Annotated in this window: 59 protein-coding genes and 1 pseudogene (1 of these 60 cut by a window edge); 9 read left to right on the plus strand and 51 right to left on the minus strand. The window is 46.0% G+C overall.

Annotated features, from left to right (window positions below; genetic code table 11):
- Window positions 1-182, plus strand: partial view of an endolytic transglycosylase MltG gene (locus L3V45_RS12185; protein ID WP_003153042.1) — the 3' end only. 283 nt of this gene lie to the left of the window's left edge; only the last 182 of its 465 coding nucleotides appear in the window; its start codon lies off the left edge, out of view; its stop codon occupies window positions 180-182.
- A gap of 98 nt (window positions 183-280) precedes the next feature.
- Here L3V45_RS12185 and pstB (L3V45_RS12190) read toward each other — a convergent pair whose 3' ends face one another.
- From pstB (L3V45_RS12190) to L3V45_RS12230, 9 genes are all read right to left on the minus strand, one after another.
- Window positions 281-1,063: a phosphate ABC transporter ATP-binding protein PstB gene (pstB, locus tag L3V45_RS12190; RefSeq protein WP_003153040.1), complete on the minus strand. Its 783-nt coding sequence runs from the start codon at window positions 1,061-1,063 to the stop codon at window positions 281-283.
- A gap of 11 nt (window positions 1,064-1,074) precedes the next feature.
- On the minus strand, window positions 1,075-1,881 hold the full coding sequence (gene pstB, locus L3V45_RS12195; RefSeq protein WP_003153038.1) for a phosphate ABC transporter ATP-binding protein PstB: 807 nt from the start codon (window positions 1,879-1,881) through the stop codon (window positions 1,075-1,077).
- An 18-nt stretch (window positions 1,882-1,899) separates the two neighbouring features.
- On the minus strand, window positions 1,900-2,784 hold the full coding sequence (pstA, locus tag L3V45_RS12200) for a phosphate ABC transporter permease PstA (RefSeq protein WP_236837017.1): 885 nt from the start codon (window positions 2,782-2,784) through the stop codon (window positions 1,900-1,902).
- Complete coding sequence (gene pstC / locus L3V45_RS12205; protein ID WP_003153034.1) at window positions 2,784-3,713, minus strand: phosphate ABC transporter permease subunit PstC; 930 nt, start codon at window positions 3,711-3,713, stop codon at window positions 2,784-2,786. The genes pstA and pstC overlap by 1 nt, the downstream gene beginning before the upstream one ends.
- Window positions 3,714-3,761: 48 nt before the next feature.
- Window positions 3,762-4,664: a phosphate ABC transporter substrate-binding protein gene (locus tag L3V45_RS12210; protein ID WP_012117998.1), complete on the minus strand. Its 903-nt coding sequence runs from the start codon at window positions 4,662-4,664 to the stop codon at window positions 3,762-3,764.
- 155 nt (window positions 4,665-4,819) lie between these two features.
- Entirely contained in the window at window positions 4,820-6,967 is a 2,148-nt protein-coding gene (pbpA, locus tag L3V45_RS12215; RefSeq protein WP_014305428.1) for a penicillin-binding protein 2A, read from the minus strand.
- Between the two features lie 101 nt (window positions 6,968-7,068).
- Window positions 7,069-8,358, minus strand: coding sequence for an MFS transporter (locus tag L3V45_RS12220; protein ID WP_014305429.1), 1,290 nt, complete (start codon window positions 8,356-8,358; stop codon window positions 7,069-7,071).
- A 117-nt stretch (window positions 8,359-8,475) separates the two neighbouring features.
- Complete coding sequence (gene sodA, locus L3V45_RS12225) at window positions 8,476-9,081, minus strand: superoxide dismutase SodA (protein WP_003153025.1); 606 nt, start codon at window positions 9,079-9,081, stop codon at window positions 8,476-8,478.
- Window positions 9,082-9,247: 166 nt separating this feature from the next.
- On the minus strand, window positions 9,248-9,730 hold the full coding sequence (locus L3V45_RS12230) for a DUF456 domain-containing protein (RefSeq protein ID WP_003153024.1): 483 nt from the start codon (window positions 9,728-9,730) through the stop codon (window positions 9,248-9,250).
- A 157-nt stretch (window positions 9,731-9,887) separates the two neighbouring features.
- Here L3V45_RS12230 and L3V45_RS12235 point away from each other — a divergent pair, with 157 nt between their 5' ends.
- From L3V45_RS12235 to ispG, 3 genes are all read left to right on the plus strand, one after another.
- A complete protein-coding gene (locus L3V45_RS12235) occupies window positions 9,888-10,652 on the plus strand; it encodes a DUF1189 domain-containing protein (RefSeq protein WP_044053471.1) in 765 nt (254 codons plus the stop codon).
- Between the two features lie 91 nt (window positions 10,653-10,743).
- A complete protein-coding gene (locus tag L3V45_RS12240; RefSeq protein ID WP_043867293.1) occupies window positions 10,744-11,046 on the plus strand; it encodes a LysM peptidoglycan-binding domain-containing protein in 303 nt (100 codons plus the stop codon).
- 132 nt (window positions 11,047-11,178) lie between these two features.
- The gene (gene ispG, locus L3V45_RS12245; RefSeq protein ID WP_236837435.1) at window positions 11,179-12,297 is read left to right on the plus strand and encodes a flavodoxin-dependent (E)-4-hydroxy-3-methylbut-2-enyl-diphosphate synthase; all 1,119 of its coding nucleotides are present in this window, start codon (window positions 11,179-11,181) and stop codon (window positions 12,295-12,297) included.
- A 33-nt stretch (window positions 12,298-12,330) separates the two neighbouring features.
- Here the strand turns inward: ispG and L3V45_RS12250 are convergent, their stop codons facing one another.
- Window positions 12,331-12,708, minus strand: coding sequence for a DUF308 domain-containing protein (locus tag L3V45_RS12250; RefSeq protein ID WP_087920773.1), 378 nt, complete (start codon window positions 12,706-12,708; stop codon window positions 12,331-12,333).
- Window positions 12,709-12,841: 133 nt separating this feature from the next.
- On the opposite strand from L3V45_RS12250, the gene L3V45_RS12255 reads away from it, so the two are divergent.
- Window positions 12,842-13,423 (plus strand): nucleotidase, encoded by a 582-nt coding sequence (locus tag L3V45_RS12255; RefSeq protein WP_015387995.1) that lies wholly within the window; start codon window positions 12,842-12,844, stop codon window positions 13,421-13,423.
- Between the two features lie 31 nt (window positions 13,424-13,454).
- Here L3V45_RS12255 and L3V45_RS12260 read toward each other — a convergent pair whose 3' ends face one another.
- Both L3V45_RS12260 and L3V45_RS12265 read right to left on the minus strand, forming a co-directional pair.
- Entirely contained in the window at window positions 13,455-13,865 is a 411-nt protein-coding gene (locus tag L3V45_RS12260; protein ID WP_003153018.1) for a zinc uptake transcriptional repressor Zur, read from the minus strand.
- A gap of 123 nt (window positions 13,866-13,988) precedes the next feature.
- Complete coding sequence (locus tag L3V45_RS12265) at window positions 13,989-14,870, minus strand: YitT family protein (RefSeq protein ID WP_003153016.1); 882 nt, start codon at window positions 14,868-14,870, stop codon at window positions 13,989-13,991.
- 118 nt (window positions 14,871-14,988) lie between these two features.
- Here L3V45_RS12265 and L3V45_RS12270 point away from each other — a divergent pair, with 118 nt between their 5' ends.
- Entirely contained in the window at window positions 14,989-15,243 is a 255-nt protein-coding gene (locus tag L3V45_RS12270; RefSeq protein ID WP_015387994.1) for a DUF2624 domain-containing protein, read from the plus strand.
- 29 nt (window positions 15,244-15,272) lie between these two features.
- Here the strand turns inward: L3V45_RS12270 and L3V45_RS12275 are convergent, their stop codons facing one another.
- Both L3V45_RS12275 and L3V45_RS12280 read right to left on the minus strand, forming a co-directional pair.
- Entirely contained in the window at window positions 15,273-16,166 is an 894-nt protein-coding gene (locus L3V45_RS12275) for a deoxyribonuclease IV (RefSeq protein WP_015387993.1), read from the minus strand.
- 10 nt (window positions 16,167-16,176) lie between these two features.
- A complete protein-coding gene (locus L3V45_RS12280; protein ID WP_003153010.1) occupies window positions 16,177-17,493 on the minus strand; it encodes a DEAD/DEAH box helicase in 1,317 nt (438 codons plus the stop codon).
- A gap of 165 nt (window positions 17,494-17,658) precedes the next feature.
- Between L3V45_RS12280 and vrrA the strand changes: the two genes are divergently transcribed.
- Both vrrA and L3V45_RS12290 read left to right on the plus strand, forming a co-directional pair.
- Entirely contained in the window at window positions 17,659-18,354 is a 696-nt protein-coding gene (vrrA, locus tag L3V45_RS12285) for a VrrA/YqfQ family protein (RefSeq protein ID WP_014305436.1), read from the plus strand.
- 122 nt (window positions 18,355-18,476) lie between these two features.
- The gene (locus L3V45_RS12290) at window positions 18,477-19,421 is read left to right on the plus strand and encodes a 4-hydroxy-3-methylbut-2-enyl diphosphate reductase (RefSeq protein ID WP_003153006.1); all 945 of its coding nucleotides are present in this window, start codon (window positions 18,477-18,479) and stop codon (window positions 19,419-19,421) included.
- Between the two features lie 20 nt (window positions 19,422-19,441).
- Here the strand turns inward: L3V45_RS12290 and L3V45_RS12295 are convergent, their stop codons facing one another.
- From L3V45_RS12295 to rpsU, 25 genes and pseudogenes are all read right to left on the minus strand, one after another.
- Window positions 19,442-20,563, minus strand: a complete 1,122-nt coding sequence (locus L3V45_RS12295; RefSeq protein ID WP_024085615.1) for a Nif3-like dinuclear metal center hexameric protein — start codon at window positions 20,561-20,563, stop codon at window positions 19,442-19,444.
- Window positions 20,556-21,260: a tRNA (adenine(22)-N(1))-methyltransferase gene (locus tag L3V45_RS12300; RefSeq protein ID WP_032860295.1), complete on the minus strand. Its 705-nt coding sequence runs from the start codon at window positions 21,258-21,260 to the stop codon at window positions 20,556-20,558. The genes L3V45_RS12295 and L3V45_RS12300 overlap by 8 nt, the downstream gene beginning before the upstream one ends.
- A 125-nt stretch (window positions 21,261-21,385) precedes the next feature.
- Window positions 21,386-21,748, minus strand: a complete 363-nt coding sequence (cccA, locus tag L3V45_RS12305; RefSeq protein WP_003152999.1) for a cytochrome c550 — start codon at window positions 21,746-21,748, stop codon at window positions 21,386-21,388.
- Window positions 21,749-22,099: 351 nt separating this feature from the next.
- A complete protein-coding gene (gene rpoD, locus L3V45_RS12310; RefSeq protein ID WP_003152998.1) occupies window positions 22,100-23,221 on the minus strand; it encodes an RNA polymerase sigma factor RpoD in 1,122 nt (373 codons plus the stop codon).
- Window positions 23,222-23,412: 191 nt separating this feature from the next.
- Window positions 23,413-25,224, minus strand: coding sequence for a DNA primase (dnaG, locus tag L3V45_RS12315; protein WP_236837018.1), 1,812 nt, complete (start codon window positions 25,222-25,224; stop codon window positions 23,413-23,415).
- A gap of 21 nt (window positions 25,225-25,245) precedes the next feature.
- Window positions 25,246-25,752, minus strand: coding sequence for a YaiI/YqxD family protein (locus L3V45_RS12320; RefSeq protein WP_014418404.1), 507 nt, complete (start codon window positions 25,750-25,752; stop codon window positions 25,246-25,248).
- A 255-nt stretch (window positions 25,753-26,007) separates the two neighbouring features.
- Entirely contained in the window at window positions 26,008-26,820 is an 813-nt protein-coding gene (locus L3V45_RS12325) for a pyruvate, water dikinase regulatory protein (RefSeq protein ID WP_003152991.1), read from the minus strand.
- Window positions 26,821-26,845: 25 nt separating this feature from the next.
- Window positions 26,846-27,484, minus strand: a complete 639-nt coding sequence (ccpN, locus tag L3V45_RS12330) for a transcriptional regulator CcpN (RefSeq protein WP_003152989.1) — start codon at window positions 27,482-27,484, stop codon at window positions 26,846-26,848.
- A gap of 100 nt (window positions 27,485-27,584) precedes the next feature.
- Window positions 27,585-29,624 (minus strand): glycine--tRNA ligase subunit beta, encoded by a 2,040-nt coding sequence (glyS, locus tag L3V45_RS12335; protein WP_025852962.1) that lies wholly within the window; start codon window positions 29,622-29,624, stop codon window positions 27,585-27,587.
- On the minus strand, window positions 29,617-30,504 hold the full coding sequence (glyQ, locus tag L3V45_RS12340) for a glycine--tRNA ligase subunit alpha (RefSeq protein WP_003152984.1): 888 nt from the start codon (window positions 30,502-30,504) through the stop codon (window positions 29,617-29,619). The genes glyS and glyQ overlap by 8 nt, the downstream gene beginning before the upstream one ends.
- 301 nt (window positions 30,505-30,805) lie before the next feature.
- Entirely contained in the window at window positions 30,806-31,573 is a 768-nt protein-coding gene (gene recO, locus L3V45_RS12345; RefSeq protein ID WP_003152982.1) for a DNA repair protein RecO, read from the minus strand.
- A gap of 36 nt (window positions 31,574-31,609) precedes the next feature.
- On the minus strand, window positions 31,610-31,753 hold the full coding sequence (locus tag L3V45_RS12350) for a YqzL family protein (protein ID WP_007408286.1): 144 nt from the start codon (window positions 31,751-31,753) through the stop codon (window positions 31,610-31,612).
- A 155-nt stretch (window positions 31,754-31,908) separates the two neighbouring features.
- Window positions 31,909-32,814 (minus strand): GTPase Era, encoded by a 906-nt coding sequence (gene era, locus L3V45_RS12355; protein ID WP_003152978.1) that lies wholly within the window; start codon window positions 32,812-32,814, stop codon window positions 31,909-31,911.
- On the minus strand, window positions 32,795-33,205 hold the full coding sequence (locus L3V45_RS12360; protein ID WP_236837019.1) for a cytidine deaminase: 411 nt from the start codon (window positions 33,203-33,205) through the stop codon (window positions 32,795-32,797). Before L3V45_RS12360 ends, era begins: the two co-directional genes overlap by 20 nt.
- Window positions 33,206-33,328: 123 nt before the next feature.
- Window positions 33,329-33,703 carry a diacylglycerol kinase family protein gene (locus L3V45_RS12365; RefSeq protein ID WP_003152974.1) on the minus strand — a complete coding sequence of 125 codons (375 nt, stop codon included), beginning with the start codon at window positions 33,701-33,703 and terminating at the stop codon, window positions 33,329-33,331.
- On the minus strand, window positions 33,684-34,157 hold the full coding sequence (gene ybeY, locus L3V45_RS12370; protein ID WP_015387991.1) for an rRNA maturation RNase YbeY: 474 nt from the start codon (window positions 34,155-34,157) through the stop codon (window positions 33,684-33,686). The genes L3V45_RS12365 and ybeY overlap by 20 nt, the downstream gene beginning before the upstream one ends.
- Complete coding sequence (locus L3V45_RS12375) at window positions 34,158-36,290, minus strand: HD family phosphohydrolase (RefSeq protein WP_003152972.1); 2,133 nt, start codon at window positions 36,288-36,290, stop codon at window positions 34,158-34,160.
- Window positions 36,291-36,370: 80 nt separating this feature from the next.
- Window positions 36,371-37,330, minus strand: a complete 960-nt coding sequence (locus tag L3V45_RS12380; protein ID WP_003152970.1) for a PhoH family protein — start codon at window positions 37,328-37,330, stop codon at window positions 36,371-36,373.
- Window positions 37,294-38,518: pseudogene (yqfD, locus tag L3V45_RS12385) on the minus strand (sporulation protein YqfD). Before yqfD ends, L3V45_RS12380 begins: the two are co-directional and overlap by 37 nt.
- 17 nt (window positions 38,519-38,535) lie before the next feature.
- Window positions 38,536-38,817 (minus strand): sporulation protein YqfC, encoded by a 282-nt coding sequence (gene yqfC, locus L3V45_RS12390; protein ID WP_003152966.1) that lies wholly within the window; start codon window positions 38,815-38,817, stop codon window positions 38,536-38,538.
- Window positions 38,818-38,873: 56 nt separating this feature from the next.
- Window positions 38,874-39,308 carry a hypothetical protein gene (locus tag L3V45_RS12395; RefSeq protein WP_057080480.1) on the minus strand — a complete coding sequence of 145 codons (435 nt, stop codon included), beginning with the start codon at window positions 39,306-39,308 and terminating at the stop codon, window positions 38,874-38,876.
- 27 nt (window positions 39,309-39,335) lie between these two features.
- Window positions 39,336-40,328 carry a flotillin-like protein FloA gene (gene floA, locus L3V45_RS12400; RefSeq protein ID WP_003152961.1) on the minus strand — a complete coding sequence of 331 codons (993 nt, stop codon included), beginning with the start codon at window positions 40,326-40,328 and terminating at the stop codon, window positions 39,336-39,338.
- A gap of 24 nt (window positions 40,329-40,352) precedes the next feature.
- Entirely contained in the window at window positions 40,353-41,669 is a 1,317-nt protein-coding gene (locus L3V45_RS12405) for an NfeD family protein (RefSeq protein ID WP_003152959.1), read from the minus strand.
- A gap of 121 nt (window positions 41,670-41,790) precedes the next feature.
- Window positions 41,791-42,237 (minus strand): GatB/YqeY domain-containing protein, encoded by a 447-nt coding sequence (locus L3V45_RS12410; protein WP_003152958.1) that lies wholly within the window; start codon window positions 42,235-42,237, stop codon window positions 41,791-41,793.
- A gap of 14 nt (window positions 42,238-42,251) precedes the next feature.
- Window positions 42,252-42,425 carry a 30S ribosomal protein S21 gene (rpsU, locus tag L3V45_RS12415; RefSeq protein WP_003152957.1) on the minus strand — a complete coding sequence of 58 codons (174 nt, stop codon included), beginning with the start codon at window positions 42,423-42,425 and terminating at the stop codon, window positions 42,252-42,254.
- A 171-nt stretch (window positions 42,426-42,596) separates the two neighbouring features.
- On the opposite strand from rpsU, the gene L3V45_RS12420 reads away from it, so the two are divergent.
- Window positions 42,597-43,523: a Na/Pi symporter gene (locus L3V45_RS12420; RefSeq protein WP_032856881.1), complete on the plus strand. Its 927-nt coding sequence runs from the start codon at window positions 42,597-42,599 to the stop codon at window positions 43,521-43,523.
- 37 nt (window positions 43,524-43,560) lie between these two features.
- On the opposite strand, the gene mtaB is transcribed toward L3V45_RS12420, so the two are convergent.
- The 12 genes from mtaB to gpr form a co-directional block, all read right to left on the minus strand.
- Window positions 43,561-44,916 (minus strand): tRNA (N(6)-L-threonylcarbamoyladenosine(37)-C(2))-methylthiotransferase MtaB, encoded by a 1,356-nt coding sequence (gene mtaB, locus L3V45_RS12425; RefSeq protein ID WP_058906192.1) that lies wholly within the window; start codon window positions 44,914-44,916, stop codon window positions 43,561-43,563.
- A complete protein-coding gene (locus L3V45_RS12430; RefSeq protein WP_003152900.1) occupies window positions 44,916-45,686 on the minus strand; it encodes a 16S rRNA (uracil(1498)-N(3))-methyltransferase in 771 nt (256 codons plus the stop codon). The genes mtaB and L3V45_RS12430 overlap by 1 nt, the downstream gene beginning before the upstream one ends.
- A gap of 22 nt (window positions 45,687-45,708) precedes the next feature.
- Window positions 45,709-46,644: a 50S ribosomal protein L11 methyltransferase gene (gene prmA, locus L3V45_RS12435; RefSeq protein ID WP_003152897.1), complete on the minus strand. Its 936-nt coding sequence runs from the start codon at window positions 46,642-46,644 to the stop codon at window positions 45,709-45,711.
- A 23-nt stretch (window positions 46,645-46,667) separates the two neighbouring features.
- Window positions 46,668-47,795 carry a molecular chaperone DnaJ gene (gene dnaJ / locus L3V45_RS12440; RefSeq protein WP_003152895.1) on the minus strand — a complete coding sequence of 376 codons (1,128 nt, stop codon included), beginning with the start codon at window positions 47,793-47,795 and terminating at the stop codon, window positions 46,668-46,670.
- Window positions 47,796-47,980: 185 nt separating this feature from the next.
- Window positions 47,981-49,819 (minus strand): molecular chaperone DnaK, encoded by a 1,839-nt coding sequence (gene dnaK / locus L3V45_RS12445; RefSeq protein WP_003152893.1) that lies wholly within the window; start codon window positions 49,817-49,819, stop codon window positions 47,981-47,983.
- A gap of 24 nt (window positions 49,820-49,843) precedes the next feature.
- Entirely contained in the window at window positions 49,844-50,419 is a 576-nt protein-coding gene (grpE, locus tag L3V45_RS12450) for a nucleotide exchange factor GrpE (protein WP_003152892.1), read from the minus strand.
- A gap of 59 nt (window positions 50,420-50,478) precedes the next feature.
- Entirely contained in the window at window positions 50,479-51,510 is a 1,032-nt protein-coding gene (gene hrcA, locus L3V45_RS12455; protein ID WP_003152889.1) for a heat-inducible transcriptional repressor HrcA, read from the minus strand.
- Between the two features lie 80 nt (window positions 51,511-51,590).
- The gene (gene hemW, locus L3V45_RS12460; protein WP_165625722.1) at window positions 51,591-52,730 is read right to left on the minus strand and encodes a radical SAM family heme chaperone HemW; all 1,140 of its coding nucleotides are present in this window, start codon (window positions 52,728-52,730) and stop codon (window positions 51,591-51,593) included.
- Window positions 52,731-52,789: 59 nt separating this feature from the next.
- Window positions 52,790-54,625 (minus strand): translation elongation factor 4, encoded by a 1,836-nt coding sequence (lepA, locus tag L3V45_RS12465; protein ID WP_013352938.1) that lies wholly within the window; start codon window positions 54,623-54,625, stop codon window positions 52,790-52,792.
- A gap of 132 nt (window positions 54,626-54,757) precedes the next feature.
- Complete coding sequence (locus L3V45_RS12470; protein ID WP_003152882.1) at window positions 54,758-55,096, minus strand: YqxA family protein; 339 nt, start codon at window positions 55,094-55,096, stop codon at window positions 54,758-54,760.
- Between the two features lie 16 nt (window positions 55,097-55,112).
- Window positions 55,113-56,306, minus strand: coding sequence for a stage II sporulation protein P (gene spoIIP, locus L3V45_RS12475; RefSeq protein WP_069013540.1), 1,194 nt, complete (start codon window positions 56,304-56,306; stop codon window positions 55,113-55,115).
- A 67-nt stretch (window positions 56,307-56,373) separates the two neighbouring features.
- On the minus strand, window positions 56,374-57,480 hold the full coding sequence (gene gpr / locus L3V45_RS12480) for a GPR endopeptidase (RefSeq protein WP_003152878.1): 1,107 nt from the start codon (window positions 57,478-57,480) through the stop codon (window positions 56,374-56,376).
- Window positions 57,481-57,671 lie beyond the last annotated feature (191 nt).

Genomic DNA, 57,671 nt, shown 5'->3' on the forward strand with positions numbered 1-57,671 from the left:
AAGACGGAATGAGCACTGCTGATGTGTCATCCATTCTTGAAAAAGAAGGGATTATTCCTTCAGCGAAAGACTTCAATGATTACGTCATTGACGCAGGCTACCACAAAGAAATCCGCGCCGGCCATTTCAAAGTCGATTCAGATATGAGCTTTAAAAAAATCGTCAAAACATTAACCCGCTAAAAAAGCTTGCAGGCATCGTCCATTCAGATGGATACGGCCGGCAGGCTTTTTTAATAGACATATAAAACGGACCCGGTTAATGGCCGGGCCCGTTTTTTTCATCCGAATTTTCCGGTGATATAATCATGTGTTTTTTGATGATCTGGCTGAGAAAATATTTTGCCCGTATCGCCCCACTCCACCAGTTCGCCCATATAGAAAAACGCGGTTTGATCAGAGACCCTCGCAGCCTGCTGCATGTTATGAGTCACAATGACGATTGTATACTTTTCTTTCAATGTCAAAATCAGCTCTTCTATTTTCCGCGTGGACACGGGATCAAGAGCGGACGTCGGTTCATCCATCAGAAGGACGTCCGGTTTGGTGGCGAGCGCTCTTGCGATGCACAGCCGCTGCTGCTGACCGCCTGACAGTGAAAGCGCCTGTTGGTGAAGGCGATCCTTCACTTCATCCCAGAGCGCAGCTGCTTTTAAAGATTCCTCGGCGATTTCAAGCAGTTTCTTTTTATTTTTTTCGCCGTGAATTCTCGGACCGTACACGACATTCTCAAATATTGACTGGGGAAACGGATTTCCTTTTTGAAACACCATACCGATCTGTTTTCTTAATTCTGCCGCATCCGTCTTTTCCTTCAGCAGATTGCGCCCGTTATAGATCATGTCGCCTGTCACTTTGACATTCGGGGCCATTTGCAGCATTAAGTTTAATGTTTTAATAAAAGTGGATTTCCCGCAGCCGGACGGACCGATGATCGCAGTTACCTTCCGCTCCTCAAAACCGATCGTAATGTCTTTTAAAGCCTGATGGGCTCCGTACCATACGTTCATGCCGTGAATATCAAATAAATTCTGTGTGTGCACCGCTTCCTTCACAAGGCTCACAGTCCTTCCCCCTATCCGAACTTTCCGTTAATGTAGTCATCTGTCTTTTGCGCTTTAGGACTCGTGAAAATTTGTTCTGTCTGCCCGTATTCCACCACTTCCCCGTTTAAAAAGAAAGCCGTTCGGTCAGACACCCTCAGCGCCTGCTGCATGTTATGCGTAACGATAATAATCGAATAATCTTTTTTCAGTTCTGTCAAAAGCGTCTCGATTCTGGCGTTTGAAATAGGGTCCAGAGCTGAAGCCGGTTCATCTAAAAGAAGCACGGCAGGTTTCATCGCAAGCGTACGGGCGATACAAAGGCGCTGCTGCTGGCCGCCTGATAACGACAGAGCCGATGAATGAAGCCGGTCTTTGACTTCATCCCAAAGCGCCGCCTTCGTTAAGCTTTCCTCGACCGCCTCATCCAAAACGGCTTTCCTGCGTTCCCCCGCATACTTCAGCGCATGTGTGATGTTATTGTAAATGGATTTCGGGAACGGATTCGGTTTTTGAAACACCATACCGATTTCCCGTCTGAGAGACACGACATTAATCGCTTCACCCAAAATATTCAGCCCTTCATAAAGGATCTCTCCCTCGCTTCTTGCCGAAGCAATGGCATCGTTCATTCTGTTAATCTGTCTCAAAAATGTTGATTTCCCGCAGCCGGACGGACCGATCAGAGCCGTCACCGCATGTTTTTCAATATTCATGTTTACATCTTTTACCGCTTGTTTGTCACCGTAATAAATTGATAAATGCTTCACTTCCAAAATCGAAGACTCCGGCAAACGCTTTGTTTGTTCCGCTTGTTCCCTGATGATGTGATCAATCATGTTTTCGCCTCTTTCCGATTAATTTGCCGTAAGCTTTTTATAAATGACAGACCCGAGCCATCTCGCAGAAAGGTTAAACAAGAGAACCGAAATCACCAGCACCGCCGAGCCGCCGTTTGCAATCGCTTCGGCGTCAGGGATGATTCCCTGCGTATTGACACTCCATATATGAACCGCCAGCGTCTCAGCCGGCCTGAAAATGTTGAAAGGAGATGATTCAGAAAACGGGTTCAAATCCGTAAAGTTCAGCCGCGGCGTTGTCAGCCCCGCTGTAAATAACAATGCGGCCGCTTCTCCGAATACTCTTCCTGATGCCAGAATGGCTCCGGTTAAAATTGAAGGAATCGCACTCGGAATCAGCACCGTTTTGACGGTATGCCATCTCGATACGCCTAAAGCGAGAGAAGCTTCTTTCAGGTCCTTAGGGACTGCAGTGAGCGCGCCTTCTGTCACCCGGACCATAACGGGAAGGTTAAAGACCGTTAATGCGAGCGCGCCCCCGATAATCGTGTAGCCCCATCCGGTCAGGTTTACAAACATCAGCATGCCGAACATCCCGATGACAATGGACGGAAGCGAAGACAGCACCTCAATACACGTTCTGATAAAATCGGTGATTTTATTTTGGGGCGCATATTCAGCCATAAAGACGCCGCCCCCCACACCAAGCGGTATCGTGATCAGCATGGTGATAAACAGAATGTAAAAGGAGTTAAAAAGCTGATCCCGTATTCCGCCGCCTGAGGCAATGGCGCTCGATTTTGACGTAAGAAAACGCAAGGAGATTTCAGAGACGCCGTGAATAAGAATGTACAAAAACAATCCTGCCAAAATCGCCGCGATTACAGCGGCGCATAACCCGAATACACCGGTGGCCAATTTATCCGTTATTTTCCGGTTCATTACACTTTCCTCCTAGATGACAAGTAGCGTATGAGCAATATAAACAGAAACGACATGATGAGAAGAACAAGCCCCATAGACCATAACGTATTATTTTCAATACTGCCGTATGTGGTATGGCCCATGTTTAACGTGATAATCGTCGTTAATGTTCCCGCCGTATCAAGCAGGCTTTCCGGCAGAAGCTTTGTATTTCCGATAACCATCTGTACGGCGAGTGCTTCTCCGAACGCTCTTGCCATCCCGAGCACGACAGCGGTCAGCAATGTCGGAAACGCCGCCGGGATAAGCACCTTTCTGATTGTCTGCCACCTCGTCGCACCAAGCGCATATGAACCGTCGCGAAGGTGTTTCGGAAGTGACGCAAGCGCATCAGCGGAAATCGATGTAACAGTCGGCAGAATCATTACCGAGAGTACGATCGTCCCCGCCAGAAGGCTGTGACCCGTTCCGCTTGATTTAAAAGAGCCGATAAACGGAACCAATACTGTAAGACCTATGAATCCATAAACGACGGACGGAATGCCGACAAGCAGCTCAATTACCGGCTGCAGCACCTTTTTTCCCCAAGTCGGCGCAATTTCCGTCATAAACACGGCACCCGCAATACCGAGGGGCGCTGCGATCAGAGCGGACAGAATCGTGACCGCAAATGATCCGAAAATAAAAGGCAGCGCGCCGAACTCAGGTTTTGCCTGGGTTGGATTCCAATTCAGACTTGTTAAGAACTCAATCGGGCTTACACCGTTTACAAAAAAAGATTGCAGCCCCTTTATGCCGAGAAAAATTGTGATCGCCGCTGATGCCGCAATGATAATCGCGGCACACACAGACACAATCACCCTTCCGCGGACTTCATCCAATTGCCTGTTTTGTTTTGAGCTTATTAAGCGTTCGCTTACAGACTCTTTTTCTCTGTGATTTATCATTTGTTTACACTCCTATAAAGAAGAAGAGGCGGGGAGCCCGCCCTCCCCTCAGCTTTGCTTGCCGTTTGCGTCACGTGTGACTTTCATATCAGAGATCGGAATGTAGCCCTGATCTTTTACGATACTTTTCTGTACTTCATCGCTGTTCATATAGTCAAGAAACGTTTTTGTAAGGCCTGACGCTTCACCTTTCGTATAAGAGTGCTCGTAAGCCCAAATCGGATACTCGCCTGTGACGACGTTTTTCTCTTCCGGTTTGATGCCTCCGATCGATAAAGGCGTTACTTTGTCATCGTTTATATAAGAGAATGCCAGATAACCGATTGCTCCCGGCGTTTCCGCAATGATTTTTTTGACTGTATTGGAGGAATCCTCTGTAATGCCCTCTGCAGGCTCTGCTCCGTCAAGAGCATATTTGACGAACGTAGCGCGTGTTCCAGATGAATCAGGACGGTTCACGAGTGTAATTTTTTGATCTTTACCGCCAAGCTCTTTCCAGTTTTTAATTTTACCTGTAAAGACGTCTGTCAGCTGTTTTTTGGTTATATCCTTTACGCCCGCACCGGGGTTGACCGCAGCCGCCATCGCCACTACCGCTACTCGGTGGTCTTTTAGGGCTTTCGCATCAATGCCTTCTTTTTCTTCAGCGAAGACATCTGAGTTGCCGATTTGCACTGCCCCTTCAGACACTTGCGAAAGTCCTGTTCCTGAACCTCCCGCTTGCACCTGCACATCAGCATCCGGATGTTTTTCCATAAACTTTTCCGCCGCTGCCAGTACTAACGGCTGCATGGCTGATGAACCAGAAATGGTTAAAGAACCTGATGCTTTTTTATCCTCACTTGCAGATTGACTGTCTGTCTTGCCGCTTTCCTTTGCATTTCCGCATGCTGCAGCAACAATCATAACAGCAGCCATCAGAAGCATAAGCATCCATTTGTTTTTTTTCATTTCCTGAATTCCCCCTGCATTTAATGTGTAATTTGTCCTACACGTATAGAGTAAAGGGTTCTTGTAAAATGCGTATAAATCAAGTGTTAAGGTTTTGTAAATCCGGATGTTTTTTTGTATAAAAAAAACGCTCACAGGTTGTGAGCGTTTTTCTGTTAGTTGCTTGTATTGCCGTTTTCAGCGTCTTCCTGAATTTTATCTTCGTTTTTCTGCTTCGTATTATTATCTTCTTGTTTCTTTTTCAGCTCAAAGTATTTGTCCAGAGCTGCTCTTCCTATATCATTCGTAATCGAATATCGATCGCTGTAATTAATATAGGCCCAAGGAACGACTACAGAAATAGCCACTTCCGGATTATCAGCAGGTGCATACGCGACAAGAGTCGTATTATACGTTCCTTCACCCGTCTCTGATTTGTCAGGACCGTCATAGAAAGATTGCGCCGTACCCGTTTTACCGGCAGGACTGTATGTCGCCGTCGCAAAATCAGTTGCGGCTGTCCCTTTTGTCATGACACGTCTGAAACCTGCCTGCACTTCTTTAATGTCTGCATGATTCATATCAATCTTGTTCAGTACTTGAGGCTGAACAGACTCTACAACGGCTCCGATTCCTTTTTTCGAATCAGGCTGTCTGACCTCTTTTACAAGCTGAGGTTTCAAACGATAGCCTCCATTGGCGATCGTTGATACATACTGCGCCATTTGCAGCGGTGTAAACGTATCATACTGCCCGATGGCAAAGTCTAACAGAAGACCGGAAATTCGCTGTGTCCCTTGGTACCCGGTTGCTTCATTCGGAAGATCAATCCCCGTCTTAACTCCGAGTCCGAACTGATTGAAGTAGTATCTGAAAGTATCGAATGCCTTCATATCAAGCGGCAGGGACTGGCCTTTTTTGTACTCCCCTTTACCGACAGCAATCGCCGTTTTGAACATGAACACGTTTGAGGATTCCTGAAGCGCTTTTTGGATATCTACGGGACCTAAATTCGTCCATGATTTTTTCGGGTTTTTACTTCCCTTGAAATACATAGGTTCATCCTGGAAAACGGTGTTCAAATTAATCGCGCCCGTCTGCAGTCCGGTCAACACCGTCGCTCCTTTGACCGCCGATCCCATTGCGTAGGAGGAAGTCATTGCGCCGAGGGCATAATCATTAATTTTGTACTTTCCATGATCATTCGTAATCTGTTTGCCGGCCATCGTCAGCACTTCTCCGTTTTTCGGGTTCATCATGACGACGAAGGCCCGATCAAGAAGCTTCGTGCTCGGTCTCGCTTTTGCCGATCTTAAATTTTTCTCAATGATTTTTTCAACGGATTTCTGCAGATCCATATCAATGGATAAAACAAGGTCTTTGCCGGCCTGTCCTTTTGAAATCACTTTGCTGCCCGTGACATTTCCGGATGAGTCGGTTAAGTTCTGCACTTTCTCTTTTTGACCCTGCAGCAGGCTTTCATATTGATATTCTAAATAGCTTTTTCCGACCCTGTCATTCCGGCTGTAGCCGAGTGACAGATAGTGATCCAGCAGATTGGAAGGAAGACCTTCGTTCGCACTGGATACACTGCCGAGCAATGTCCGGATCAGGCTTTTATAAGGATAAGACCGTTCCCAGTCAGACGTCACGTCAACTCCCGGCAGTTCATCTAAATGTTCGCTGACGACGGCCATTTCTTTTGCCGACACCCCTTCATTTTTGATGTATTGAGGCGTCAGTGAGTAGCCTGAATCCATCTGCCTTTTGATCGCAAGGATCTGCATATCTTTTGAAGTGAGCTCATTCAGCTGTTTGTCTGTGATACGTTTCAGCTGAAGCTGATATAAATCATCTTCAGACAGTTTTTTGTCTTCAGCTTTTTGCTTTTCTTCGGCCGTAATCAGTTTTTTCGCTTCATCAGGCCTCGTTAACATCCAATAGTCTTTTTTATCCCGCTCAGTCACCTTTTTGGTGCTTACCTTAATCATACCCGACAGTTTTTTTGCGATTTTTAAACGCTGCGCCTGGGTGGTTGAGGCTGAACGTGTATATGTAATCGCATTTAATGCTTTATTCGTTACGATGGGATTTAGGTTCCGGTCGTATATTTTCCCTCTCGGAACCGCCGTGCTGACATCAGACTCCTCCTGCTTATTAGCGGCGTTTTTATAATCATCACCCTGAACGATCTGCTTGATGCCAAGCTCGACGATAATCCAAGTGAAAATAAGAAACGCGGCCAAAAACAAAAAATTAAGCCGGATCGGCAGTGATTTTTTCTTTTCTTTGTTTACAGCTATTTTCTTTTTATTTCTCCTCATGACATCACCTTTTCTTATTTACAGAAAGAAATGACACCTTCTGTTCAGGTGCCATTTTTCATTCTAAAGGTTTTTTCGATATTTTTCTACAGATAACCCTTTTATCTTTCTCCTTTTATAAAATTCGGTTCCGCCGCCTGTTTTTGTCGGTCTTCTTCTACTGTTTCATCAGAAGTTTCCGTATCCAGTCTGATGTCTTTTATAAAGTAATAAATCAGAGGATGGCCGGCTCCGAGCAGCACGAGCGCCGCCGGTATTCCCACTTTTTCCTTGAATAATGTAACGATTACAAGGAAACAAAGGATGGAAACGATCCGGCCCGCATTTAAAAATAACTCCCTGAGCACAATGTATTCAATTCTGGCTTTTCTGGCAAGCCGCGCCCGGCCTATCACATCATATGTAAGCGAGACATACGGCACGAGCAGAACTGGATAGCCGATCGCAATAAACACTCCGTACAAAAGGAGCGTCGTGAAGCTCATTTTAAAAATGATAAGAAACAGGGCGCCGTACAAGATCAATCCGCCGATAAGAATCGCCTTTTTCCGCGCTCTTTTTTTGATGAGCCTTGATGCAAAATAATAGGCAAAAAAAGAAACCGCGGAATTGACGAGACCGAATGTTCCGAGCGCCAGCTCACTGTTTGTCGCAATGAATACAAATACGCTGATTAAAAAAACAAAAATCCCCTCTCTCAAGCCTTGAAAAAAGTGCGCGTTGGTAATCCGGCGCCAATTCAGATTCGTGTGGCGCTCATCAAAAACTTTTTTCAGCATAAACCGGCCTTTCGACTCCCTCCGCTTCAGAAAAAAGCTCATGACCACGGCAAGGGCAAATAAGCCGAGCGACAGGCTGAAAATGATTGTATAACCCGTATTGTTTTCAAGTCTTGAAATGACATATCCGGCCACAATCGGACCGATCATGCCCGCCGATGAAGACAAAATGCCTAAAAACCCGTTAAAAAAATCTCTCGTTTCCGGTTCCGTAATTTCGAACGTCAGCACATTAAAAGCCAGCCAGTAAAAGCCGTATCCAACTCCGAGCACGGCCCCTATCAAAACGAGACGGGAAGCCGCAGTTTCTCCGGCAAGCAGCACACTTAAATAAAAAGCGGCCAAAAAGATAACGCCGAACCTGAGAATAAACACCCTGTCAATTTTTTTAGCCAGCCGGCCGGCCAGCAGAAAGGTAACCGGCTGCATCGTTACGACCGACAAATTGTATATGGCCAAATCAATAAATTTTCCCGACTGCTTCCACAAATACACGTTGACAAATGTATTTGACAGCGCGATGCCCAATGAGTAAAGGCCGCCAATCGTCAATAACAGCAGCAGCCCTTTATTTATTTCGATGTCGCCGATAATTTTTTTTATTTTGCTCATCATTGACTCCCCTTTACTACACATTAGTTTGTCTCACTCAAACTGAGATATGTAAAAGGATTCAAAGTCAATAAAAAAACAAGGCCTCCCGCGGGAGACCTTGTTTGATCGAACTATTTATTTTGCTTCGCTGTAAAGACGGGCAACTTCATCCCAGTTCACAACATTCCAGAAAGCTGAAATGTAATCAGGACGGCGGTTTTGGTAGTTCAGGTAGTACGCATGCTCCCAAACATCAAGACCGAGGACAGGTGTTTTACCCTCTGAAAGCGGTGAATCTTGGTTTGGCGTGCTTGTAATTTCAAGTTTGCCGTTGTTTACAACAAGCCAAGCCCAGCCTGAACCGAAACGGCCGGCAGCTGCTGCGGCGAATTTTTCTTTAAATTGATCGAAGCTTCCGAACGTGCTTTTGATCTCTTCAGCAAGCTCACCAGTCGGTTCGCCTCCGCCGTTCGGAGATAAAAGAGTCCAGAATAAAGAGTGGTTGGCATGTCCGCCGCCATTGTTGCGGACAGCTGTGCGGATGTCCTCCGGCACTGCGTTCAAATCTGCGACAAGCTCATCTACAGATTTCTCTGCAAGCGCTGATCCTTCGATCGCTTTGTTGAGGTTTGTCACGTATGTGTTATGGTGCTTCGTATGATGAATCGTCATCGTTTCCTTATCGATATGAGGTTCTAAAGCATCATAAGCGTAAGGCAATTCTGGAAGTTTGTAAGCCATAATTTTTTTCCTCCTTTAAATATATGTACTGAAATGCCGCTTAACGCGAACTTTTCTAATCTCAATGTAACAAAAGAAAGCATGGTAATCAATGAAAAAGCTCACAATCCGGCGATTCCAGCAGACATATTACACTTTATCCGTTCCCTGCCGAAATTAAACCTTTCTAAAGCACCGTCCATAAGAAATATCCGATCATAAAGAGCTGAATGACGCCTTTTGCCGCCACGCTTGTTAAAAAACCGATTAACGAACCGAGCCCCACTTTTGCCGCGGACTTGATATCCTTTTGATGAACAAACACCTCAGCGCAGACAGCACCGATAAACGGCCCTAATATAATGCCTGCCACGGGAATAACGAAGGGCCCGATCAATAATCCGATCGTGCTTCCCCAGATTGCCGCCCTGCTTCCTCCGTACCTTTTAACGCCAAGTAAATTTGACACATAATCAGCTGCGAATAAAACGGCCGCAAATACCGCCTCAATGAGCCAAAACAGGTAGGAATAAGGACTGAAGGAAAACATAAACCCGTAGAGAAGAAAACCGGCCACAATAAAAATAACGCTTGGAATCACCGGATATACAAGCCCGATAAAAGCAATGACGAAGACCGCAATGATAATCAGCCAATACAAAACACTCATGACAAAAACACCCTCCTTTGTTTTGCGGGCGATCACCGCTTCCCGCTTTATCTTATATGTATGATTCCTTATCACCGCTTTAAATACTCTCACTTGTGTTCATCCCCTGTGAACGATACAATAAGCAACATATACCAGTTTAGGCTAGGAAGTGAAGATGTTGAACATATTTACGGCTTTATTGAAAAGTACATACTCTCCGGCAGATATTGCAAAAACACGGTTTCAGGGGATAGGAAAAGCGATCCTTTATGTATTTTTGCTGTCTGTCCTTTTTACGCTGCCAAGCGCTTATTACCTTTGCTCCGGCACCGTAAACTCAATGAACGGTTTCAAAACCGTGTTAAAGAAAGATTTCCCTGATTTCAGCATTTCAAACGGAGAATTGCAGACGAAAGCGTCCGCCTCTAAGGAAACGGAAGCGAACGGGTTCGTCATCGTCTTTGATCCCACAGATGCTTACGGCGCGAAACAAATAGCGGCGAAACAAAATGCGATCGGCATTTTGAAAAATAAAATGGTGCTTGCTGTAGACGGACAAGCGACAGAAATGAATTATTCGCTGATGCCTGCCGATATCACAAAAAAAGAAATCATATCAGCATTAAACCAAAATAAAACAATGATCGTCACCGTCCTGTCCGTTTTGCTGTTCATCATGACAGCGGCAGGCAAATTCATTGAAGTATCATTTCTCGCCGTCATCGGCCTGATATTGAAAAATGCGCAAAGAAAGACATTGAATTACCAGCAGCTCTGGAAGCTTTCGGCTTATTCCATTACACTTTCGACCGTATTCTTTACGATCATGCGCGCGCTTGTTATTACGGTGCCGAGTGAATTTTTAGTGAATTGGTTTGTAAACTTTATCATCCTTTTCCTCGTCTTAAAAGAGATTCCGCCAAGAAAAACAGCTGTGTAACAAAGACTGCCCCCGGCGGTCTTCTTTTTTGTCATGAACAAAATGGGACAAGCATACAATGAAGTAAAAATGTATGCGGGAGGCGGTTGGAATGAAGCGGCTTACTTTTGTATTCGGCAGTTTATTTGTGATATTCATTATCTTTTACGATCTTAAAATCGGCACGATCCCTTCTCAAGACCTTCCAGCATACGCAGCGGCGGCACAGCCAGCCCAACAGGAAGCTTCATACAGAACGGTTACGGTCAAAAAAGGCGATACGGTGATGTCGATAGTCGGCGCACGTAAAGCGCCAGATGATATTGCACAAGATTTTGAAGCGCTGAATCCGAATGTAAAAGCAAACGCCATTCAGGCAGGCACCGCTTATAAATTCCCCGTCTACCGCAATTAAACGTTAATTTCTTGTCAGTTCGGCAAATACACTGTTACAATATAACATGTAAATAGAAGTTGCCTGACATGTAAAAGGCTCAGCCTGCAAAAGCGGTAACTACAATTAAGGAGCGATTGACAAGTGAGTGAAATCACACATCGTACAAAAACGCGTCCCGTCAAAGTGGGACCTTTAACAATAGGCGGAAATAACGAAGTCGTCATTCAGAGTATGACGACGACCAAAACACACGACGTAGAAGCAACAGTTGCGGAAATCAACCGTTTAGCCGAAGCCGGCTGCCAAATTGTCCGGGTGGCATGTCCGGACGAACGCGCCGCTAACGCGATTGCCGACATCAAAAAACAAATTTCCATCCCTCTCGTTGTCGATATTCATTTTGACTACAAGCTTGCATTAAAAGCAATTGAGGGCGGGGCCGACAAAATCAGAATCAATCCGGGAAACATCGGCCGTCGCGAAAAAGTGGAAGCCGTCGTAAAAGCGGCGAAAGAAAAAGGAATTCCGATCCGGATCGGCGTAAACGCGGGATCTTTGGAAAAGCGCATTTTAGAAAAATACGGCTATCCGACTGCTGACGGAATGGTTGAGAGTGCGCTTCATCATATCAAAATCCTGGAAGACCTTGACTTTCATGACATCATCGTCAGTATGAAAGCGTCTGACGTCAACCTCGCCATAGAAGCATACGAAAAAGCGTCAAAAGCATTTGATTATCCGCTTCACCTCGGAATTACAGAATCGGGCACGCTGTTTGCCGGAACGGTAAAAAGCGCGGCCGGACTCGGAGCGATTTTAAGCAAAGGAATCGGTAACACGCTCCGGATCTCTCTGAGCGCCGATCCTGTTGAAGAAGTAAAAGTAGCCAGAGAACTGCTGAAATCATTCGGTCTTGCTTCAAACGCGGCTACGCTTATTTCATGCCCGACATGCGGACGGATCGAAATTGATCTCATCAGCATCGCAAATGAAGTGGAAGAATACATTTCTAAAGTCAAAGCGCCGATTAAAGTAGCGGTTCTCGGATGTGCCGTTAACGGACCGGGCGAAGCAAGAGAAGCTGATATCGGGATTGCCGGCGCGCGCGGCGAAGGACTTCTTTTCCGCAAAGGCCAAATCGTCCGCAAAGTCCCTGAAGAAACAATGGTCGAAGAGCTGAAAAAAGAAATCGACAAGCTGGCAGAAGAACACTATGCAAAGCTTGAAGCGGAAAAAACAAAAGCAGAACAAGAAACACAAAAAGCTTGACGGATATTCCGCCAAGCTTTTTTTTGCGTTGTGTTAAAAAAACGGTGTAATGAAGATGCCAAGCACAAGGGAAACAATACCGATTCCCATCGCCCATCCGCCTAAAGCGCCTGCTCCTCTTCTTCTGGCGATATAGCCGACGATAATGCCGCATGCCCCTAATAAAACAGGGAGCACAAACAGGGAAATGATAGAAATAGCCAATGCTGCATACCCTATCCCCCGGCCTTCACTTACTCCGTCCCGATTATCATCACGGTCTGCTGCCCGGTCAGAAGCACGATATGGCTCTGAGATTTCGGCCGCTGTTTCTTCTGAATAAACATCACGCGTGATATCGGTTCCTTCCGATCCATGATCCACGTAATAGTCGTTGCCTTTTCGATTTTCGTAATCGTATGCCACCTTCAATTCCCCCTTTTTCTTTTATGAAAGGAGCTTTTTTAGTTTCCGCGTTTTTTACGGATTCATGTTTGCTAAACTTTTCTGGTATTGTTAATTGTTTATGTTACACTTGAAGGGATGAATTTATAGGAGTGTGGACATGTTACGGTTAGGTATAGATATTGACGGCACAGTTACGGCACAGGATACATTTGTCCCTTATTTAAACCGCTCATTTCATCTTTCCATTACCTTGGATGATATGACTGATTATGATCTGACGAAGCTTTTGAACATTACAGACGAGGAATTTTGGGAATGGATGAACGTTCATGAAGCAGCCATATATAAAGAAGCGAAGCTCGCGGAATTTGCCAAGCAGGCACTGGACGGACTGAAAGAAGAGCACCGTCTTATCTACATTACGGCAAGACGCGGCCACTTAGAAGATGTTACGCTGGACTGGTTTGCAAACCGGGACATTCATTACGATCACATTGAGCTTGTCGGAGGCCATCACAAAGTGGAAGCTGTCAAAAAACACGGCATTGATTTATTTTTCGAAGATCACCACGGCAACGCGACAATGATCGCAAAAGAAGCAGGCATTCCGGTTATCCTTTTTAACTCCCCATATAATCAGCTCCCCATCGATTCCAATATTATCAGGGTGCATAATTGGCTTGAAGCCGTCGCCTGGATTAATAAAAACAAACACAGCTTTCAGCATGTTAAAAGCTGAAAAAAACCTCCTGTATATAGCAGGAGGTTTTTTATCGGCACGCCGGACAGGTGCCGTAAATTTCAAACTTATGGCCGCTGATTTCATACCCTTCCAAATCATCGTGCAGCTTATCCATCGGACAGGACTCAATTTCCTTCGTTTTCCCGCAGGTTAAACAAATAAAATGGTGATGATGATGGGTATAAGAGCATGTAAAACGGAACAGTTTTTCTCCGGAAAGCTCCGTCGTTTCCAAAATGCCGAGTTCTTCATATAACGAAAGATTTCGGTATATGGTATCAAAACTCAGACCCGGATAGTCGTCATTTAATGCGGCAAGCACGTTTTTGGCGGTCAGATATTTATCAGAATCAGCAAAAAGCTGCAGCATGTCTTCTCGCTTACTCGTATATTTATACCCTTTTTCTTTCAGCAGGTTCAACGCTTCTTGTACGTTCATGAGGACCTCCCCTTTACAACACGGTATCGCTCCAAAAAGAAAATGGCAGCTGTCTGAACAGCAGGCCATTTTCTTATGATGTATCAAATTATACCTATAAAATGATGAAAAGTAAATGAAAGCCTAGTGAATCGCGGTTTTGAACTTACCGCCCCTCGTTTCATGGGTATTCATGATCGTAATAAAGGCGTTTTTATCAATTTCAAACACAATGGATTTCAATTTAGTCACTTCAAGCCTTGTCACGACCGCGTAAATGACTTCTTTGGATTCATCCGTATATCCGCCTTTTCCCTGAAGCTTGGTGGTTCCCCTTCCAAGCCGATGCAAGATTGCGTCTGAAATTTCCGCATACTGATCTGCCACAATAATGACCGCTTTTGTTTCATCAAGCCCCTGGATGACGGCGTCAATCGTTTTCATGGCAATATAATAAGTCATGAAAGAATACATCGCCTGCTCCGGACCGAACACAAAACCGGCCCAAATAAAAATAAACACATTGATGAGCATAACGAATTCTCCGACTGAGAAGGGCAGCTTTTTTGTGAGAAGGATACCGAGTATTTCAGTACCGTCCATCGAGCCTCCGTTTCGGATGACAAGGCCTACCCCGAAACCGAGCAAAAGCCCGCCGAATACCGTCGCCAAAATAGGCTGGGTCGTAATGGCCTCCACATGGTGCAAGGAGGATTCAATCAGCGCTAAACCGACAATTCCGATAACAGTAGAGATGAGAAATGTTTTTCCGATATATTTATATCCGAAAATCATAAATGGAATGTTGAGTAACACAACGAATAAGGCGAAATTGAGGAGGGGATTGGACATAAAGAGGTGGTCTAAAATTAATGAAACACCGATAATGCCTCCGTCGATAAAATTATTAGGGACCAGAAACAATTCAATACTTACAGCGGCTGAACCCGCCCCGATCAGAATCATAATGACCCTGAAGATAAAGTGTAAAAATGACTCTCTTTTATGCTGTTTATTTGGGGTCATAAAATCTCCTTTCCTGTAATAACTATTTTAAACAGTAAGCAACTTCATTTTACCATTAAAAGCCGTAACATTTTAATGATTTGCTCAATACATTATGTCTAAAGAGGTGAAAGTATCGATGATTTTAATACAAAGAATTATTTTGCAGCGGCTCAATCAAGTCACTGCGGACGATCTTCTGAAATATTCCAAGCAATACGGAATCAGCATTACGAGAAGTCAAGCGGCTGAGGTAGCGGCTCTGATGCACGGAAAAAACATCAATATTTTTGATGAACAGGAGCGGCTTCGCCTGCTGAAAAAAGTGGAAACGATAACCTCAAAAGAAACGGCTCGGAAAGTTAACGAACTTTTCAATCAATTCTCAGGGTAAAAAAGGAGGGGGCAATTCCCCCTCCTTTTTTATTGAGCTGATATTTTTTCAAGAAGCTCCTGATCAAACTGCTTTTCTTTCAGCATTTCGATTTCAAAACGGTACGGCGGCTTCTTATTTTTCTTGTCTTCGCCTACATACGGTGTTTCGAGGATTTTCGGAATATCGGCAAGCTGCTCGTGATGAACGATGTACTGCAGAGCGTCAAAACCGATCTCTCCGAACCCGATATTTTCATGGCGGTCTTTCCGGGCGCCTTTAATATTTTTACTGTCATTCACATGAAGGACTTTTATCCGATCGATGCCGACGATTTTATCAAACTCGTTAAGAACACCGTCAAAATCATTGGCGACATCATACCCGGCGTCATGGGTGTGGCAAGTGTCAAAGCAGACGGATAGATGTTCATTATGCGTAACCCCCGAAATGATCTCGGCCAGCTCTTCAAAGCTTCTTCCGCATTCTGACCCTTTGCCCGCCATTGTCTCCAGCGCAATCTGCACGTTTTGACCGGGAACAATCACTTCGTTTAAACCTTCAATGATTTTTTTGATGCCCGTCTCAGCCCCGGCTCCGACATGCGCTCCCGGATGAAGCACGATCTGTTTCGCGCCGATCGCTGCCGTTCTTTCAATTTCAGAACGCAGAAAATCAACACCCAGCTCAAACGTTGCCGGATTTGTCGTATTTCCGATGTTAATGATGTACGGCGCATGCACGACAATCTCATCGATGCCGTTTTCCTTCATATGGGCGCGGCCCGCTTCGATATTCAAGTCTTCAATTTTTTTGCGGCGCGTGTTTTGGGGAGCGCCCGTATAGATCATAAATGTATTCGCCCCGTACGAAACAGCTTCCTTGCTTGCGGCAAGGAGCATATGTTTTCCGCTCATTGAGACGTGTGAACCTATTTTCAGCAACCCGAGTCCCCTACTTTCCTTTGTTAGATTTGTTTCTTCTCTGCTTTCTTTTTATCTTTTCCATTTCGTAGCTCATTTTCTTTTTATAGCCCGGCTTCACTTTTTTCGGTTTTTTCACGAGGCGCTTCGCCATTTGGTCGGCCTCATTCTCCGATTTTTTGCGTTTTTTGCGGCGATGGCGGTCATCGCCTTTCTTCCATTCGCCGTTTACAAGCTCCGCATAGTCAAACACAATACCCATCTTTTCGAGTCTTACGAGCGCATCTTCGTCAGAAAGCTCATAAATGGTCAGTGCTTGGCCTGATGAACCGGCGCGTGCGGTTCTCCCGACGCGGTGAACATAAAAATCCAGATCGTCCGGAAGCTCATAGTTGATGACGTGGCTTACGCCTTTAATGTCAATTCCTCTTGCCGCAAGGTCTGTCGCAATGACATAAGTGAATTCCAGATCATTAATCTGTTTCATTACCTTCTTACGCTCACGCGGCGTTAATCCCCCATGCAGAAGACCGATCCTCATGCCCTTTTCAGTCAGGTATTTCGCAATATGGTCAGCCGTGTTTTTCGTATTGGCAAACACAATGCCCAGATAAGGGTTCAGATGAGACATCATATCAAAAAGCAGCTTGTCTTTATCACGCTGTTTAGAAGGAACCAAAACATGTTCAATCTTTTCGGCTGTGATTCTTTTCGGCTCAACATGCGCGTACTTCGGATTTTCCATATACTTTTTCAAAAACGGCTTCAGCTTTTCCGGAATCGTAGCTGAGAACACAAGCATCTGAAGTTCTTCCGGCATCCGCGATCCGATATAATCAACATCTTCTAAAAAGCCCATGTCAAGCATCAGATCTGCTTCGTCAATGACGAGAGACTGCGCTTTATAGACGTTCAATGCCTGCGCCTTAATCAGATCCGCGATCCGGCCCGGCGTTCCGACGACGAGATGAGGCTGTGTTTTCAGCTTATCAATTGATTTTTGCTTGTCCGTCCCTCCGATGAAACATTTTGTCCGGATCGGCTCATCTTCCGCACCCTGTGTGATTTTGAGCGCTTCCTGATGAATCTGATTGGCAAGCTCTCTCGTCGGCGCCGTGATAACAGCCTGCACCGTATCAGAACCCGGATCAATCCGATTCAAAATTGGCAATAAATAGGCGTGGGTTTTCCCCGTCCCCGTCTGGGACTGCCCGATCACGCTTTCGTTTTTCAGCACGGCGGGTATCAGCCGCTTTTGAATATCTGTCGGTTCATAAAAACCAAGGCGGTGAACTGCATCTATAATAAACGGTTTTAAGTTGTATCCATCAAATTTAGTTTCTTTCATTTTTCCCAGCTCCTTAAAGCGGCACATTCTGTGTCCATCATCACATTATAACCGATTTTACTTAAAAACACCATGTCTTGGGGGAATCCTGTTTTCGAGACAGAAAAGCAAATGCCCCCTCCGATGCATATTGTAATAGCAGAGAGACAGAAAGGAGGTACAAGTATGTTTCCACAGCAGCCGATGAGAAATATGGCGCAGCAGGGCCGGCCGTTGATGAATCCGCGTATGATGATGGGAGGAAGACCGTCATTGCCGGGCCGGCAGCTGATGCAGCAGGGCCGGCAGCTTTTCCCTCAGCAGCAGATTGCCGGAGCGGGCCTGAGAAACGCAGGCACGGGCGGCGGAGGGGGCTTAAAAGGGATGCTTTCCCGTTTTTTACCCGGTTCAGGAGGAGGAAGCGCTGCCGCGTCGGCACCGGCGGCGGCCAGCGGAGGAGCAGGTGCAGGACTGCAGGGAATACAGAACCTGGCAAGTCCGGCATCCCTGTCGAGCATGCTCGGCAACGTTCAGAAGGTGCTCGGCGTGGCGCAGCAGGTTACACCGATGATTCAGCAGTACGGTCCTTTAGTACGGAGTCTGCCCGCCATGATGAAGCTTTACAGCCAATTAAGCAGCAGCGATGATGAGAATGAATCTGACGAGACAAAAGAAACAGACGAACAGGATAAAAAGGATGAAGCTGAAAAAACAGATGAAACAGAAGATGAAAACAAATCAGACGCCTCATCCAACACATCAAAGAAGACGTCTGAAAAAGCATCCGCTTCAAAAGAAAAAGACGCCGCACAGGCAGACTCAGCGGAACAGCCGCGTCCAAAAAGAACATCGGGCAGATCAAAGCCGAAATTATATATTTAACATTCTTTGATATCTCACGAAAGATTAGCTATAATGAGATCAGAAGAATGCAAGATTTGAGCCGTTTAACTACGGCTTTTTATATTGCCTCTACACTCACTTTTGATAGGAGGACATCTACATTGGACGTTATCAAAATATCGCCGCGCGGCTACTGTTACGGCGTTGTTGATGCCATGGTCATAGCCAAAAACGCGTCACTCGATAAAACACTGCCAAGACCTATATATATACTCGGAATGATTGTTCATAATAAGCATGTCACAGATGCGTTTGAGGAAGACGGCATTTACACGCTTGACGGCACAAACCGTCTGGAGATTTTAAAGCAGGTGGAAAAAGGAACCGTTATTTTCACGGCTCACGGGGTATCTCCGGAAGTAAGAAAAGCCGCTGAGGAAAAAGGGCTTGTTACGATTGATGCCACATGCCCGGACGTCACGAAAACACATGACTTAATCCGAAAAGTAAAAGCTGAAGGCTATCATGTCATATACATCGGCAAAAAAGGCCACCCCGAGCCTGAAGGAGCCGTCGGCGTCGCTCCTGAAATCGTTCATCTCGTTGAAACAGAAGAAGACGTCAGAAATCTCGATATTCAGGCTGAGAAATTAATCGTTACAAACCAAACGACAATGTCCCAGTGGGACGTCCACGATATTATGGAATCAGTCAAAGAAAAGTACCCGCACGTGGAATACCATCAGGAAATCTGCCTGGCCACACAGGTTCGTCAAGAAGCTGTATCAGAGCAGGCAAAAAAAGCGGACTTAACCATTGTTGTCGGCGATCCGAAAAGCAATAACTCCAACAGGCTGGCTCAAGTGTCAGAAGAAATCGCCGGAACAAAAGCCTACCGAATCGGAGACATCAGTGAACTGAAGCTCGAATGGCTGAAAGACGTCAATACCGTCGCCGTTACCGCAGGCGCATCAACACCGACACCGATTACAAAGGAAGTCATCCGCTTTTTAGAGCAGTTTGACCACAACGATGAATCGACATGGCAGCTTGAACACAGTGTGCCGCTCAAAAAAATTCTTCCGAAAGTAAAAATAAAAAACTGAGGCCCGGGGCCTCAGTTTTTTTATAAGAAGGTAAATGGGTTTGTATCTGTTTCGGAAGCGAAAATGCGCACGTCATAGTTTTTCTCTCCGGCCATTGCCGTAAGCTTCTCAGCCGTGCCTTTTCTCATGATCTTTTCAGCATAATGCCCCGGGTCCACGACGTTTAATCCCATCATCATCGCATCATGCGCTACATGAAAATAAAGGTCGCCCGTCACGTAAACATCTGCACCTTTCCGCTTTGCCTGATAAATATATTTATTTCCGTCGCCGCCAAGAACCGCGACCTTTTTCACCTTGCTGTTTCGCTCTCCGACCATCCGGACTCCGTTAACGTCAAACTTTTCTTTCACAAACAGAGCAAACTCTTCAAGCGTCATGTCCTGCTGAAGTTTTCCGATCCGGCCGAGGCCTTTTTCAAGCGGAGACTGCTCCACCGGATAAATATCATATGCCACCTCTTCATACGGATGGCTTTTTTTCAGCGCTTTTACGACGGTTTTCTCCATACTTGCCGGAAAAACGGTCTCAAGTCTCACTTCATGGACGAGTTCCAGCTCTCCCGTCTGTCCGATAAACGGGTCTGCCCCGTCCAGCGGCTTAAAGCTCCCGATTCCCTCAGAAGAGAACGCGCAATGGCTGTAATTGCCGATATGTCCCGCTCCGGCGTTGCCGAGTGCGGTTCTTACAGCTTCTTCATAGTCTTTCGGAACATATACGGCAAGTTTTTTCATCGGGTCCGAATATGTCGGGACGAGCACTTCAGTGTCTGTCAGGCCGAGAGCTTCGGCAAGCAGATCGTTAACACCGCCGTCCGCTACATCAAGATTCGTATGAGCTGCATATACGGCAATATCATGCTTTATACATTTCTCAATCAGTCTTCCGCCCGGCTGATCAGTGGTGATCTGTTTAAGCGGCCGAAAAATCGGCGGATGGTGGGCGATAATTAAGTCAACTTTTTTCTCAATGGCTTCATCTACCGTTTGTTCCAAAACATCCAGTGTCACCATGACATTTTTCACCGGCTTATTCAATGTACCGATCTGCAGTCCGATTTTATCTCCTTCCACCGCATAAGCCTTCGGTGAAAATTGTTCAAACAGCTGGATGATTTCCTGTCCGTTCACATGTTTAGGCATGTCCGATTACCTCCTTCAGCAGAGAAATCCGCTCTTTCAATTCAGCTAATTTTTCATGATTTTCATGCTTTGCGCTGCGGCTGATCTGTTCATAAATTTGTTCAGTATGCTTAAGTTCCTGGCTCCATTTCCGAAGAAACACTTCATTCCTCTCTTTTAATAAAAACGGACCCGCAAGCATTCCGGCAGCCATCGGCACGTCCCGATAAGGCGCATCACGGTCGCCAGTTTCCGCAACGAGGATTTCATAACACTTTCCGTCTTCTTCGAGAATCACTTCATCAAGCAGTTCATAGCCTTCCTGATACAACCACTCTCTTATATGAACGGCATGAATATTCGGCTGCAGAATCAGCCGTTCACGCCCTGTCAATTTCGTTTTTCCCGACTCCAAAATATGAGCGATCAGCGCTCCGCCCATGCCAGCGATCGTAATGGCGCCGGCTTCTCCTTTTTCAAGGACGCTCAGCCCGTCACCTTTCCTTACGGAGATAAGAGTGCTTAAGTCCAGTTTTTCCACCTGCTGTTTGGCGGATAGAAACGGTCCGTCTGTAATTTCACCGGCGATTGCCCGGCTTGCCAAATGATTCAAAACGGCATAGCAAGGAAGATACGCGTGGTCTGACCCGATATCAGCAACCAGGGCACCCGGAGGGATATATTCCGCCACAGACTGCAATCTTTTCGATAACTTCATTTCATTCACAATATCACAACTTTTCTCAGGTTCTTTTTCCTTTACTATCATATAAAAAAACCGCCCGGAATCCAAGCGGCGGATAGAGTTTTTCATATGTCTTTTATATAGGGACCGGTAAAGCTTTATTTAATGTCAGAAACCCATTTTGCCATGTCATCCAGCTTTTCGGCCGGCACAAGGCCCGCAGGCATCCCGTTGCCGCCTTTTTCAATTTTTGTTTTAATCTCAGCGACATCTTTTCTTTTGCCGACGCCTTTTAAGTTCGGCCCTGACACACCTTCATAGTTTTCTCCGTGACAGGTGATGCAGTTGGCTTTATAAATCTCTTCAGGTGAAGCGTTTGCAGTTTCCTTCTCGGCATTTTTGCTTTCACCGCCGCTTGCGATCTGATGCGCATCTCCATTGCCTTTTACAGCTAAAAAGAAAGTCAGCCCTATTCCCAACACTGCAATGAGCAAAAAAGGAATCAGCGGATTCCACTTCATATCTCCATCCCCCTTTTTCATTCTCCCCCTATGTAAACACTTCTAATTCTAACTTATTTTTACAAAAAGTAAATGGTCTTGCTCAGCAATTTCAATGATTTCACAATTTATACAAAAAGCAAAAATAACTGTTTTGCTTACCACAAAATTATCTTTATTCTATTGTATAATGAATTGTATACGCTTACAATAAAGAATATAAATAAACTTGTCTCATTTTCCCCCTTTCAGGACATGCCGCATTTTTTCCAAACTCATTTGCAAAACATATGCTTATCCAGTAAAATAAAGGTATATTATCCATATATCTTATACATAAAAAAAGAACGGATCAAAAAGACCCGTTCCATTCTATTCGAGAAAATCCTTCAGACGTTTGCTTCTGCTCGGATGTCTCAATTTGCGAAGCGCTTTTGCTTCAATTTGGCGAATACGCTCTCTCGTTACTCCAAACACTTTGCCGACTTCTTCCAAAGTTCTTGTGCGTCCGTCATCCAGACCGAAACGGAGACGCAGCACGTTTTCTTCACGATCTGTCAACGTATCCAGCACATCTTCCAGCTGTTCTTTTAAAAGCTCATATGCCGCATGATCCGACGGAGATGTCGCTTCCTGGTCTTCGATAAAATCACCGAGATGTGAGTCGTCTTCTTCACCGATCGGTGTTTCTAAAGAAACTGGCTCTTGAGCAATTTTTAATATTTCACGGACTTTTTCAGGCGTAAGATCCATGTCTTCAGCAATCTCTTCCGGTGTCGGCTCTCTGCCAAGATCCTGAAGAAGCTGACGCTGCACCCGGATTAATTTATTAATGGTTTCCACCATGTGAACCGGGATACGGATTGTTCTCGCCTGGTCAGCGATGGCGCGTGTAATCGCCTGTCTGATCCACCAAGTCGCATACGTACTGAATTTATATCCTTTACGGTAGTCAAACTTCTCGACGGCTTTCATGAGACCCATGTTTCCTTCTTGGATCAAGTCTAAGAAAAGCATGCCGCGGCCGACATACCGTTTAGCAATGCTGACAACTAAACGAAGGTTTGCTTCAGCCAGTCTGCGTTTAGATTCCTCGTCACCCTCTTCAATTTTTTGAGCGTAGGTGATTTCTTCTTTAGCAGAAAGAAGATTTACCCGTCCGATTTCCTTAAGGTACATGCGGACTGGATCATTGATCTTTACGCCAGGCGGTACGCTGAGGTCATTAAGGTCAAATTCTTCTTCGGCTTTGGCAAGCTGTTGAATATTAGGATCTTCCGTTTCTTCATTTTCACTAATTAATTCAACACCTTGTTCTCCTAAAAATTCATAATACTCATCCATTTGGTCTGATTCAATTTCAAAGCTGGACATGCGTTCAGCAATTTCTTCATATGTTAAAACGCCACGTTTTTTTCCAGTTTCAGTAAGCTGCTCTTTTACCTGGTCTAATGTAAGTTCTGTTTCTGTTTCGTGGGTTTGTTTATCAGCCATTATGGATCCCTCCTTCCAAAGCTTGCAACGAATTCTAAAAGCGGTATGTTTCTTATCCGACCCGGAAGCCTTCTCTCTTTTTCAGCATGCAGGGCTGCGGATAATAATGACAATTCATGATGAGGTTAAGCGATCTATTTGCTCCTCCGCAAGGAATCATTGCCAATCAGAACGCAAGCCTCTATTTGTTGTTACTTTAATGATCGGTTCAATGCAACAATTTCTTGAGCCAGAGACGCAGCTTTCACGAAGTCTTTCTGCCTCTCCGCATCCGCTCTTTCTGCTTCTTTTTCCTTTATCATTGACCATTTTCGGTGATCCAACACTTTTTTTACGTAATCGGATAACTCGGCCTCTGAGAGCTCCTCGTTTACTTGGAGCATCCCTATATCTGAAAGCAGCTGGCTGATTTCCTCATCCTGCATTCTCGCCATAAGATGCTGCGGCGTCATGTCAGCACCCTCTTCATAAACAGCGTACAGGTATGCTGCCAGCGCACGATGTCCGTCAATGTTAAATTCAAAGCCGACACGCTCAATCACTTTCTTGATGACGTTTCGGTCTCTCAGCATATGAGCGAGCAGAAGTCTTTCCGCGTTCTCATAGGCGGGACGGAGACGGCGCCGTTTCGCTTTAGTCGTCACCCGGGCCCGTCTTGTCTGCGGTTCGGCGTTTTTGTCGCCGGGGGCGTTTTGTCTGGCGTAGATGGAAAGCTGTTCCGTCAAAGATTCTACCGAAAGAGAAAATTCTGAGGCGAGCTGCTTCACATACATTTCCTGCTCAAGCGACCCGGAAAGAGCGCTGATTTCTTTCAGTACTTCTTTCATATAAGCGAGCCGGTCTCCTTCGTCAGATAAGTTTTTCCCTTTGCGGAAATATTGCATTTTAAAAGCCATGACCGTAACGCTTGCATCAATGATATCGGTCCGGAATTTTTCTCCGCCCCGGGTTCTGATATAATCATCAGGATCAAGCCCGTCAGGCAGCATGCTTACTCTTACCTTACAATCGGCTTTCTGGAGCAGGCCGGCCGCTTTCAGCGTAGCTTCGTACCCGGCTTTATCCGAATCGTAGCAGAGAATGACCTCCTGAACATTTCTTCTGAGGATTTTCACATGCTCTTCGGTGAGCGACGTCCCCATTGTGGCGATACTTTCTTTTACGCCTGAGCTGACGGCGGATATGACGTCAGCGAAGCCTTCAAACAGAACGGCTCTCTCCTCTTTCCTGATCGGCAGGCGCGCCTTATGAAAGTTATACAGCAGCTTAGATTTATGAAACAGCGGCGTTTCCGGGCTGTTCATATACTTCGGCTGCTGGCTTCCGAGCGACCTTCCTGAAAAAGCCGCCACGGCTCCGTGGTGATCATGAATGGGAAACATAATTCTGTTTCTGAAACGGTCAAAATACCCGCTGCCGTCTTCCCTTCTGATCAGCAGACCCGCTTTTTCCATCATTTCTTCCTCAAAACCGCGCTTTTTCAAGAATTTCGTCATGAAATCCCAGGAATCCAGCGCGTAGCCGATTTCAAACTCATCTATGAGCTCTTTCGTAAAACCCCTTGATAAAAGGTAATCTAACGCTTCCTGGCCTTCCTTTGTATTTATTAGCAAATGATGGTAAAATTTCTTCAGAAGCTCGTGGGCTTCCGCCATCTTCTGCTCTCCGGAAGATTCAGGCCTGGATGCAGAGTGAATCGTTATATCATCAGGGAAATCAATCTGATATTTATCCGCAAGGTGAGAAACAGCTTCCGTAAATGAATAGCCTTCCATCTGCCGTAAGAAAGAGAAAACGTTCCCGCCCGCTCCGCATCCGAAGCAATGAAAGATCTGCTTATCGCTGGAGACGGAAAACGAGGGCGTGTTTTCCCCGTGAAACGGACAGAGCCCAAAGTAGTTGCGGCCTTGCTTTTTCAATTGGACATAATCACCTATGACTTCAACAATGTCTGCTGACTGCTGCACCTGATTAACTACTTCATCTGGTATGCGGTTTCCCATCTTATAACACTCCGTCGTACATTATTCGATGTTTTGATTTGAAATCCCTTCATCATTCGACAGGATTTTTTTAAGCAGGGTAACAAATCGATTCCGATCTTCTTTATTTAATTTTTTAGGTCCTTTGGAATGAATGCCGCTTCTTCTCATTTTGCCTGACATATGACGGCTCATCAGAGCGAAGTCAATCGTGTCTTCAGTATAAGAACGGCCCCTTTCCGATAAGACGGCAATATTTCTGTTCAGCAAAAGAGATGCTAAACCGATATCCTGCGTGACTACGACGTCTCCCGATCTCACATGGTTTGCGATATATAAATCTGCCGCTTCTTTATGAGGATCAACGTATACCCAGTTCTCGTCTTTGCTTCTGGAAAGCTGGTAGTGTTCAAATGATGCGACGAAAATAACCCGAACGCTGAATTGCGATGCAATGAGCATTATTTCCTCTTTTACGGGGCATGCGTCTGCATCGACAAAAATCGTCTTTTCTTTTTCATTTAGAAGACTAATTCTCCATCCCTCCATCAATCTCCTGCATAAAAACAAGCGAAATCGCATATGCTCCATGACTGCGGATCTATTTTGAGCTTTGTCGAAAAATTTCCGGGAGTTATTCTTGACATCTTACCCATAATAGTTTATTCGTATCACACGAAGCTTAAACCTAAAAATAAACATTTTATCACAATTTTTTATTATAATACAAACTTCGCGAAGATGCCATCCTTTTTGTTTATTCCCTATTTGCATACCCAAAAACCCAGGATAAAGCGTCCTGAGTTATCGGCCCTTTGTTTTGAGATGATGAATGATGTTCGCTGTTTCTTCGACTGCTTTATTCGAAACGTCAACGACTTGGCAGCCGATCCGGTCCACAATTTTCTCAAAATACTCCAGCTCTTCTTTAATTCTGTTGATATTGGCGTAAATGGCTTTGTCATTTAAGCCGAGAGATTTTAACCGTTCTTTACGTATATGGTTCAGTTTATCAGGGCTGATTTTTAAGCCGATGCATTTTTTCGGATCAACACTGAACAGTTCTTCCGGCGGATCGACCTCAGGAACGATCGGCACATTGGCCACTTTCAGACGCTTATGGGCAAGATATTGTGATAATGGGGTTTTAGACGTTCTGGATACTCCGAGCAGGATGATATCGGCTTTTAAAATGCCTCTTGGATCCCTGCCATCGTCATATTTGACGGCAAACTCGATCGCCTCGACCTTTTTGAAATAATCTTCATCAAGCTGCCGGACGCGGCCGGGCTCATATTTGGCGGTCAAACCGTAAGCCGATTCCATTTTATCGATGAGCGGACCGATAATATCGTAATACAGCACATTCGCTTTTTCCGCTTGTTCAACCAGGTATTTGCGCATTTCAGGAACAACGAGCGTAAAACAAATAATGCCGCCGTCCGCTTTGGCGAGAGACACGACTTCATTAATGGTGCCGATATCTTCCACATAAGGTATTCTTCTGATATGCGTATCATCGGCTGAGCCGTTAAACTGGCTGAGCGAGGCTTTTACAACGAGTTCGGCGGTTTCTCCGACTGAGTCTGATACTACATAAATGATGCGATTGTCCATGTTATCCCCCCGTTAGTTTTCAAGCTTATATGATTTCATTTTCTGATAAACTGACAAGTATCTTAGTCATATTCGTTTTGGTAAACCGGCCGATGACCTCAAAGCCTTTATCCGTATCTTTAATAACGGGCAGGGCATCGATCTGTTTTTCAATTAAATACTTGGCGATGTCCATCACATAATCATCACGCCGGCAGACGGCGATATTCGGCATTCTTGTCATGATAATATGAACCGGTATTGAGGCAAGTTCCTGCTGGCCGATGCTCGCCCGCAGCAAATCTTTGCGTGACAGCACACCGACTAAGACAGCATCACGATCTACGACAAATAACGTGCCGACATCTTCTAAAAACATGGTGCAGATGGCATCGTATACCGAGACATTTTCATTGATGACAACAGGGATCGATTGAAAATCTTTCACTTGCAGCTTTTTCAATTTATCCGCAAGCAGCTGATTTCCCGTTTTCCCCGTATAAAAATAACCGACCCGCGGACGGGCCTCTAAGAAGCCTGACATGGTGAGTATGGCCAAGTCCGGCCGCAGCGTGGCCCTCGTTAAATTGAGCTGTTCTGCGATATGCTCTCCGGTAATCGGGCCGTTTTCCTTTACAATCTGTAAAATTTGTTCTTGCCGTTTATTTAATTCGATCGTACTCACCACCTTTATGGAAGGGTTTCTTTATCTATGTTTTCATTCTGTGATGTTTATGTAAAAGGGGAAAAGACGATTGCCGATCACACAGCAACCGTCTTTTTCTTTATTTTACAATAAGATGATTCATATTAGCAAAAGACTTGATCACATCTGCAAGAGCGGTCATTTGCGCTAAACGGTTGGTTTTTAATGCTTCATCGTCCGCATTTACCATCGTGTGATTAAAGTAATCTTCGATCGGCTCTTTTAATCCGCTGAGCACGGCAAGCGCCTGTTCATAGTTTTTGGAGGCAAAGCTTTCCGCGACACTGTCTTTTGTTTTTTCATAAGCGTCAAACAGCTTTTTCTCCTGTTCATTTTCAAACAGATCCGGCTTGATATCGCGGCTCTCGCCTTTTTTACTGATGGAGATAACCCGGCCGAGTGATTCAGCCGTTTCTTTAAAGCCGGGTGTGCCGAGGTGCTTCTCAAGCACTCTTGCCTTATGAACGGCTGCATACGGCTCAAGCTCTGTGCTGTCCAGAACGGCTTCAATAACGTCATGACGGATGTCTTCAGCGTTTAAGACGTATTTCAGACGCTGTGTAAAGAAATCAAGGAGCTCATTCTCTTTTTCCGTTTCTGTCAACGACAGCAGTTCTTTAAAAGAAATGCCCCAGTTGCGGTCGATCAGAATGGAAACAATGCCGCTTGCCTGACGGCGCAATCCGTACGGATCCTGAGAACCTGTCGGAATTACGTCAATGCTGAAGAAGGAAGCAATCGTGTCCAGTTTATCAGCTAACGCCACGACCGCGCCGATAAAGGTTGAAGGCACTTCTCCCCCGGCCGCTCTCGGCATATAGTGCTCATTGACAGCGGCAGCGACGGCATCATCTTCACCGAGCATGCGCGCATATTTTTCTCCCATCACGCCTTGAAGCTCAGGGAACTCATAGATCATATGTGTAACCAGGTCAAATTTAGAAATCTCTGCGGCGCGCTTCACAAGTTTTTGCGTCTGTTCATCCGCTTTCAGGCGGACGGCAAGTTTGCCCGCAATGGTGACCGCTCTTCTTACTTTATCTCCAAGGGAGCCGAGCTCTTCATGGAAAACGATATTTTCCAATTTCTTCACGTTTTCATCAATGTTCAGCTTTTGGTCTTCTTTGTAGAAGAACGCAGCATCTGAAAGCCTTGCTCTCAGCACTTTCTCGTTTCCGCGGGCAACATTTTCAATTGCATGGCTGTTCCCGTTTCGCACCGTAATAAAATGAGGAAGCAGATTCCCGTTTTCATCTTTTACCGGGAAGTAGCGCTGATGCTCTTTCATTGTTGTCACAAGCACTTCTTCAGGGATAGAAAGAAACTCGGATTCAAAAGATCCGTAAAGCGCCGTCGGATATTCCACCAGATGGTTGACTTCGTTCAGCAGATCCTCATCGACCGGAATGTTCCATTTCTTCTTGGCCGCAAGCGCATCCAGCTGGCTTTGGATCATTTGTTTGCGTTCTTTCGGGTCAGCAATGACGCTTTGTTCTTTCAGCAGCTTTTCGTATGATGACGGCGCATCAACAGATACTTCTTGGCCGAGAAAGCGGTGTCCCTGCGTGTTCCGGCCCGTCTTGACATTTGTGATTTCAAACGGAATGACGTCTTTTCCAAAGAGGGCGGCAATCCATTTGATCGGACGGATATAGCGCAGATCCTGCGTGCCCCAGCGCATGTTTTTCGGAAAATGCATTCCGGCAATCAAATTTTCCAGCTGCGGTAAAAGTGTCTTCGTCTCTTGTCCCGCCTGGAATTTTTGAACGAAGACATATTCCGTGCCGTTTACATCTTTTATATACAGGTCATCCACTCCGGCGCCTTGGCCTTTTGAAAATCCGATAGCGGCTTTTGTCCAGTTTCCGTCAGCATCCAGAGCGATTTTTTTCGCAGGGCCTTTTGCTTCTTCCTGAATATCAGCCTGTTTTTCTGCTACGTCTTTTATATATACTGCCAGACGTCTCGGCGTATTAAAAAGTTTCACTTCGCCGTGGGCGATATTTTTTTCAGCAAGCCAGCCGGTCAGCTTTTCACCGAGCTGCACCATGCTGTCATGTAAAAACCGCGCCGGCATTTCCTCGAGTCCGATCTCTAAAAGCAAGTCTTGTTTACTCATGGGAAGAGCCCTCCTCTTTAAGCATTGGGAACCCTAATTTTTCCCGTTCTTCATAATACGTTTTTGCCACTTTTCTCGCTAAGTTGCGGACACGGCCGATATAACCCGTCCGCTCTGTCACAGAGATCGCGCCTTTTGCATCAAGCAGATTAAATGTGTGAGAGCATTTCAGCACATAATCATAGGCCGGATGCACAAGCCCGTTATCCATTTGTCTGATCGCTTCTTTTTCATAGGTGCTGAACAAATGGAAAAGCATATCCACGTCAGATGTTTCGAAAGTATAAACGGAATGCTCATATTCAGCCATCATAAATAAATCTTTCACAGTAAATCCTGACGTCCATTCAAGATCAAAGACGTTTTCTTTATCCTGAATATATGACGCGAGACGTTCAATACCATATGTGATCTCAACGGACACCGGTTTACATTCAATTCCGCCCACCTGCTGGAAATATGTAAACTGAGTAATTTCCATCCCGTCAAGCCATACTTCCCAGCCGAGACCTGCACAGCCTAAAGACGGGTTTTCCCAGTTGTCTTCTACGAAACGGATATCATGTTCAAGCGGGTCAATGCCGAGCGCACGCAATGAATCAAGGTAAAGCTCTTGAATGTTATCAGGCGACGGCTTGATAATGACTTGGAATTGGTGATGCTGATAAAGCCTGTTCGGGTTTTCACCGTACCGTCCGTCCGCAGGCCGTCTGGACGGCTCAACGTAAGCCACTCTCCACGGCTCCGGCCCGATGCTTCGTAAAAATGTATACGGGCTCATTGTGCCTGCGCCTTTCTCCACATCATACGACTGCATGAGCACACAGCCTTCATTCGACCAGTGCTTCTGCAAGGTTAAAATCATATCTTGAATGTTCATTTCAAGCACCTCCACTTTCTCCATTCTTTTACAAGTGCGGCGGCAACCAAAAAACTCCCGTCTCTATGCTTGCCGGCCGCAAACATAGGGACGAGAGTTCTCCCGCGGTTCCACCCTAGTTGCTGAGGATGTGAATCACTCAGCCTCTTTTTAAAGGGTTGCTCGAGAATGCCTTTCGTTGCGCGCTCATCCTTAGCTTACACTGTCCTAAGGTCGCTTGTATGAGTTGGACGCAAGTACTTCTTTCTGTCACTGCAACATATTTTATAATAAATGATCATATAAAAAGATGGGCAGAATGTCAACTTTTGTTTTCATCCAAAAGGTTCTTCATGCTTTCCATCTGGTCTAAAAACCGTTTTGACTTTAAATAAAGTCCTGAATATTCCTCGTAATACAGATCAATGACCTGTTTAATTTCGTTTTTGGTTTCCTGTTTTAACGAGACGCTGCCGAGCCTTCCGATATCAAAGTAATAAAAAAGCCTTAGCAGCCTTGCCGTTTGCGGCGAAATCGGAACTCTGTACGGATCCTTTTCAAAGCAGCGGTGGCAGATAAAACCGTTATCTCTTATCGAAAAATGAAACGTCCCTTCCCCGCTTTTGCAGTGGACACAATGATTCAGCTCCGGATACAGCCCCATGACGCCGAGCATTTTCATCTGCACGATGAATGTGATCACGTCCGGGTCAGTCCCGTCATTCAGCCTCTTAAAGGATTCGAGAATCAATTCGAATAAATAGGGGTTCGGTTTCTTCTCTTCCGTTCCTTTGTCAGTGAGTTCAGCGATAAAAGCGGCATACGCCGTCAAAAATAAATCTTCTCTGATCGTTCTCATGCTGAGAATCATTTCACCCTGCTGGAGCGTGCCGAGTCCGGATGTTCTTTGCATTAAAAATGACCCGTACAAAAACGGCTGGCTGACTGCTGACAGCCGGCTGGCTGACTTCCTGGCGCCCCTTGCCATGACGCCGATTTTGCCGTGTTCCCTCGTCAGCAATGTCACGATTTTATTCGTCTCCCCGTAGTCATTCGTACGGAGCACGATTCCTTCACATTTAGTCAGCATTTCCGCACCTTCCAACAACGGGAGGGGCCAAGAGGTTTACAAAATTGGAAAATCAATTCGGGCTAGCTCATCTTCCGGTTCTTCGGGTCTTTCCAGGTTCTCTTTTTCCAGTTCTTTAAAAAGAAGGTACGTATCAACACTTCCTGTTTGAGAAAATACGTTCCAGGTAAAATTCAACACAAAAAACCCACCTTTCATCATTAAACTAGCTTGCCAATCCAAATTCTTACCCTTATCTTGACCTGATGTCCTCCTTTTCATGTTAAACAAATTTTGCTAACGAAGCCCTGTTTCTGTGAGGTAATCCCACACATCAGGCATGCGCTTTAGATGAATTAATATTCATCCTCTTTGAAGCCGAAATCACGCAGCTGAGACATTTTATTCCGCCAGTCCTTCTGCACTTTCACCCATAATTCGAGGTAAACGCGTGAACCCAGCAGCGCTTCAATATCAGCCCGCGCTCTTTTGCCGACTTCTTTCAGAAGCGCTCCTTTTTTCCCGATGACGATGCCTTTTTGAGAATCCCGCTCAACTACAATGGTGGCGGCGACATGGACGGAGCCGTTTTCCTGCCCTTTAATGGACTCGATAGCGACAGCGATGCTGTGCGGCACTTCTTCCCTTGTCAGATGGAGCACCTTTTCCCTGATCAGTTCAGAAATAATGAACCGCTCGGGATGGTCAGTCACCTGATCGCTCGGATAGAATTGAGGCCCTTCCGGTAAATACGCTTCAACCTGCGCGAGAAGGGTTTCGACGTTGTTCCCTTCCAAAGCTGAGATCGGCACGATTTCTTTAAACGGATAGCGCGCACGGTACTCATCAATTAAAAGAAGCAGCTGGTCAGGGTGGATCTTATCAATTTTGTTTACGATCAGAAAGACCGGCGTGGACGTCTGTCCGAGCTTTTCAATGATAAACTCGTCGCCCTTTCCGTACCCTTCTTCGGCGTTGATCATAAATAACACCAAGTCAACTTCTTTCAGCGTATTCTGCGCCACTTTCATCATAAAGTCGCCAAGCTTGTGCTTCGGTTTGTGAATGCCCGGTGTATCAATAAAAATAGTCTGCGACGTGCCGGTTGTCAGCACCCCTTGGACTTTATTTCTTGTCGTCTGGGGTTTGTCGCTCATGATGGCGATCTTTTGACCGATGACCCTGTTTAAAAAGGTAGACTTTCCTACGTTCGGTCTTCCGATGATAGATACAAATCCTGATTTAAAGCTTTCGTTCGTCATGTAAATCCTCCGATGAAAATGCGCCCGGCAATAATTCTTCCGCAGTCATTTCTTTTATTTGTCCATGTAAGTTGGTCAGAATAACAAGCATATCCTTTGAGCACAGCTCGGAAATTACTTGTCTGCAGGCTCCGCACGGCGAAACCGGTCCCGGAGTATCCGCAGCCACGGCGAGCATCGCAAATTCCGTATCCCCCTCGGAAACAGCTTTGAATATCGCCGTGCGTTCAGCACAGTTGCACATGCTGTATGCCGCATTTTCAATGTTGCAGCCTCTGTACACTTTTCCGTCTTTGGTAAGAAGAGCGGCTCCCACTCTGAAATTTGAATACGGCACATACGCTGTGTCCCGTGCTTTTAATGCTTCTGCAATCAATTCTTGTCTGTTCATGTGTACTTAATTCCTCTCTTACCTTTATCCTGTATGATACCGCTGTCACTTTTATTTTACATAATTACGATCGGTTTTTCACGCCCATTTTTGGCAATGTAAAATAATTGTAAGAATCTTCTGCTAACATATCTTCGGTAGGAAGATGAGTAAACCAATGATACACGATATCACGGCAAAGACGCAAACGGCTCCGGCGGCCGCGTCCTTTGCCGCTTTTGCGAGCGGGTGATACTGATCAGTAACTAAATCCACAACATGCTCTATCGCCGTATTTAAAAGCTCCAAAGCAAGCATCCCTCCGATCAGCACCAAAACAACGGCCCATTCGGCTGTGCTCAGCCCGGTAAGAAAACCGCAAACGATAACGGCGCAGGCCGCGGTAATATGAAATTGAAAATTCCGCTCTGACCGCGCCGTTTTCCAGATTCCCCTCCATGCATGGACAAAGCTCTTCAGGAACCTGCTCCACTCGTTTTTATGATCTCGTGAGTCCATACTCATCCAGCAAATCCTTTTGTTTTGAAAACATTTCTTCCTCTTCTTCTTTTGTCAAGTGATCATAGCCAAGCAAATGCAAAAAGCCGTGCACGGCCAGAAAACCGAGCTCTCTCATAAACGAATGGCCGTACTCTTCCGCCTGCTCTTTCGTTCTGTCTGCGCTGATGATAATATCTCCTAAAACAGGCGGCATGTCGGCGCCTACGATTTCAACCTCGTCTTCGCCTTCTTCTTCAAGCGCAAACGAAATGACGTCAGTCGGCGTGTCTTTTCCCCGGTAGTCTCTGTTGATTTCTCTGATTTCTTCATTTGTCACAATCGTGACCGATACTTCAGCCTGATCCTGAACGCCTTCTTTTTCCGCCGCGAATTGGAGCAGCTTCTCCACTTCTTGGAGCGCATCAGCTGAGACGCTGTTCGTTTCATCAACAATATCTATGAGTAAACCCATTTATTTCACCTTCTTCGTAGCCTCCGGATATTCAATCCGGGAGTGGAAAATTCCTTTTAAAGTCGCACATAGCGTTTTGGCGATCGTATCCAGTTCTCGGAACGTGAGATCACATTCTGAGAATTGTCCGTCCTGAAGCTTATCGGATATAATTCCCCGCACCAGTTTTTCGATCCGCTCGGGATTGGGATTATGCATGGAACGGACGGCGGCTTCAACGCTGTCGGCCACTGAGATAATAGCCGCTTCTTTCGATTGCGGCTTCGGCCCCGGGTAGCGGAACTCTTTCTCTGTAATCTGGTCGCCCTTTTCTTTCGCTTTATAATAAAAGAATTTTAAAAGGGACGTTCCGTGATGCTGCTCCGCGATATCCACAAGCTCTTTCGGAAACTTATAGCTTCTGAGCATATTCGCACCGTCTGTCGTATGTGCAATAATGATATTTTTGCTGAGCTGAGGAGACAGCTTGTCATGCGGATTATCCATATTCATCTGATTTTCAATAAAATATTGCGGACGTTTCGTTTTGCCGAGATCGTGATAATACGCTCCGACCCGTGCTAAAAGACCGTTTGCCCCTACGGCTTCACAAGCCGCTTCCGACAGATTTGCCACCATGACGCTGTGATGATATGTACCGGGTGTTTCCGTTAAAATCTTTCGAAGCAGGGGATGATTCGGATTAGACAGTTCAATCAGCCTCATCGTTGAAAGAATGCCGAATCCCGTCTCAAAAAACGGCATCAGACCGATAATCAAAACGGATGAAGCAAGTCCCGAGACGACCCCCATCAGCATCAGCGTTCCGATTTCAACAGGTGACAGCGCCGTATTTTGTATTAATAAAAGCGACAGCACGATAATCATATTAATAAATGAGACGAACAGTCCCGCCTGCAATATTTTTGATCTCGCATTGTGTTTCCCCAAAAACAGAATGCCTGAAATGCTGCTGATTAAATAGTAAATGCCGATGACGTAATTAAATGTTCCCGTCACACCCTGATTAAACATCATACTGCCGCAGATCGCCAGAATGATGCTTCCTAAAATGGCGAGCCTTTCATTGAGCAGCAGCCTGATTAAAATCGCGCCGGCGGCGATCGGCACAAGATAGCCGATATTGGTGTATTCAATCTTCTGAAAGAGACTGACGACTTCCATAATGACGAGAATAAGCGTTGTAATGATAGAAAACAGCAAAAGAGATTTATTTTTCAGCTTAAGCTCCTGCTGCTGTTTCTCAAAATAGTAGACAAGCGTGGCGATAAACAGCCCGATCATCAGAAGCAGACCGCTGATCGGCTTTAACAGGTTGGAATTATTCAAAAGCCCCGTCAGTTCAAGCTTCCTGTATACTTCCCGGTCGATCAGGTCATTCTCTTCCACGAGAACCTGTCCCTGTTTGATCTGTACCGGCTGGACGCTGTCTGACGCTTCCTGGCGTTTTTCATCCGTCGCTTTCGGATCAAATACGTAATTCGGAATGACCGCGTATTTTCCGATTTCAGTCGCAGCCGCTAAATATTTTGACGGCACAGAAGCGCTTTTCAGCTCTTTTGCGACCTTATCCTTCGCTTCGGCAAGCTTTTCAGAAGGAATTTCACTGCTCATCACCGTATTCACCGCGGTAATGACGGAATCCCTCACAAATGAGAAATCTTCATTGTTTGCATGGAGAAGCGATTTAATGGCATCTTCCGAGACGGATTCATTGACATCCTGTGTCAGCTTGTTTTTCACCGATTTGACCAATGATTTTTCCGAAGGTGACTTTTTGTCTTTTTCCGCATCTTTTTTCACTTCGCCGATGCTGTCAAAAATGGAAGTGATCAGGTCAAGCCGGTTGTCGGTATAGCCTTTTTTCAGGGTGTATTGATCTTCCACCGCATCTTCGGCCGCCTGTTTTTTCGATTCCGTCGCCTGCTGATCTTCCACTGTGGCGGGCGCGTAAATCGTCTTATCACTGACTGAAAACAAATCCAAATTAAGTGATTCAGGTTTTACATGAATAAAGAGCAAACCAAACATGATCGCTGAAAGCAGCAGGTACAGCAGCACATGGGCTGAGCGGGCATGTCTGAAACTGCGGAACCGTTCCCGGGCGCTTTTGCCCTTTTCCTTCTTTTTCAAAACAAGAACCTCCTCCCTGAAACATCAGGAACACATCATATAAAAATGACCCGATAACGGGAGATCGGGTCATTTTTGCATTACTTTTGCTTATCATAAGCTTCAATAATTTTTGCAACAAGCGGATGCCTGACCACATCTGTCTGGTCAAGTTCAATCACGGAGATGCCGTTTATGTCCTTCAGCATATCCTTCGCTACTGCAAGTCCCGATGTGACGCCTTTCGGCAGGTCAATTTGGCTTACGTCGCCCGTAATGATCATTTTAGAGCCAAAACCCAATCTCGTCAAAAACATTTTCATTTGAGCGGGAGTGGTATTCTGGGCTTCATCAAGAATCACATACGCGTCGTCAAGCGTCCGCCCTCTCATATAGGCAAGCGGGGCGATTTCAATAACCCCTCTTTCCATAAGACGCTCCGTATGGTCGCTTCCGAGCACATCATGGAGCGCGTCATACAGCGGGCGCAGATAAGGATCTACTTTTTCCTTTAAATCTCCGGGCAGAAAGCCGAGGCTCTCGCCGGCTTCCACAGCGGGTCTTGTTAAAATGATTTTTTTAATGTGGCCGTTTTTTAAAGCATGCACCGCTTTTACGACCGCCAAATAAGTTTTGCCGGTTCCCGCCGGCCCGATGCCGAACACCATGTCGTTTTTCTTCATCGCCGCCACATATTCTCTTTGGCCGAGGGTTTTGACACGGATCGGTTTGCCTTTTGCCGTTTTCGTTATTTCCTCTTCATACATGCTTTCAAAATAGTCCAGTTCATCTTTTTTTGCCATTTTCACGGCATACAGCACATCACGTTCCGAAATCTCGATCCCCTTGCGAATTAAAGTAAGGAGCGAGCCCAATAATCTGTCAGCGATCTCAAATGTTTCATCATTCCCGGAAACGTAAATGGTTTCACCGCGCGTGATGAGGCTAATGCCCAGATCCTTCTCCATTAAATGTAAAAAGGCATCTTGGCTGCCGAACAAAGAAAGTGCTTCGTCCGGGCTTTTCAGTTTGTGATTAATCGCAAGTAAATGTTCTGCCATTCTTTAGTCTCCCTGAACAATAGGTGTGGTTTGAACGATATCTTCTATAACTTGGTAGAGAATAATCAACTTTACTTTACCATTCTCAACGGATTGGTGCAAAACTTTTTCACTTTCCACCTCTCCGCTGCCGTTTAATCGCTTTTCTACATCTTGTCTTCCCATTTTGATACCGGCCTGAACCGCTTCGCCTTTCGTATAAGTCCGCACGGTTGTTTCACTTTCTCTTGTCTGTTCTTGAACGTAAGAAATCGGAAGCTTCATCCCCAGAAATTGAAACGGGTGCTTTTCTTCCTCTGTTTTCGGATGTTTCAGCGGCTCCTCATTAAATTCAAAGCCCCAAAAAGGCACGCCCCATGATCCGAAAGACAGCTTGTGCTTCGTCCTTACTTTACCCGTATATAGCGTAAATGATGTTTCAAGAGGCACGGTTACTTCTGACTTGTACCATGTTTCTCCGTAAATTTCCGCTTTTGAGGCGACTTTCCGGTCTTCATTTCCGATCAGTCCTGAGACGAGAAGCTGTCCTTTGTCAACATGATCGTTCACAAAAGCCATCGGCTGCCCCTTTTGCACGAACATCCTTTTGATGACCGCCTTCTTTTTGGCAACGATATGGCGGGGGCTCACGTACTTTTCTTTTGTCGGTTCGTTTTTTTCGACCACTTTCATATGAAGGGCTGTCCCGTTCAATTCCACACCGACCCACGTAATATTATCAATGCCGTTTGTTAATGATTTTTGAATTTTCTCCGGCGTCATCATTAAAAATTGCAAACGTCCTTTTTTCACACCGATTTCTTCAAGGTGCTTTACCATCTGATGCTCGGTTTCGGGCTTGGCCCCTTTAATATCAATGTCCCAAATCATGTTGGACAAAAGAAACAATATAACAAAAAACATCACAAACCCCGCAGTGAAGCCCAGGTTTAATTTTGATTTGAGAAGCAGAAAGGGAAGACCCTTTCTTTTTGTAAAGCTTGCTTTGCATTCATGTTTTCTGATGACTCTTCTGAAAGCATGTACATCTTGAAGCTGAATCATCAGCAGAACACAGTCTTGCTTTTTTTTCACCGCAAAGATGGCGATTCCGTTTCTCGTGCATTCATTCAGCAGCCGTTCAATCCCTTTTCCTTTGACTTCCATTTGGACTTTACCCGAAAAAAATGACAGCCATTTGTTTTTCACATTATTTCCCCCCGGCTTTATGAATCGACATATCGTACGTGATCTATCGTGCCTTCCAAAAGAATTTCCTCAGGAAGGATTGCCTTAATGACCAAGTTTTTTCCTGATATGATACATTGCCCCTGCTTGAGCATCAGCCTGACTTCTTCTTCGCTGAACAGCAGGAGGCCTCTGTGATTCTCTATGTAGATATGAAGTCTGCCGACCATCGTAATCCGAGGCAGATCCATCATAACGTCCGGGGGAATTTCCAATGCTCTTGTCAGCCATGCCTTTACACGATTCTTTCTTTGCCCCATAAAAAAAGAACCCCCTTTCATCTCATATGTATGATTTGAAAAGGGGTTCTAACACTTTATTTTTTACCGATGCTCCGCATGGTCCGGTGCGGTTTTTTTGCACGGGGCGGACCCAAAACCTCACTGAATATAATGCCTTGAACCGCAGTTTCTTTATTTATTTTGAGGGCTGATTTCTTCAGAGACGCGTTTCGTGCGCGTTGAGATGTCAGCTTATGTTCAAGCCCGTTAAACATCTGCTCCGTCTCCGCTAGGCGCTTTTCAGCTTCCCTTCTTTTTTTCTCAAGAGGGTTCTCTTCTGAAACGGCAGGCAATTCTTCCGCTTCCAGCTTATGCTCTTTCTGCGGCTGTTTTTGATCCTGCTTTTTTGTCTGATTTTCGGGGCGTGTACCCGGCGGCCGTTTTTCATCTTTGTTTTTCTTGCCGAATATTGCCGATATAATGCCGATGACGGCGGCAATGACGAGCGGATTTGTCAGAATCTCGTGCATATAGCGGCTCCCTCCTTAATAGAGAGGTTATTGTTGGTCTTCATCTTGCTGGTCATTCGTCAGCTTGCCGATAGAATCCCTCATGTCCGTATCCGCGTCGATATTTTTTATGTTCATATAGTCCATGACGCCGATGTTTCCTTCACGCAGCGCTTCTGCCATCGCAAGCGGCACTTCGGCTTCTGCTTCCACGACTTTTGCACGCATTTCTTCTACGCGAGCGCGCATTTCCTGCTCTTGGGCGACCGCCATGGCGCGGCGCTCTTCGGCTTTGGCCTGCGCAATGTTTTTGTCTGCTTCTGCTTGATCCGTTTGAAGAATCGCTCCGATGTTTTTGCCGATATCAACGTCGGCGATGTCAATCGAAAGAATTTCAAAGGCGGTGCCTGAATCCAGCCCTTTGCCAAGTACGGTCTGCGAAATCATATCAGGGTTTTCAAGCACTTTTTTATGATTACCCGAGGAACCGATTGTCGAGACAATCCCTTCTCCGACACGGGCGACAACCGTCTCTTCTCCCGCTCCTCCGACAAGGCGCTCGATATTGGCTCTTACGGTGATTCTGGCTTTTGCTTTTACTTCAATTCCGTCCATGGCGACACCCGCGATAAACGGTGTTTCAATGACCTTCGGATTGACGCTCATCTGCACGGCTTCCAATACGTCACGCCCGGCCAGGTCAATGGCTGCGCAGCGTTCAAATGTCAGCTCAATATTGGCGCGCTGTGCCGCAATCAGGGCATTGACCACCCTGTCAACATTACCACCGGCCAGATAATGGCTTTCGAGCTGATTTGTTGTTGCGGATAGGCCGGCTTTGTGCGCTTTAATTAACGGATTGACAACGCGGCTTGGTATGACGCGCCGCAGCCTCATTCCGACCAAAGTGAAAATGCTGATTCTGACTCCTGCCGCAAGCGCCGAAATCCATAGCATCACCGGTACAAAGGTGAAGAATATGGCTAACACGATTATGGCAGCTGCAACTATTGCTAAAATCGCCAAACTTGACAGTTCCATCTAATTCCTCCTCAAGGTTATCATCTATATTTCTCTCACGACAATGCGTGAGCCTTCCGCTTTCACTACTTTCACCTGTCTGTCTTTTTCAGTGAATGATCCTTCCGAGACGACATCCAGACGTTCATCATCAATAATGACGGTGCCTGACGGTCTGAGGGCTGTAGCGGTAATGCCGACTTTCCCCAACAGCTCCGTCCGGTTCTGATTTGAAACATAACCGCTCTCTGTGCTTGTTGAATCAGTTAATATTAATTTTTTAAAGAATTTCATTCGTTTCCCCAACACCCTTGTTAATATGATAAAGGCTGTAATAGACACAGCAATGGCGATCAAGAGAGAAACCGCCATTACGGTAAAGCTGCCCGCAGCGAGAAAGAGGCTCGCGATGACGCCTGCAATACCGATAAGACCGATTATGCCTCCGGGCAGAAATATCTCTAAAAGGATAAAAACCAAGCCCGCGCAAAATAAGAATACGCTGTCATAGCCGGCGAATCCGGCAGCGATATGCCCGGTGAAAAACAGCAGCATGGCCGTCAGTCCGACGGCACCCGGTATTCCGAGGCCCGGCGAGAACAATTCAATGGTCAAACCAAGCAAAGCAAGCGTTAATAAGACGGGGACAACAAACGGATTTGTCAGCCATCTGCCCAATTTGCCGACAAAACCTTCTTTTGCATGGTGAACATCCGCTTTGTCAAAACCGAGCTTTGTATATAAAGCATCAAGGTTTGAAACCGTGCCCTCCGAATATCCGACTTCCTTGGCTTTTTCAGCTGTCAGTGTCAGCAGTTTTCCCTTTGGGGCGCCCGCTTCCTTTGCATTGATGGCGGGATCTGCCATGGCCAGGGCGTATTTCGGATTTCGGTTGTTTTTAACCGCTGCGTCCTCCATTTCTGCATGCCACAGTGATTGAGCCTTTTTGTCCGCCGCGTTTCCTTTTCCGTCGATGATGGCTGCGGCACCCATTTTTCCGCCCGGCGCCATATAGATTTCATCTGCCTGAAGCGCTATATACGCTCCGGCAGAAAGCGCCCGTTTATTAACGTAAGCGGTAACAGGCACATCCGCGCGGCCGATGATATCCGCAATATCCAAGGCTGATTGAACGGCGCCTCCCGGTGTATTGATGTCAAGAATAATGTGTGACGCGCCGGACTCCTTCGCTTCTTTGAAAGAACGCGATAAAAACGAGGCGAGCCCCTGTTCGACATTTTTCTCAACCGGGATGACATAAACCGATGGGTGATCAGCTTTCGCGTTCAATTGAACCCCTAATAAAGATAATACAAATAAGCCCAATAGAGCAACAGCAATTCCGTTTTTTTTTCGGAACAAGGCAAATATACCCTCCTTCCCGTTTCGTTCTTCTTTATATACGTAACAAATGTACTTTAGTTTCATTTTTTATGTATAAAAAAAGACATCTCTCTAGGAAAGATGTCTTTTTTCTTGTCAATTAAGATAATTGACTGCTGACAAGTCTGTTAATTACGCTGCCGTCAGCTTTACCTTTTACTTTAGGCATAATAGCACTCATCACTTTGCCCATGTCCGCTTTGGAGCTCGCACCGACTTCAGCGATGGTTTCATTTACAATTGTCTGCAGCTCTTCTTCAGAAAGCTGCTTCGGTAAATAAATTTCTAAAATGTCCAGCTCTTTTTGAACTTTATCTACTAAATCTAAACGATCAGCGTTTGAAAATTCATGGAGGGAGTCTTTACGTTGCTTAAGTTCACGAGATAGGACAGTAAGTTCCTCATCCTCGGTCAAACTGTCTTTCTTAAGCTTAATTGCTTCGTTTTGAAGTGAAGCTTTCACCATTCGAACGACAGTCAGTTTGTCTTTCTCACGGCTTTTCATATACAGCTTCATATCTTGGTTAAGTCGCTCAAGAAGACTCATAAATCCACCCTCTTTTAGAATTTGCGTTTTCTAGCAGCTTCTGACTTTTTCTTGCGCTTTACGCTAGGTTTTTCATAAAATTCGCGCTTTCTTGCTTCTTGCAAAGTACCTGTCTTTGATACACTGCGTTTGAAGCGACGAAGAGCATCTTCAAGCGATTCGTTTTTTCTAACGACCGTTTTTGACATTCTCTTTCCCTCCCTCCGAATACACCAATCGACTACCTTTAAAAAGATACATATATAAACATGTACTTTGACATTATAATATAAGCCATCAGTCAGGTCAACTAAGCGAGCTCACTTTTCCGTCATGAATAAGGCTGCTTGTCTATATAATGATGGAAAGGGGTGTTTCGTTTGATAATACTGATTCTCTTTACCGCACTTATCCTGGTTTTTTTACTCGGAATGAGCCTGCTCAGGCAGGGCCTGATCGCATTAACGTATTCAAAAATTGAGAAAAGCCTGCTCTTATTTACCGACCACCCTTTGAAAGCTTTTCTCATAAGCATCGTATTCACCGGTTTTCTTCAGAGCAGCTCAGCCTTCATGGTCATTGTCATCGGCTTTGTCAGCGCAGGCGCTTTATCTTTTAAACGGACCATTCCGATGATTCTCGGCACGAATGTCGGCTCCACGTTTACGACGGAGTTTTTAGCCATAAAGATGGATGTGCTCATTTGGGTGCTTTTTATCGGAGGCCTTGTGTTTATCCTCATCCGTAAATATCCGTTCAGGCAGATCGGTATAAGCTTCCTCGGTCTCGGCATCATCTTTTTTTGCATCACATGCTTCAGCCGGCTTGCCGTTCCGCTGACAGAAATGAAGGCGGGGGCGGAGGTTTTGCGCCATGTGAATGATTCGAGCTGGTCCGCTCTTTTTATCGGCATGATATTGACGGCAATCATTCATTCAAGCTCCGTCTGCATCGGCATTTTGATGAGTTTTATGAACGAAGGGGTGATCGGCATTGAACAAGCGGTCAGCGTCGTTCTGGGATCTAATATCGGGACATGCGTCACGGCCGTCATGGCTGCTGTTTCAGGCGGTTATGCCGCCAGACAGACCGCCGGTGCTCACGTAGTGTTTAATATTCTCGGCGTGCTGCTCGTCTTTCCCTTCCTGTCTGCATCAGCAGGTATTACGGAGCGCCTGTCTGATGATCCCGCGCAGATGATTGCGCATTTCAGCCTGTTATTTAACGTAGTCACCGCCTTATTGTTTCTGCCGTTCACACATTTGTTTTACCGGCTGATTGACAGGCTGATTCCTCCGAAACCGTAAAAAAACCGATGCGGGAAGGCACCGGTTTTTTTATCTGTTATGAAGACATGCGCATGTTTCGGGTCATTTCATCCTCAACGACGCGGACGAATTGTCCTTCGTTATACGGATAGCCCGCTTTTTGAATTTTGACTTTGACAAGTTTGCCGATTACATCTTCCGTGCCTTTGAAGACGACTTTCATGTAATTGTCCGTATAGCCGACGAACATGCCGTCCTCATCAGACTCTTTAAACGCCTCTTCCGGAATGATTTCCAGAACCTCCCCTTCATAATCGGAGGCGTATTCTTTTGCAAGCTGGTCAGACAGCGCAATCAGCTTATGCACCCGTTCGTTTTTCACGTTTTCGTCAACCTGCTCTTCCATTCTGGCCGCAGGTGTTCCGGTGCGTTTGCTGTAAGGGAATACGTGAAGCTCTGAAAACTTATGTTCTTTAATGAACCGGTATGTTTCCATAAATTCTTCTTCCGTTTCACCCGGGAAACCGACGATGACATCAGATGTGACGGCAAGACCCGGCAGCGCTTCTTTCAGCTTATTTAAACGGTCCGCGAAAAATTCCATCGTATATTTGCGTCTCATCCGTTTCAGAACGGTGTTTGATCCTGACTGAATCGGGATATGAAGGTGGCGGACGATTTTATCAGACGCATCCAGCACTTCAATCACTTCATCAGTGATTTGGCTTGCTTCAATAGATGAAATTCTGATCCGCTTCAGTCCTTCTACACGTGTATCAAGCTCGCGGAGAAGCTTGGCGAAATTATAATCTTTCATATCTTCGCCGTAGCCGCCCGTATGAATCCCCGTCAGGACGATTTCTTTATAGCCGGCATCCACCAGCTGCTGCGCCTGTTTAATGACTTCTTCCGGATCGCGGGAACGAAGCAGGCCGCGCGCCCAAGGGATAATGCAGAACGTACAGAAGTTGTTGCAGCCCTCTTGGATTTTTAACGACGCTCTTGTGCGGTCAGTAAAAGCGGGAACATCCAGCTCTTCAAACACGCGTGCTTTCATAATATTGCCGACGCCGTTGATCGGCTGACGCTCTTCCCTGTACTGCTCAATGTAACCGAGCATTTTTTCACGATCCTGCGTGCCGACGACGATGTCAACACCCGGGATGGCCATAATTTCTGCCGGAGAGGTTTGCGCATAGCACCCTGTTACGCAGATGACGCCGTCAGGATTTTGGCGGATCGCCCGTCTGATGACTTGACGGCTTTTTTTATCTCCCGTGTTTGTTACCGTACATGTATTAATGACATATACATCTGCTGTCTGTTCGAATTCTTTTCGTTCATAACCCGCATCTTTAAACAGCTGCCAGATTGCTTCTGTTTCATAATGATTGACCTTGCAGCCAAGGGTATGAAAAGCAACAGTTGCCATTACTGATCACCTCTTAATAACTCTGTATGATAGGAAACTGCGCTTAACGCGTAAAGAGGCGCAGTTTCAGTCCGTAAAATTCTCGGTCCGAGGCCGCATAAGACGGCGCCTTTTTCTGAAAGCTGATGAACTTCAGACTCAGTCAGACCGCCTTCAGGGCCGAATACGATTAAAAGAGACGAACCTTGCGGAAGGCTTTTAAGCTCCGCGGCGAAAGCGCCCGTTTCTCCCTGCTTTGATGACTCCTCGTATGCAACGACACATTTATCGACATTCTCCGCCATTTCAAGCAGCTGCCGGAACGTATGAACGGTTTTCACTTCGGGAATTTCATTGCGGTACGATTGCTCCGCCGCTTCCTTCGCGATTTTCGCCCATCTCTCCCGCTTTTTCTTTGCCTTTTTGTCGTCTAGCTTAACGACGGATCTGGCGCCCTGAAAGGGGATGAACATACTAGCCCCCAGCTCGGTCCCTTTTTGGATAATCCATTCAAGCTTATCGCCTTTCGGAAGGCCGCTGGCAATCCTGATTTTTAACGGCAGTTCACGGTTTTCACCCGTCCATTCAGCAATGCTGCATGATATATGATCTTTAGAAACCGCTTTGAGCAGGCATAACGCTTCATGGCCGTCTTTCGAACAGCAGATTATCCGGTCTCCCGCACTCATTCTCATGACGTTCGCTATATGGTGGACGTCTTCCCCCGTAATTTGAAAATCGGGAGTTTCGTCCATCTCCTGCTTCGTGAGCTCGATAAAATATCGTTGCATACGCTGTGACACCTACTAACTGTTATTTTTTCGCGATGATGCTGACCCAATCTTCCATAGACAGAATTTCTGTGATGGTAAAGCCGGCTTTTTCCAACGCTTCTTTTACTTCCTGTTTTTTCTGGCCGATAATGCCTGAAGTAATAAAATGGCCTCCGTCTTTGAGCAGGTCATACGCCTGTGATGTAAAGCGGAGAATCACTTCCGCCAGAATATTTGCGACAATGACATCATGTTCGCCCGTGATGCCGTCTAACAAATTGTTCTGCTTCACTTCGGCCGTATCACTCACTTTGTTCAATTTTAGATTCAGACGCGCGCTTTCAACAGCGACCGGATCAAGGTCATACGCATGAACCGATTCGGCCTCAAGCATGGCGGCCGCGATGCTTAAAATTCCTGAACCGGTGCCGACATCAATGACACGGTCGCCTTTTTGAACGATACGCTCAAGCGCCTGAATGCACAGAACGGTTGTCGGATGCGTTCCCGTTCCGAATGCCATGCCCGGATCCATTTCGATAATCAGTTCATCGGTATTCACGGGTGTGTACGTTTCCCATGTGGGTACGATCGTGAATTTTTCAGAAATTTTCACCGGATGATAATACTTTTTCCAAGCTGTCGCCCATTCTTCTTCATTAACTTCAGAAATGGTGATTGTGTTTCTGCCTAAATCAATGTCGTACAAAAGCAGATTATTAATCGTCTCTTTAATGCCGTCCACCGTTTCGCCTAGGAAACTGTTGATCGGCAGATACGCTTTGACAATGACACCCTCATCGGGGTAATCATTGGGGTCGAGCTGGTAGATTTCCCCGTAAACATTCTCACGCTCTTTCATTAAATCAAGCGGATCTTCGATGACAACCCCGCTCGCACCAGCTTCATGCAAAATATTTGAGATGGGTTCGACCGCTTCATGTGTTGTGTGAATGCTGATTTCGGACCATTTCAAAACTACCAACTCCTATCCAATCATTACTCGCCTTTAAATGCGCGTTTTACTTTGTCAAAGAAACTCATTTCTTGTTCATCCGGCAGGTTTCCGCTGACTTCAGCGAACTCGCGGATGATGTCTTTTTGTTTGTCTGTCAGATTCGTCGGTGTGACGACGCGGACGACAATGTGCTGGTCGCCTTGTCCGTAGCCCCGGACGTTCTGAACGCCTTTGCCTCTTAATCTGAATTTCGTGCCGGTTTGTGTGCCGGCAGGTATTTTCAATTTCACTTTTCCGTGAAGCGTCGGCACTTCCACTTCGTCTCCGAGTGCCGCTTGGGCAAACGTTAACGGCATTTCGCAATAAATATCGTCTCCGTCGCGTTCAAAGAACTCGTGGGCGCGCACATGGAATACGACAAACAGATCTCCCGCAGGCCCTCCGTTTACGCCAGGTTCACCTTGACCCGGAACGCGCAGCTGCTGTCCGTCATCCACACCGGCAGGAATCGTGACATTGATTTTTTTCCGTTTTTTCACTTTGCCCGTGCCGCCGCAGTCAGAACACTTGTTTTTGATGATTTTTCCTGTTCCTTCACAGTGGTGGCAGACTCTTCGGTTAACCACTTTGCCAAACGGCGTGTTCTGTTCGACGTTCAGCTGGCCTGAACCTCCGCAGTGCGAGCACGTATCCGGCTTTGTTCCCGGCTTTGCGCCCGATCCTTTACATGTTTCGCAATTCTCTTCGCGCGGAATTTCAATGATCGTTTCTTTTCCGAAAGCCGCGTCTTCAAATGACAGGGTCATTGTATACTGCAGATCCGCGCCTTGCCGCGGCGCATTCGGGTCACGGCGTCTCGTGCCGCCTCCGAAGATGCTTGAGAATATGTCATCGAAACCGAAGCCGCCGAAGTCTCCGCCGCCTCCGAAACCGCCGCCGAATCCCTGGTTAGGGTCTGTATGGCCGAATTGGTCATATTGAGCGCGTTTTTGGTCGTCTGAGAGCGCTTCGTACGCTTCTTTTACCTCTTTGAATTTTTCATCTGCTCCGGATTCTTTATTGATATCAGGATGATATTTTTTTGAAAGCTTCCGATAGGCTTTTTTGATTTCATCCTTTGAAGCGCTCTTACTTACCCCAAGCACTTCATAGTAATCACGCTTACTCATCTCGCTTCACTCTCCCGAATTTCTCACATAAATTAGATTGTATCATTTTGAATTATGTTTTTTCAATTCCTTTTATCCCGGGCAAGAAAAAAAGTCAAAGCCAAGAGATGCCTGACTTTGACTTTCTGTCTGTTGAATCAGAATATGCTGTGTGTTCTTCCGCCTATAGCCATGCGGGAAAGAACTTATTTTTTCGTTTCGTCGTCTTTTACTTCTTCGTATTCCGCATCGACAACGTTGTCGTCCGCTTTTTTGCCTTCAGCGTTTGCTGCGCCTTCAGCCTGCTGCGCTTTTGCCGCTTCTTCATAAAGCTTCATAGAAAGCTCTTGAACGATTGTTTGAAGCTCATCTTTTTTCGCTTTGATGTCTTCAATTTCGTTTTTCTCGATAGCGGCTTTCAGCGCGTCTTTCGCGTCGTTTGCTTTTTTCACTTGCTCTTCGTCCACTTTGCCTTCCAGATCTTTTAATGTTTTTTCCGTTTGGAACACAAGCTGGTCAGCTTCGTTGCGGACTTCGATTTCTTCTTTTCTCTTCGCATCAGCGTCAGCGTTTTCTTCCGCTTCTTTTACCATGCGTTCGATCTCATCATCAGAAAGACCTGAAGAAGATTTGATTGTAATGTTTTGTTCTTTTCCTGTGCCTAAGTCTTTCGCTCTTACGTTTACGATACCGTTTTTGTCAATATCGAAAGAAACTTCGATTTGCGGTACGCCGCGCGGTGCAGGCGGGATATCAGTAAGCTGGAAGCGGCCGAGCGTTTTGTTGTCCGCAGACATCGGGCGCTCACCTTGAAGCACGTGAATGTCAACAGCCGTTTGGTTGTCAGCTGCAGTTGAGAATACTTGAGACTTGCTCGTCGGAATTGTCGTGTTGCGGTCGATCAGTTTCGTGAACACGCCGCCCATTGTTTCAATACCGAGAGAAAGCGGTGTAACGTCAAGAAGAACAACGTCTTTTACGTCTCCCGTGATGACGCCGCCTTGAATCGCTGCACCCAGTGCTACAACTTCATCAGGGTTTACGCCTTTATGCGCTTCTTTACCCGTTTCTTTTTTGATTGCTTCCTGTACGGCAGGTATACGTGTTGATCCGCCGACAAGGATAACTTTGTCGATTTCGCTCGCAGAAAGATCCGCATCTTGAAGAGCCTGACGGACAGGAGCCATTGTGCGCTCAACAAGGTGAGCGGAAAGCTCTTCGAATTTAGCGCGGGTCAGTGTCAGCTCAAGGTGAAGAGGACCTGCTTCTCCCGCTGTGATAAACGGTAAAGAAATTTGTGTAGATGATACGCCGGAAAGATCTTTTTTCGCTTTCTCAGCCGCATCTTTCAAACGCTGAAGCGCCATTTTGTCTTTTGAAAGATCAATGCCGTTTTCTTTTTTGAATTCTGCTACGAGATGATCGATGATGACTTGGTCAAAGTCGTCCCCGCCAAGACGGTTGTCACCGGCAGTTGAACGGACTTCAAACACGCCGTCGCCAAGTTCAAGAACAGATACGTCAAACGTACCGCCGCCAAGGTCGTAAACAAGAATCGTTTGGTCTTCGTCTGTTTTATCAAGTCCGTATGCAAGCGCTGCTGCAGTCGGTTCGTTGATAATACGCTCTACTTCAAGACCGGCGATTTTACCGGCATCTTTTGTCGCTTGGCGCTCTGCATCGTTGAAGTATGCAGGAACCGTGATAACAGCTTTTGAAACTGTTTCGCCGAGGTAGCTTTCAGCGTATGCTTTCAGATGCTGAAGGATAATAGCTGACACTTCTTGAGGCGTGTAATCTTTTCCTTCGATTTCCACTTTATAGTCAGTACCCATATGGCGTTTGACAGACATGATTGTGTTAGGATTTGTGATTGATTGGCGTTTCGCCACTTCCCCTACTTGGCGCTCGCCGTTTTTAAATGCAACGACTGACGGAGTCGTACGGTTTCCTTCAGCGTTGGCGATAACTGTAGGCTCTCCGCCTTCAAGCACTGCCACACATGAGTTTGTCGTACCCAAGTCAATTCCGATTACTTTACTCACTTTGAATTACCTCCTGCTATGTAGTTATTGATTCACTTTTACCATTGAAGGACGGATGACGCGATCCTTCAGTTTGTAGCCTTTTTGCAGTTCTTCGATAACAATATTGCTGCCGAAGTTTTCATCCTCCACCTGCATGACGGCTTGGTGAAGGTTCGGATCAAATTCCTGACCGACAGCTTCGATGGCTTCAACACCTTCTTTTTCAAGTGCGTCCATCAGCTGGCGGCGGACCATTTCCATACCTTGCAGCAAGCTTTTTGTCTGCTCGCTTTCAGCTTCTACCTGTAACGCCCGTTCAAAGTTGTCGAGAGCCGGAAGGATTTCCGTTACGACGTTTTGAGAACGGTATTTCTGAGCAGCTTCCATTTCAAGGCGGCTGCGTCGTTTATAGTTTTCAAAGTCTGCTTGAACACGCAAAAGCTTGTTTTCTTTTTCATCAAGCAAACCCTGCAATTCATCAATTTGGTGCTGAAGGGCTTCTTCCTGACCTGCCGTTTCTTCATGCTGCTCTTGTGAAGCCGCTTGTTCTGCCTGTTCTGTCACTTCTTCTTGTTCTGCTGCTTCGACCTGTTCTGCGGTTTGTTTTTCTTCTGACATTGTGTTCACCTCCCTCAAATGCTGTAAAAAGATGACTGAAAATGATTGCCAAAATTCCCTTATTCATCATACAAACTTGTGAATGCTTTTGACAAGTCCGAAGTCACGTGCTGCAGCAGGCTGACGACTCTTGAATAATTCATGCGCGTCGGCCCGATGATGGCGATTGATCCGATCTGCTTCGTATCAACAGTATAGGTGGCCGTGATTAAGCTGCAGTTTTCCATTTCTTCGTAGTCGTTTTCTTTCCCGATTTTGATTGAAATCCCGGCTTTTGATGACTGAAACAGCTTCAGAACATCCTGCTCTTTTTCAATTAAAGATAAGAGCGAGCGGACCCTTTCAATATCGTGAAACTCCGGCTGATTCAGCATGTTGATCTTTCCGCCGAAAAACAATTTCTCAACGTGGGCCGCCGGATGGAATGTGGAGCGGAGCGATTCAAGTATGCTGTCATAGTTGGCGATATGCTGCCTTAAATATGTGACAACCTCTTTGAAAATGCGCTCATTCAGTTCGTCCATCGGCACGCCCGCTAATCGATCGTTTAATATATTGACCAGTTTTTCAATATCGGCCAAATCCACTTTAGCCGGGAAATTGATGGTGCGGTTTTCGACATGCCCCGTGTTCGTGACGAGGATGGCGACCGCCTTATCCGGCTGGATCGGAACGATTTGAATCTGTTTAAGATAGTTCTCGCTCAGCGTCGGCCCGAGGACAATCGATGTGTAGTTTGTCAGGTCGGACAGGATTTGCGCTGATTTTTGGACTGTTTTTTCCAGCTCGAAGATTTTTTCTTTAAATATCGAGTGAATTAAATCCAGATCGGTTTTTGTCAGCTTGACGGGTGACAGCAAATGATCGACATAATACCTGTACCCTTTTTCCGACGGAATCCGTCCTGAGGATGAATGGGTTTTTTCAATAAAGCCCAATTCCTCCAAGTCAGCCATCTCGTTTCTGATCGTTGCAGAGCTGAATGTAATCTCGTCTTTTTTTGAAAGAGTTCTTGATCCTACAGGCTGCGCTGATTGTATAAAATCATTAATAATCACTTGCAGGATCAACAGCTGACGATTTGTTAACATCATCATCACCCCTGTTAGCACTCAAGGTCAGCGAGTGCTAATTCTATATCAAAAGTAACAAACCAAAAGAAAAATGTCAATTATAACTCACCCAAAAAAGCGCCAAAAACCTCATTTCCTAATAATTTGCCCTCATGCGTTAATGCAACCGATTCTTCCGTGTCACAGATCAGGCCTTTTTCGGTTAAATCTTTGAGAACATCGGGAAACAGTTCGTCGACCGAGCGTCCGAATTTATCGAGAAAAGCTTGCTTTTGTACGCCGGACATTTTTCTGAGACCGAGGAACATTTCTTCTTCAATCTGCTCCTCCCGTGTCACCTCGTGCGTGTCACGGTAAGGCAGTCCCTTTTCTTCGATGAGCTGAATGTAATGTTTCACAGGCCCGGCGTTGACGGTGCGCGTGCCGCTGATATACCCGTGAGCGCCTGCGCCAAAACCGAAATACGCTTCATTGCTCCAATACGTCAGATTATGCTGCGACTCGTATCCGGGCTTTGCAAAGTTGCTGATTTCATATTGACGGATGCCCGCTTCACTCATCTGCCTCATGACCGTTTCATACATCTCGGCCTCTTGTTCTTGCGCCGGGAGATGCAGGCGGCCTTTTTGCATTAAATTATAAAACACCGTTTTCGGCTCTACGATCAGCGAGTAAACGGAATAGTGCTCCGCATCAAGAGACAAAGCCGTTTTGACGGAATTGTCAAGATCGGCCAGCGTCTGACCCGGCAGGCCGAACATCAAATCGAGACTGATGTTGTCAAAGCCGAGAGCCCTCGCACGTTCAAAGGAAGTGAATACGTCCTTTTGTTTATGCACTCTGCCGATTTTTTGTAAAAGCTCACCTTCAAAGGTTTGAACACCGAAGCTCAGCCGATTGACACCGGCATTTTTCATGATTTTTAATTTTTCCGGGGACAAATCATCCGGATTCGCTTCCGCGGCAAATTCTACGAGTCCGTCAGAAGGCTCCAGCACGCGGTGAATGGAATCCATCAATTTTTCCAGCTGGGCGGGTGAGAGCGATGTCGGCGTGCCTCCCCCGATGAAAATCGTGCGGAGATCAGGGCGTCCCGTCCGTTCTATTGTATTTATCATTTCCTTTTCGAGTGAGTTTAAGTACTCATCGACAGGCTGGCTCTGAATAAAATATTTATTGAAATCGCAATAGTGGCAGATATGCTCACAAAACGGAATATGAATATAAGCTGATTTCATTTTGAAACACCTTCTTCTTTACAGAAAGAAGCCGCAGCGCGGGACTGCGGCGGCTTCCGTTATTTTTTCGGGCTGTCATCCATTTTAAGAACGGCCATAAACGCTTCCTGCGGCACTTCTACCGAGCCGACCTGCTTCATCCGGCGTTTTCCTTCTTTTTGTTTTTCAAGAAGCTTCCGTTTCCGCGAGATGTCTCCTCCGTAACATTTTGCAAGGACGTTTTTCCGCATGGCCTTAATGGTTGAGCGGGCCACGATTTTCTGTCCGATCGCTGCCTGCACGGGCACTTCGAATTGCTGGCGGGGGATCAATTCTTTCAATTTTTCGACGATGACTTTCCCGCGCTCGTATGCGTAATCGCGGTGCACGATAAACGACAGCGCATCAATTTTTTCTGCATTCAGCATAATGTCCATTTTGACGAGTTTGGACGGTTTGTAGCCGATCAGCTCGTAATCGAAAGAGGCGTACCCTTTCGTGCTGGATTTCAGCTGATCAAAAAATTCATATACGATTTCCGCAAGAGGCATCTCATATACAATGCTGACTCGGTTGGCGTCTAAGTACTGCATATCGATAAAGTTGCCCCGTTTCCCCTGACAAAGCTCCATAACCGCTCCGACGTAATCGTTCGGTACCATCATCGTCGCTTTGACATAAGGTTCTTCCACCCGCTCTATTTTCTGCGGGTCAGGCATGTTTGACGGGTTATCCACGATGATCTTTTCGCCGTCCGTCATATAAACGTCATAAATAACGCTCGGCGCGGTCGTAATAAGGTCAATTTTAAATTCCCGTTCAATCCGCTCTTGAATGATTTCCATGTGAAGCATTCCTAAAAAGCCGCAGCGGAAACCGAAGCCGAGGGCTTGTGACGTCTCTGCCTCGTATTGAAGAGATGAATCGTTCAATTCAAGTTTTTCCAGAGCTTCGCGCAAATCATTATATTTGGCTGTGTCAATCGGATAAAGTCCGCAGTATACCATCGGATTGAGTTTGCGGTAGCCCGGAAGCGCTTCTGCCGCAGGCTTAACCGCGCTCGTGATCGTATCACCGACACGGGTGTCGCCGACGTTTTTGATTGCGGCTGTCAAATAGCCTACGTCACCGACTGTCAATTCGTCAGCCGGCTGCGCTTTCGGCGTGAAGACGCCGACTTCGATGACTTCAAACTCTTTTCCGGTTGCCATCATTTTAATTTTCTGGCCCGGTTTGACCGTTCCTTCTACGACTCTGATATACGCGACGACTCCGCGGTACGCGTCATAAAGCGAGTCAAAGATGAGCGCTTTCAGCGGAGCTTCCGGATCTCCCGCGGGAGCCGGCACTTTTTCTACGATCTGTTCTAAAATGTCTTCGATGCCGATGCCCGCTTTCGCTGAAGCGAGGACGGCGTCTGAAGCGTCAAGGCCGATAACGTCCTCAACCTCTTGACGCACACGTTCTGGCTCTGCGCTCGGAAGATCGATTTTATTAATGACAGGAAGAATCTCAAGATCATTATCAAGCGCCAGATAGACGTTCGCCAATGTCTGCGCTTCTATTCCCTGAGCCGCATCAACAACGAGAATCGCGCCTTCACAGGCAGCCAGGCTTCGCGAAACTTCATATGTAAAGTCGACGTGTCCGGGCGTGTCGATGAGATGGAATATATATTCTTCTCCGTCTTTTGCTTTGTATTTCAGCTGAACGGAATTTAATTTGATGGTAATTCCCCGTTCGCGTTCAAGGTCCATTGAATCAAGCAATTGTTCTTTCATTTCCCGCTGGGTGATCGCCGATGTTTTTTCTAAAATCCGATCCGCCAAGGTCGATTTGCCGTGGTCTATGTGGGCGATGATGGAGAAATTCCGGATTCTTGACTGCCTCTCTAAACGCTTTTCTTTATCTGTCACAATCTATCACTCCTACTATTAAACGCAAAATACACTAGCTTAGATTATATCAATAGGATTGTAAACATTCAATTAAAACAAGAAAGAGAAAAGCTTCCTTTAAGGAATCATCCGCTTTTCTCTTCATCAATGCTAACGGTTCAGTTTCGAAACCCACTCATACATCGCCTGTGCCGAGTCCGTCACGGTATTTGAAAGGGTTTCTCCGGCTTTTGAAAACAGGTTGAAGGTTTCTGCCTGTTCCAGCTGTTTTTGTTTTTCTTCCAGATCTTTCGCCGTAACGGTTTGCCCCAAAATGGAAGCTTCTTTTTCCTGTCCTTCTCCGCCGCCGAGCGTGAATGCTCCTTTTAAGGAGGGATCTTTGTATCCTTTCATATCAAGCATTCCGCTGTTTGCCTGCTGCATGCCGAACAATACGCCGACAAACATGACAATGGCGATCAGCAGGCATTTGCCGGTAAAACGGATCATTTGCATCACCTGATTTCTATTGTTTTTTCTTCTCTCCTGATTGCGAGCTGACCTTGTCTGCATCCCAGTACAGTTCGCTGAATACATCAGCCACGGCATCTGATGCGCGCCTCAGTTCTTCAAGATTGTTATCCACGCCCCCGAATTCCAGCAGAAGCGACCGGTCGTTTAAATCCTGGTTGTACACTCCATTATCTCCCGGAGAGCCTTTTGATAAAACACCGACGCTTAAGCCTGGGTATTTTTTCTCCATCAGCTTATGAAGTTCACTTGCGAGTTTATAGTTTTCTTCAAAATTAGCGCTTTTTTTGCCGACGACGATGGCGACCCTGGCATAGCTTTTTCCTTTGATGTCGGCTGTCGTATTTTTCTTGCGGCGGGAATCCCGGTGAATGTCTATGGTATATTGCAGGTTTTTATTTTTGGCGAGCGCGCTTTTTACGACTGGCCTTGATTCGTCGTAGCTTCGCGCATAATTTAAACCGTCTTTGTTCAGGCGGGCCTGAATGTCGGTTTTATCTACGGTCGCTCCTACACCTTGCGCTTCAAGCGCTTTTCCGAACATATCTCCGACAAGCGTGACATTGGCCTTCGAATGGCGGGCGTTATCCGGATTTGTTTCCCCCTTTAACAGAGGAAGATAGGATTCGGTATTATGAGTGTGGTAAATAAAAACGACTTTTTTGCTGCCTGTTGAATGTTTCGGCGGCGCCTTTTCTTCTTTTTTCGTTTTGTTTTCGATTTCTGCCAGGTTCACTTCTTTTTCTTTTTCCATCACCTTTGACGGCGGCGGGGATTCAGCAGGCATATTCGTATAATCAGTCCCCTGCCCCGCCAGAAGGATCTCCGTATCGTATTGGGCAAATCCCGGCAGCTCACGTCCCAAGAAACTCCGCGGGTCTTCCATATTAATGCTTGTCGCCAGTTTTAAGGAAAGCCGGGACAGCTGAAAAGAGTCTTTTTCAGGAAGCTCTGAGGCGAAATAATGATTTTCCATACCGAGGAGGTGTGCAAACGCGTCACCCGGAAGTTCTCCGGCAATTCCGTGAAGAGAATCCGAAGAAAGCCTCAGTTCAGGGCGAAGCGATGTGAGCACACCCGATAATACGAAAATAACGATAAGGCTTGTCATAAACAAAAACATGCCCTTGAGCGCATTTCCACCGTTTACTGCAACGACAATTTGACGGTTTCTGCGTTTTTTTCTCATGATTTGAATCCCTCCAGCGCTTGTCTAGTAATTACTCTATGAACAAGCTAGAGGAGGTAGAACCATTTTAATGATTATAAGAACCTTTGTTATCTTGTGACACTTTTTCATGAAGGGCGGTGTTTAACCCGTTTGCAAGCACGTTCGCCATATCATCAATAAAGGTGTCAATCTCCTTCGGCGTGACCATCAGATTATGGCCGAGCGGAGAGAGCACTTCGTGAATCAGCTGGCGTTTTTCGTTTTCGTCCAGTGTGCCGACAATACCGAGAAAGGATTGGCGTTCTTTTTCTCCGGGAAGGTCTTCGTCTGTCAGCACCTTCTTTTTGCCGAAGTTCATTCCGGCGGGCACCAGAGATCTTGACGGGCTGTCATCTTTCATCTCTCTGCCGAAATGCTTTAATATATAATCCACCGTATCGCTCGCGATCGTAACCGCATCAACGACAGTCGGTACCCCGATTGCGATGACGGGGATGCCGAGCGTCTCCTTGCTTAATTCTTTTCTCTTATTGCCGACGCCTGATCCCGGGTGAATGCCCGTATCAGAAAATTGGATGGTCGTGTTCACCCTTTCAACGGCTCTTGCCGCAAGAGCGTCTACCGCAATCACAAAATCCGGCTTTGATTCTTTGATCACACCTTGAATAATATCGCTCGTTTCAATTCCCGTTAATCCCATCACACCGGGAGCAAGCGCGCTGACCGGCCTGTACCCTTCCTGTACGTTTTCCGGCTGAAGCCTGAACAGATGCCTTGTCACAAGAAGGTTTTCGGTCACGAGAGGGCCGAGCGCATCCGGCGTCACATTCCAGTTGCCGAGACCGACGATCAAACAGCTTGCATCCTTTGGAATCTTTAATGCCGACAGATAGGCGGAAAATTCCTCGGCAAACACTTCCGTTACTTTTTCCTGCATGTCAGAGTCGTGTTCCCGAACCCCTTGAGCCTCGATCGTGACATAGCGTCCCTGCTTTTTCCCCGATAGCTCGGCGCCTTCTTTGGTAATATCGACGGTTCTGACTTTAATGCCGCCCTTGTCGCGTTCTTTTTCAATAAACCCGTTTATTTCTTTTGTCTGACCGGCTTGTCCGTCTTTTACCGCCTGTTTCGTTTCTACCGCTAAATCCGTCCGTATCAGAAATTGATTGACATCCAGTTCATTGTTTTTCACAGGAAAGACCTCCTTCAATCATCGTGGTACATAGTGTGGCCATTTACAAAACGAATCATGCGAATTTACCCATCAACGAAAAATACTTTACATTTATATTGCAATCTAAAGTTCTGTTTGATAGAATACAATTTGTTCTATTGTGAAGAAGATTTAACCTTAAGACACTGTGCTACAGGTTGTATCTTAGG

Origin of the sequence: Bacillus sp. R45, assembly GCF_021729365.1 — a bacterium.
Classification (GTDB): domain Bacteria; phylum Bacillota; class Bacilli; order Bacillales; family Bacillaceae; genus Bacillus; species Bacillus velezensis.

Excerpts from the sequence above, each read along its gene's own strand:
- pstB (WP_003153038.1), bottom strand. The coding sequence starts at position 1,881 with ATGATTGATCACATCATCAGGGAACAAGCGGAACAAACAAAGCGTTTG.
- pstA (WP_236837017.1), bottom strand. The coding sequence starts at position 2,784 with ATGAACCGGAAAATAACGGATAAATTGGCCACCGGTGTATTCGGGTTA.
- pstC (WP_003153034.1), bottom strand. The coding sequence starts at position 3,713 with ATGATAAATCACAGAGAAAAAGAGTCTGTAAGCGAACGCTTAATAAGC.
- L3V45_RS12210 (WP_012117998.1), bottom strand. The coding sequence starts at position 4,664 with ATGAAAAAAAACAAATGGATGCTTATGCTTCTGATGGCTGCTGTTATG.
- pbpA (WP_014305428.1), bottom strand. The coding sequence starts at position 6,967 with ATGAGGAGAAATAAAAAGAAAATAGCTGTAAACAAAGAAAAGAAAAAA.
- L3V45_RS12220 (WP_014305429.1), bottom strand. The coding sequence starts at position 8,358 with ATGAGCAAAATAAAAAAAATTATCGGCGACATCGAAATAAATAAAGGG.
- sodA (WP_003153025.1), bottom strand. The coding sequence starts at position 9,081 with ATGGCTTACAAACTTCCAGAATTGCCTTACGCTTATGATGCTTTAGAA.
- L3V45_RS12230 (WP_003153024.1), bottom strand. The coding sequence starts at position 9,730 with ATGAGTGTTTTGTATTGGCTGATTATCATTGCGGTCTTCGTCATTGCT.
- L3V45_RS12235 (WP_044053471.1), top strand. The coding sequence starts at position 9,888 with ATGTTGAACATATTTACGGCTTTATTGAAAAGTACATACTCTCCGGCA.
- L3V45_RS12240 (WP_043867293.1), top strand. The coding sequence starts at position 10,744 with ATGAAGCGGCTTACTTTTGTATTCGGCAGTTTATTTGTGATATTCATT.
- L3V45_RS12255 (WP_015387995.1), top strand. The coding sequence starts at position 12,842 with ATGTTACGGTTAGGTATAGATATTGACGGCACAGTTACGGCACAGGAT.
- L3V45_RS12260 (WP_003153018.1), bottom strand. The coding sequence starts at position 13,865 with ATGAACGTACAAGAAGCGTTGAACCTGCTGAAAGAAAAAGGGTATAAA.
- L3V45_RS12265 (WP_003153016.1), bottom strand. The coding sequence starts at position 14,870 with ATGACCCCAAATAAACAGCATAAAAGAGAGTCATTTTTACACTTTATC.
- L3V45_RS12270 (WP_015387994.1), top strand. The coding sequence starts at position 14,989 with ATGATTTTAATACAAAGAATTATTTTGCAGCGGCTCAATCAAGTCACT.
- L3V45_RS12280 (WP_003153010.1), bottom strand. The coding sequence starts at position 17,493 with ATGAAAGAAACTAAATTTGATGGATACAACTTAAAACCGTTTATTATA.
- vrrA (WP_014305436.1), top strand. The coding sequence starts at position 17,659 with ATGTTTCCACAGCAGCCGATGAGAAATATGGCGCAGCAGGGCCGGCCG.
- L3V45_RS12295 (WP_024085615.1), bottom strand. The coding sequence starts at position 20,563 with ATGCCTAAACATGTGAACGGACAGGAAATCATCCAGCTGTTTGAACAA.
- L3V45_RS12300 (WP_032860295.1), bottom strand. The coding sequence starts at position 21,260 with ATGAAGTTATCGAAAAGATTGCAGTCTGTGGCGGAATATATCCCTCCG.
- cccA (WP_003152999.1), bottom strand. The coding sequence starts at position 21,748 with ATGAAGTGGAATCCGCTGATTCCTTTTTTGCTCATTGCAGTGTTGGGA.
- rpoD (WP_003152998.1), bottom strand. The coding sequence starts at position 23,221 with ATGGCTGATAAACAAACCCACGAAACAGAAACAGAACTTACATTAGAC.
- dnaG (WP_236837018.1), bottom strand. The coding sequence starts at position 25,224 with ATGGGAAACCGCATACCAGATGAAGTAGTTAATCAGGTGCAGCAGTCA.
- L3V45_RS12320 (WP_014418404.1), bottom strand. The coding sequence starts at position 25,752 with ATGGAGGGATGGAGAATTAGTCTTCTAAATGAAAAAGAAAAGACGATT.
- L3V45_RS12325 (WP_003152991.1), bottom strand. The coding sequence starts at position 26,820 with ATGGACAATCGCATCATTTATGTAGTATCAGACTCAGTCGGAGAAACC.
- glyS (WP_025852962.1), bottom strand. The coding sequence starts at position 29,624 with ATGAGTAAACAAGACTTGCTTTTAGAGATCGGACTCGAGGAAATGCCG.
- glyQ (WP_003152984.1), bottom strand. The coding sequence starts at position 30,504 with ATGAACATTCAAGATATGATTTTAACCTTGCAGAAGCACTGGTCGAAT.
- recO (WP_003152982.1), bottom strand. The coding sequence starts at position 31,573 with ATGCTGACTAAATGTGAAGGAATCGTGCTCCGTACGAATGACTACGGG.
- era (WP_003152978.1), bottom strand. The coding sequence starts at position 32,814 with ATGACGAACGAAAGCTTTAAATCAGGATTTGTATCTATCATCGGAAGA.
- L3V45_RS12360 (WP_236837019.1), bottom strand. The coding sequence starts at position 33,205 with ATGAACAGACAAGAATTGATTGCAGAAGCATTAAAAGCACGGGACACA.
- L3V45_RS12365 (WP_003152974.1), bottom strand. The coding sequence starts at position 33,703 with ATGGACTCACGAGATCATAAAAACGAGTGGAGCAGGTTCCTGAAGAGC.
- ybeY (WP_015387991.1), bottom strand. The coding sequence starts at position 34,157 with ATGGGTTTACTCATAGATATTGTTGATGAAACGAACAGCGTCTCAGCT.
- L3V45_RS12380 (WP_003152970.1), bottom strand. The coding sequence starts at position 37,330 with ATGGCAGAACATTTACTTGCGATTAATCACAAACTGAAAAGCCCGGAC.
- yqfC (WP_003152966.1), bottom strand. The coding sequence starts at position 38,817 with ATGGGGCAAAGAAAGAATCGTGTAAAGGCATGGCTGACAAGAGCATTG.
- L3V45_RS12395 (WP_057080480.1), bottom strand. The coding sequence starts at position 39,308 with ATGCACGAGATTCTGACAAATCCGCTCGTCATTGCCGCCGTCATCGGC.
- floA (WP_003152961.1), bottom strand. The coding sequence starts at position 40,328 with ATGGAACTGTCAAGTTTGGCGATTTTAGCAATAGTTGCAGCTGCCATA.
- L3V45_RS12410 (WP_003152958.1), bottom strand. The coding sequence starts at position 42,237 with ATGAGTCTTCTTGAGCGACTTAACCAAGATATGAAGCTGTATATGAAA.
- rpsU (WP_003152957.1), bottom strand. The coding sequence starts at position 42,425 with ATGTCAAAAACGGTCGTTAGAAAAAACGAATCGCTTGAAGATGCTCTT.
- mtaB (WP_058906192.1), bottom strand. The coding sequence starts at position 44,916 with ATGGCAACTGTTGCTTTTCATACCCTTGGCTGCAAGGTCAATCATTAT.
- L3V45_RS12430 (WP_003152900.1), bottom strand. The coding sequence starts at position 45,686 with ATGCAACGATATTTTATCGAGCTCACGAAGCAGGAGATGGACGAAACT.
- dnaJ (WP_003152895.1), bottom strand. The coding sequence starts at position 47,795 with ATGAGTAAGCGTGATTACTATGAAGTGCTTGGGGTAAGTAAGAGCGCT.
- grpE (WP_003152892.1), bottom strand. The coding sequence starts at position 50,419 with ATGTCAGAAGAAAAACAAACCGCAGAACAGGTCGAAGCAGCAGAACAA.
- hrcA (WP_003152889.1), bottom strand. The coding sequence starts at position 51,510 with ATGTTAACAAATCGTCAGCTGTTGATCCTGCAAGTGATTATTAATGAT.
- hemW (WP_165625722.1), bottom strand. The coding sequence starts at position 52,730 with ATGAAATCAGCTTATATTCATATTCCGTTTTGTGAGCATATCTGCCAC.
- L3V45_RS12470 (WP_003152882.1), bottom strand. The coding sequence starts at position 55,096 with ATGATCCGTTTTACCGGCAAATGCCTGCTGATCGCCATTGTCATGTTT.
- spoIIP (WP_069013540.1), bottom strand. The coding sequence starts at position 56,306 with ATGAGAAAAAAACGCAGAAACCGTCAAATTGTCGTTGCAGTAAACGGT.